This is a genomic window from Pseudoflavonifractor sp. An187 (assembly GCF_002160275.1).
GTDB classification, from domain to species: Bacteria; Bacillota; Clostridia; order Oscillospirales; family Oscillospiraceae; genus Enterenecus; species Enterenecus faecium.
The window spans coordinates 170,415-226,873 of record NZ_NFKG01000001.1; the positions used below are offsets into that span (position 1 = coordinate 170,415).

Annotated in this window: 58 protein-coding genes and 2 tRNA genes (2 of these 60 cut by a window edge); 20 read left to right on the plus strand and 40 right to left on the minus strand. The window is 57.5% G+C overall.

The window, feature by feature from the left end:
* The 4 genes from B5F22_RS00845 to leuC form a co-directional block, all read right to left on the minus strand.
* On the minus strand, positions 1 to 146 hold the 5' portion of the coding sequence (locus B5F22_RS00845; RefSeq protein ID WP_242955024.1) for a type III pantothenate kinase. The gene continues 667 nt to the left of window position 1, outside the view; only the first 146 of its 813 coding nucleotides appear in the window; the start codon lies at positions 144 to 146; the stop codon falls past the left edge of the window.
* Between the two features lie 85 nt (positions 147 to 231).
* Positions 232 to 1,308 carry a 3-isopropylmalate dehydrogenase gene (gene leuB / locus B5F22_RS00850; RefSeq protein WP_087389796.1) on the minus strand — a complete coding sequence of 359 codons (1,077 nt, stop codon included), beginning with the start codon at positions 1,306 to 1,308 and terminating at the stop codon, positions 232 to 234.
* On the minus strand, positions 1,305 to 1,790 hold the full coding sequence (locus B5F22_RS00855) for a 3-isopropylmalate dehydratase small subunit (protein WP_087389799.1): 486 nt from the start codon (positions 1,788 to 1,790) through the stop codon (positions 1,305 to 1,307). The genes leuB and B5F22_RS00855 overlap by 4 nt, the downstream gene beginning before the upstream one ends.
* Positions 1,791 to 1,805: 15 nt before the next feature.
* Complete coding sequence (leuC, locus tag B5F22_RS00860; RefSeq protein ID WP_087389802.1) at positions 1,806 to 3,065, minus strand: 3-isopropylmalate dehydratase large subunit; 1,260 nt, start codon at positions 3,063 to 3,065, stop codon at positions 1,806 to 1,808.
* 109 nt (positions 3,066 to 3,174) lie between these two features.
* Here leuC and B5F22_RS00865 point away from each other — a divergent pair, with 109 nt between their 5' ends.
* On the plus strand, positions 3,175 to 3,780 hold the full coding sequence (locus B5F22_RS00865) for a Crp/Fnr family transcriptional regulator (protein ID WP_087389804.1): 606 nt from the start codon (positions 3,175 to 3,177) through the stop codon (positions 3,778 to 3,780).
* Between the two features lie 43 nt (positions 3,781 to 3,823).
* Here the strand turns inward: B5F22_RS00865 and B5F22_RS00870 are convergent, their stop codons facing one another.
* The 20 genes from B5F22_RS00870 to cdaA form a co-directional block, all read right to left on the minus strand.
* Positions 3,824 to 3,973 (minus strand): sigma factor, encoded by a 150-nt coding sequence (locus B5F22_RS00870; protein ID WP_087389807.1) that lies wholly within the window; start codon positions 3,971 to 3,973, stop codon positions 3,824 to 3,826.
* Between the two features lie 154 nt (positions 3,974 to 4,127).
* Positions 4,128 to 5,606: a stage IV sporulation protein A gene (gene spoIVA, locus B5F22_RS00875; protein ID WP_087389809.1), complete on the minus strand. Its 1,479-nt coding sequence runs from the start codon at positions 5,604 to 5,606 to the stop codon at positions 4,128 to 4,130.
* Positions 5,607 to 5,713: 107 nt separating this feature from the next.
* The gene (locus B5F22_RS00880; RefSeq protein ID WP_158096564.1) at positions 5,714 to 7,228 is read right to left on the minus strand and encodes an SPOCS domain-containing protein; all 1,515 of its coding nucleotides are present in this window, start codon (positions 7,226 to 7,228) and stop codon (positions 5,714 to 5,716) included.
* 215 nt (positions 7,229 to 7,443) lie between these two features.
* On the minus strand, positions 7,444 to 8,322 hold the full coding sequence (gene rsgA / locus B5F22_RS00885; protein WP_087389812.1) for a ribosome small subunit-dependent GTPase A: 879 nt from the start codon (positions 8,320 to 8,322) through the stop codon (positions 7,444 to 7,446).
* A 3-nt stretch (positions 8,323 to 8,325) separates the two neighbouring features.
* On the minus strand, positions 8,326 to 10,344 hold the full coding sequence (gene pknB / locus B5F22_RS00890) for a Stk1 family PASTA domain-containing Ser/Thr kinase (protein ID WP_087389814.1): 2,019 nt from the start codon (positions 10,342 to 10,344) through the stop codon (positions 8,326 to 8,328).
* A 25-nt stretch (positions 10,345 to 10,369) separates the two neighbouring features.
* The gene (locus B5F22_RS00895) at positions 10,370 to 11,107 is read right to left on the minus strand and encodes a Stp1/IreP family PP2C-type Ser/Thr phosphatase (protein ID WP_087234071.1); all 738 of its coding nucleotides are present in this window, start codon (positions 11,105 to 11,107) and stop codon (positions 10,370 to 10,372) included.
* Positions 11,104 to 12,156: a 23S rRNA (adenine(2503)-C(2))-methyltransferase RlmN gene (rlmN, locus tag B5F22_RS00900; RefSeq protein ID WP_087389816.1), complete on the minus strand. Its 1,053-nt coding sequence runs from the start codon at positions 12,154 to 12,156 to the stop codon at positions 11,104 to 11,106. Before rlmN ends, B5F22_RS00895 begins: the two co-directional genes overlap by 4 nt.
* 3 nt (positions 12,157 to 12,159) lie before the next feature.
* Positions 12,160 to 13,485 (minus strand): 16S rRNA (cytosine(967)-C(5))-methyltransferase RsmB, encoded by a 1,326-nt coding sequence (gene rsmB, locus B5F22_RS00905; RefSeq protein WP_087389819.1) that lies wholly within the window; start codon positions 13,483 to 13,485, stop codon positions 12,160 to 12,162.
* Positions 13,486 to 13,498: 13 nt separating this feature from the next.
* Positions 13,499 to 14,428 (minus strand): methionyl-tRNA formyltransferase, encoded by a 930-nt coding sequence (gene fmt, locus B5F22_RS00910; RefSeq protein ID WP_087389821.1) that lies wholly within the window; start codon positions 14,426 to 14,428, stop codon positions 13,499 to 13,501.
* On the minus strand, positions 14,425 to 14,913 hold the full coding sequence (gene def, locus B5F22_RS00915; protein WP_087369277.1) for a peptide deformylase: 489 nt from the start codon (positions 14,911 to 14,913) through the stop codon (positions 14,425 to 14,427). Before def ends, fmt begins: the two co-directional genes overlap by 4 nt.
* Positions 14,914 to 14,935: 22 nt before the next feature.
* Positions 14,936 to 17,413, minus strand: coding sequence for a primosomal protein N' (gene priA, locus B5F22_RS00920; protein WP_087389824.1), 2,478 nt, complete (start codon positions 17,411 to 17,413; stop codon positions 14,936 to 14,938).
* 88 nt (positions 17,414 to 17,501) lie between these two features.
* Complete coding sequence (gene rpoZ / locus B5F22_RS00925; protein WP_275532465.1) at positions 17,502 to 17,696, minus strand: DNA-directed RNA polymerase subunit omega; 195 nt, start codon at positions 17,694 to 17,696, stop codon at positions 17,502 to 17,504.
* A gap of 47 nt (positions 17,697 to 17,743) precedes the next feature.
* Positions 17,744 to 18,364, minus strand: a complete 621-nt coding sequence (gene gmk, locus B5F22_RS00930; protein WP_087234084.1) for a guanylate kinase — start codon at positions 18,362 to 18,364, stop codon at positions 17,744 to 17,746.
* Positions 18,361 to 18,633 (minus strand): DUF370 domain-containing protein, encoded by a 273-nt coding sequence (locus tag B5F22_RS00935; protein WP_087234086.1) that lies wholly within the window; start codon positions 18,631 to 18,633, stop codon positions 18,361 to 18,363. The genes gmk and B5F22_RS00935 overlap by 4 nt, the downstream gene beginning before the upstream one ends.
* Positions 18,634 to 18,648: 15 nt before the next feature.
* Complete coding sequence (locus B5F22_RS00940) at positions 18,649 to 19,536, minus strand: YicC/YloC family endoribonuclease (RefSeq protein ID WP_204210466.1); 888 nt, start codon at positions 19,534 to 19,536, stop codon at positions 18,649 to 18,651.
* Positions 19,537 to 19,543: 7 nt separating this feature from the next.
* Complete coding sequence (locus B5F22_RS00945) at positions 19,544 to 20,074, minus strand: hypothetical protein (RefSeq protein WP_087389828.1); 531 nt, start codon at positions 20,072 to 20,074, stop codon at positions 19,544 to 19,546.
* A gap of 1 nt (position 20,075) precedes the next feature.
* A complete protein-coding gene (locus B5F22_RS00950; protein WP_087389831.1) occupies positions 20,076 to 20,687 on the minus strand; it encodes a J domain-containing protein in 612 nt (203 codons plus the stop codon).
* A complete protein-coding gene (locus B5F22_RS00955) occupies positions 20,671 to 21,561 on the minus strand; it encodes a DUF5685 family protein (protein WP_087389834.1) in 891 nt (296 codons plus the stop codon). Before B5F22_RS00955 ends, B5F22_RS00950 begins: the two co-directional genes overlap by 17 nt.
* Before the next feature lie 2 nt (positions 21,562 to 21,563).
* A complete protein-coding gene (locus B5F22_RS00960; protein ID WP_087389837.1) occupies positions 21,564 to 22,829 on the minus strand; it encodes a hypothetical protein in 1,266 nt (421 codons plus the stop codon).
* Entirely contained in the window at positions 22,804 to 23,697 is an 894-nt protein-coding gene (gene cdaA, locus B5F22_RS00965; RefSeq protein ID WP_087389840.1) for a diadenylate cyclase CdaA, read from the minus strand. Before cdaA ends, B5F22_RS00960 begins: the two co-directional genes overlap by 26 nt.
* A 207-nt stretch (positions 23,698 to 23,904) precedes the next feature.
* On the opposite strand from cdaA, the gene B5F22_RS00970 reads away from it, so the two are divergent.
* On the plus strand, positions 23,905 to 25,047 hold the full coding sequence (locus B5F22_RS00970) for an amidohydrolase (RefSeq protein ID WP_087389843.1): 1,143 nt from the start codon (positions 23,905 to 23,907) through the stop codon (positions 25,045 to 25,047).
* A gap of 331 nt (positions 25,048 to 25,378) precedes the next feature.
* Here the strand turns inward: B5F22_RS00970 and glyA are convergent, their stop codons facing one another.
* Positions 25,379 to 26,629, minus strand: a complete 1,251-nt coding sequence (glyA, locus tag B5F22_RS00975) for a serine hydroxymethyltransferase (RefSeq protein WP_087389846.1) — start codon at positions 26,627 to 26,629, stop codon at positions 25,379 to 25,381.
* A gap of 138 nt (positions 26,630 to 26,767) precedes the next feature.
* Here glyA and nth point away from each other — a divergent pair, with 138 nt between their 5' ends.
* Positions 26,768 to 27,406: an endonuclease III gene (nth, locus tag B5F22_RS00980; protein WP_087229786.1), complete on the plus strand. Its 639-nt coding sequence runs from the start codon at positions 26,768 to 26,770 to the stop codon at positions 27,404 to 27,406.
* A gap of 73 nt (positions 27,407 to 27,479) precedes the next feature.
* On the opposite strand, the gene B5F22_RS00985 is transcribed toward nth, so the two are convergent.
* The 11 genes from B5F22_RS00985 to B5F22_RS01035 form a co-directional block, all read right to left on the minus strand.
* Positions 27,480 to 29,117, minus strand: coding sequence for a recombinase family protein (locus B5F22_RS00985; RefSeq protein WP_087389849.1), 1,638 nt, complete (start codon positions 29,115 to 29,117; stop codon positions 27,480 to 27,482).
* Between the two features lie 77 nt (positions 29,118 to 29,194).
* Positions 29,195 to 29,497, minus strand: a complete 303-nt coding sequence (locus B5F22_RS00990; protein ID WP_087389852.1) for a hypothetical protein — start codon at positions 29,495 to 29,497, stop codon at positions 29,195 to 29,197.
* Positions 29,498 to 29,523: 26 nt separating this feature from the next.
* Positions 29,524 to 30,999 (minus strand): MobQ family relaxase, encoded by a 1,476-nt coding sequence (mobQ, locus tag B5F22_RS00995; protein ID WP_087389856.1) that lies wholly within the window; start codon positions 30,997 to 30,999, stop codon positions 29,524 to 29,526.
* 3 nt (positions 31,000 to 31,002) lie between these two features.
* Positions 31,003 to 31,320 (minus strand): DUF3847 domain-containing protein, encoded by a 318-nt coding sequence (locus tag B5F22_RS01000; RefSeq protein WP_087259243.1) that lies wholly within the window; start codon positions 31,318 to 31,320, stop codon positions 31,003 to 31,005.
* A 228-nt stretch (positions 31,321 to 31,548) separates the two neighbouring features.
* Positions 31,549 to 32,565: a hypothetical protein gene (locus B5F22_RS01005; protein ID WP_087389859.1), complete on the minus strand. Its 1,017-nt coding sequence runs from the start codon at positions 32,563 to 32,565 to the stop codon at positions 31,549 to 31,551.
* Between the two features lie 36 nt (positions 32,566 to 32,601).
* On the minus strand, positions 32,602 to 33,162 hold the full coding sequence (locus B5F22_RS01010; protein ID WP_087389861.1) for a hypothetical protein: 561 nt from the start codon (positions 33,160 to 33,162) through the stop codon (positions 32,602 to 32,604).
* Between the two features lie 379 nt (positions 33,163 to 33,541).
* Positions 33,542 to 36,490, minus strand: a complete 2,949-nt coding sequence (locus B5F22_RS01015; protein ID WP_087389864.1) for a GIY-YIG nuclease family protein — start codon at positions 36,488 to 36,490, stop codon at positions 33,542 to 33,544.
* Entirely contained in the window at positions 36,490 to 38,016 is a 1,527-nt protein-coding gene (locus B5F22_RS01020) for an Eco57I restriction-modification methylase domain-containing protein (RefSeq protein ID WP_087389867.1), read from the minus strand. Before B5F22_RS01020 ends, B5F22_RS01015 begins: the two co-directional genes overlap by 1 nt.
* A complete protein-coding gene (locus tag B5F22_RS01025) occupies positions 38,009 to 38,668 on the minus strand; it encodes a DNA methyltransferase (protein ID WP_087389870.1) in 660 nt (219 codons plus the stop codon). The genes B5F22_RS01020 and B5F22_RS01025 overlap by 8 nt, the downstream gene beginning before the upstream one ends.
* A gap of 214 nt (positions 38,669 to 38,882) precedes the next feature.
* Positions 38,883 to 39,494: a recombinase family protein gene (locus B5F22_RS01030; protein WP_087389873.1), complete on the minus strand. Its 612-nt coding sequence runs from the start codon at positions 39,492 to 39,494 to the stop codon at positions 38,883 to 38,885.
* Positions 39,495 to 39,725, minus strand: coding sequence for a phosphoribosylglycinamide formyltransferase (locus B5F22_RS01035; RefSeq protein WP_087389875.1), 231 nt, complete (start codon positions 39,723 to 39,725; stop codon positions 39,495 to 39,497).
* Between the two features lie 74 nt (positions 39,726 to 39,799).
* Here B5F22_RS01035 and B5F22_RS11910 point away from each other — a divergent pair, with 74 nt between their 5' ends.
* Entirely contained in the window at positions 39,800 to 40,291 is a 492-nt protein-coding gene (locus B5F22_RS11910) for a hypothetical protein (RefSeq protein WP_143482142.1), read from the plus strand.
* 45 nt (positions 40,292 to 40,336) lie between these two features.
* Entirely contained in the window at positions 40,337 to 41,179 is an 843-nt protein-coding gene (locus B5F22_RS01040; RefSeq protein WP_087259250.1) for a helix-turn-helix transcriptional regulator, read from the plus strand.
* A gap of 141 nt (positions 41,180 to 41,320) precedes the next feature.
* On the opposite strand, the gene folD is transcribed toward B5F22_RS01040, so the two are convergent.
* The 4 genes from folD to B5F22_RS01060 are packed head-to-tail and all read right to left on the minus strand — an operon-like array spanning position 41,321 to position 45,656.
* Positions 41,321 to 42,160 (minus strand): bifunctional methylenetetrahydrofolate dehydrogenase/methenyltetrahydrofolate cyclohydrolase FolD, encoded by an 840-nt coding sequence (folD, locus tag B5F22_RS01045; RefSeq protein WP_087229783.1) that lies wholly within the window; start codon positions 42,158 to 42,160, stop codon positions 41,321 to 41,323.
* Positions 42,150 to 43,073 (minus strand): prolipoprotein diacylglyceryl transferase, encoded by a 924-nt coding sequence (gene lgt, locus B5F22_RS01050; protein WP_087390078.1) that lies wholly within the window; start codon positions 43,071 to 43,073, stop codon positions 42,150 to 42,152. The genes folD and lgt overlap by 11 nt, the downstream gene beginning before the upstream one ends.
* A gap of 2 nt (positions 43,074 to 43,075) precedes the next feature.
* Positions 43,076 to 44,371, minus strand: coding sequence for a pitrilysin family protein (locus B5F22_RS01055; RefSeq protein WP_087389877.1), 1,296 nt, complete (start codon positions 44,369 to 44,371; stop codon positions 43,076 to 43,078).
* Position 44,372: 1 nt separating this feature from the next.
* Positions 44,373 to 45,656, minus strand: coding sequence for a pitrilysin family protein (locus tag B5F22_RS01060; protein WP_087389880.1), 1,284 nt, complete (start codon positions 45,654 to 45,656; stop codon positions 44,373 to 44,375).
* A gap of 260 nt (positions 45,657 to 45,916) precedes the next feature.
* On the opposite strand from B5F22_RS01060, the gene ylxM reads away from it, so the two are divergent.
* The 15 genes from ylxM to B5F22_RS01135 all read left to right on the plus strand — a co-directional run.
* Positions 45,917 to 46,288 carry a YlxM family DNA-binding protein gene (gene ylxM / locus B5F22_RS01065; RefSeq protein WP_087229773.1) on the plus strand — a complete coding sequence of 124 codons (372 nt, stop codon included), beginning with the start codon at positions 45,917 to 45,919 and terminating at the stop codon, positions 46,286 to 46,288.
* A gap of 3 nt (positions 46,289 to 46,291) precedes the next feature.
* Positions 46,292 to 47,632 (plus strand): signal recognition particle protein, encoded by a 1,341-nt coding sequence (gene ffh, locus B5F22_RS01070; protein WP_087229770.1) that lies wholly within the window; start codon positions 46,292 to 46,294, stop codon positions 47,630 to 47,632.
* 65 nt (positions 47,633 to 47,697) lie between these two features.
* The gene (gene rpsP, locus B5F22_RS01075; protein ID WP_087229767.1) at positions 47,698 to 47,934 is read left to right on the plus strand and encodes a 30S ribosomal protein S16; all 237 of its coding nucleotides are present in this window, start codon (positions 47,698 to 47,700) and stop codon (positions 47,932 to 47,934) included.
* Between the two features lie 20 nt (positions 47,935 to 47,954).
* Positions 47,955 to 48,185, plus strand: coding sequence for a KH domain-containing protein (locus tag B5F22_RS01080; protein ID WP_162607922.1), 231 nt, complete (start codon positions 47,955 to 47,957; stop codon positions 48,183 to 48,185).
* Positions 48,186 to 48,251: 66 nt separating this feature from the next.
* Entirely contained in the window at positions 48,252 to 48,737 is a 486-nt protein-coding gene (rimM, locus tag B5F22_RS01085; RefSeq protein ID WP_087389882.1) for a ribosome maturation factor RimM, read from the plus strand.
* A 5-nt stretch (positions 48,738 to 48,742) separates the two neighbouring features.
* A complete protein-coding gene (gene trmD / locus B5F22_RS12825) occupies positions 48,743 to 49,933 on the plus strand; it encodes a tRNA (guanosine(37)-N1)-methyltransferase TrmD (RefSeq protein ID WP_204210470.1) in 1,191 nt (396 codons plus the stop codon).
* Between the two features lie 18 nt (positions 49,934 to 49,951).
* Positions 49,952 to 50,767 (plus strand): hypothetical protein, encoded by an 816-nt coding sequence (locus B5F22_RS01095; RefSeq protein ID WP_087389885.1) that lies wholly within the window; start codon positions 49,952 to 49,954, stop codon positions 50,765 to 50,767.
* Positions 50,758 to 51,615 (plus strand): 16S rRNA (adenine(1518)-N(6)/adenine(1519)-N(6))-dimethyltransferase RsmA, encoded by an 858-nt coding sequence (gene rsmA, locus B5F22_RS01100; RefSeq protein WP_242955025.1) that lies wholly within the window; start codon positions 50,758 to 50,760, stop codon positions 51,613 to 51,615. Before B5F22_RS01095 ends, rsmA begins: the two co-directional genes overlap by 10 nt.
* 83 nt (positions 51,616 to 51,698) lie before the next feature.
* Positions 51,699 to 52,439, plus strand: coding sequence for an SH3 domain-containing protein (locus tag B5F22_RS01105; protein ID WP_087389888.1), 741 nt, complete (start codon positions 51,699 to 51,701; stop codon positions 52,437 to 52,439).
* Between the two features lie 435 nt (positions 52,440 to 52,874).
* A tRNA-Thr gene (locus B5F22_RS01110) sits at positions 52,875 to 52,950 on the plus strand.
* A gap of 14 nt (positions 52,951 to 52,964) precedes the next feature.
* Positions 52,965 to 53,041 (plus strand) — tRNA-Arg (locus B5F22_RS01115).
* Positions 53,042 to 53,111: 70 nt separating this feature from the next.
* Positions 53,112 to 53,453, plus strand: a complete 342-nt coding sequence (locus tag B5F22_RS01120) for an ASCH domain-containing protein (protein ID WP_158096565.1) — start codon at positions 53,112 to 53,114, stop codon at positions 53,451 to 53,453.
* 230 nt (positions 53,454 to 53,683) lie between these two features.
* Positions 53,684 to 54,979 (plus strand): dihydroorotase, encoded by a 1,296-nt coding sequence (locus tag B5F22_RS01125; protein ID WP_087389894.1) that lies wholly within the window; start codon positions 53,684 to 53,686, stop codon positions 54,977 to 54,979.
* Positions 54,969 to 55,892: an orotidine-5'-phosphate decarboxylase gene (pyrF, locus tag B5F22_RS01130; protein WP_087389897.1), complete on the plus strand. Its 924-nt coding sequence runs from the start codon at positions 54,969 to 54,971 to the stop codon at positions 55,890 to 55,892. Before B5F22_RS01125 ends, pyrF begins: the two co-directional genes overlap by 11 nt.
* Before the next feature lie 20 nt (positions 55,893 to 55,912).
* On the plus strand, positions 55,913 to 56,459 hold the 5' portion of the coding sequence (locus B5F22_RS01135; protein ID WP_087389900.1) for a dihydroorotate dehydrogenase electron transfer subunit. It continues 224 nt past the right edge of the window; only the first 547 of its 771 coding nucleotides appear in the window; its start codon is at positions 55,913 to 55,915; the stop codon falls past the right edge of the window.

Here is a 56,459-nt window from a genome sequence, read left to right on the forward strand (position 1 = left end):
CGATCTTCACTGTATCTGCGCTCACTTTCCAGCTCAGAGCGGAACCGGATGTCACCGTTCTCTTCAAACAGTGCGATGGTGACATGGATATTGCTGATGGCCACAGCCAAAATCAAAGCGCCCAACCCCTTCATGATCAGATTCATATTATTTTTATTATAGCCAGCAATCCAGAGCAATGCAAGAGGGAACCTCCGCCCGAATCCAGTCCGGCGGAGGTTCCCCAGGTCGTTAAATATTATCCCGGATGATCTGACCCATACGGCGGGTGCCAATGACGTCTTCTCCCGGTTTGGCAATGTCGGCCGTGCGCCAGCCGTCAGCCAGGGCCTGGTCCACCGCCCGCTCCACAGCATCCGCCTCGGCAGACAGCTGGAAGGAGTAGCGGAGCATCATGGCCACGGAGAGAATGGTGGCAATGGGGTTGGCCTTGTCCTGCCCGGCGATATCGGGGGCAGAGCCATGGATGGGCTCATAGAGGGCGGGGGCCGTATCTCCCATAGAGGCGGAAGGCAACAGGCCAATAGACCCGGTGATCATGGAGGCCTCGTCGGAGAGGATATCTCCGAACATGTTCTCGGTGACCACCACGTCAAACTGGCCCGGGTCCCGCACCAGCTGCATGGCGCAGTTGTCCACCAGTACGTCCTCATAGGCCACGTCGGGGTACTCTTCCGCCAGGCGGTGCATCACAGACCGCCACAGGCGGCTGGTCTCCAGCACGTTGGCCTTGTCCACACTGGACACTTTCTTCCGTCTCAGCCGGGCCATCTCAAAGGCGCGGCGGCCAATGCGCTCGATCTCCATCTCGGAGTAGGCCATCAGGTCGGTGCACTCCACGCCCCGGTCCGGGGTGTCGTAGCGGTCCCGCTTGCCAAAGTACACGCCTCCGGTGAGCTCCCGCACCATCATCAGGTCAATACCCTTCTCGGCAGTCTCCTTCTTCAGCGGGCAAGCCTCGGCCAAAGCGGGTCGCAGAGCGGCAGGACGCAGATTGGCGTATAGCCCTAAGTCCTTGCGGATGGCCAACAGAGCGGTCTCCGGCCGCTGCTCGGCGGGCTTGTCGCTGCCCCACTTGGGGCCGCCCACAGCGCCCAACAACACAGCGTCACAGCTCTTGCACACCTCAGCGGTGCCGTCGGGATAGCTCTTTCCCACCGCATCGGTGGCGCAGCCTCCCAGAAGCACATCCACATAGGTGAAGGTGTGGCCGAACTTCTCTCCCACCTTGTCCAGAACACCTACCGCCTCATGGACAATCTCAGGGCCGATTCCGTCCCCCCGAATCAGTGCAATTTTATAATTCATTTGGCAATCCCCCTAGCTTTCAGAGAGTGGAGCAGGCCACCGTGCTCAATGATGCCGTTGACAAAATCGGGGAACGGCGCAGCCTGGAAAGTCTGCCCGGTGCTCTCATTCTCAATGACGCCCGTGGCAAAGTTCACCGTGACACTATCGCCCGGAGAGATGCCGTCCACCGCCTCGGGGCACTCCATGATGGGGAAGCCGATGTTGATGGCGTTGCGGTAGAAGATACGGGCAAAGCTCTTGGCGATGACACACTTCACGCCACAGGCCTTGATGGCCAGGGGGGCGTGCTCTCGGGAGGAGCCACAGCCAAAGTTGCTGCCACCCACCACAATGTCACCGGGCTCCACCGTGGTGGCAAAGTCGGCATCAATGTCCTCCATACAGTGGGAGGCCAGGGACTTCTCGTCCGGGGCGTTTAAGTAGCGGGCGGGAATGATGACGTCGGTATCCACGTTGTCGCCGTATTTGTAAATCTTCATCTTCTCATCCCTCCCTCAGATGGTGGCGGGGTCGGTGACCACGCCGGTGATGGCGGAAGCCGCTGCCACCGCAGGGCTTGCCAGAATGATCATGGAACTGGTGGGGCCCATGCGGCCCACGAAGTTGCGGTTGGTGGTGGCAATGGCCCACTCGTTGTCACTAAGGACACCCATATGTCCGCCCAGACAGGGCCCACAGGTGGGGGTAGATACCGCGGCCCCGGCCTGGATAAAGTCAGCAATGAGGCCCTCCTCCATAGCCTGGAGATAGATCTGCTGGGTGGCGGGAATGACAATACACCTCACCCCGTCAGCCACCTTCTTTCCCCGGAGGATGGCAGCGGCCTCCCGCAGGTCCTTCAAGCGTCCGTTGGTGCAGGAGCCGATGACCACCTGCTGGATGGGCTTACCCGCCACTTCGTCCACCGGCTGGGTGTTGGAGGGCAAATGAGGCAAAGCCACAGTGGGACGCAGCGTGGACAGGTCGATTTCCACAGTGCGGGCATACACGGCGTCCTCGTCCGCCTCAAAGGCGGTCCAGGCCCGCTCCACCCGTCCGTTCAAGTAGGCGATGGTCTTCTCGTCCACAGGGAAGATGCCGTTTTTGGCTCCCGCCTCAATGGCCATGTTGCAAATGGTGAACCGATCGTCCATCTCCAGGGAAGCCACGCCATCCCCGCAGAACTCCAGGGACTGGTACAGGGCTCCGTCCACTCCAATCATACCGATGAGGTGGAGCACCACGTCCTTACCGCTGACATAGGGGGAGAGAGTTCCGGTGAGCTTGACCTGAATGGCCTGGGGCACCTTGAACCAGGCAAGACCGGTGGCCATGCCCGCCGCCATATCGGTGGAGCCCACGCCAGTGGAGAAAGCGCCCAGAGCGCCATAAGTACAGGTGTGGGAGTCTGCGCCAATGATGACCTCACCGGGGGCAGCCAAGCCCTTCTCGGGAATCAGGGCGTGCTCAATGCCCATCTGGCCCACATCGTAGAAGTGAGTGATCTGGTGCTTGTGGGCAAAGTCCCGGCACCTGGCGCACAGCTGGGCGGACTTGATGTCCTTACAGGGGGTGGAGTGGTCCAGCACAATGGCGATCTTGTCCTGGTCAAACACCGTGGACAACCCCGCCTTCTCAAACTCTTTGATGGCCACAGGGGTAGTAATGTCGTTGCCCAGCACCAGGTCCAACTTACCCTCTAAGAGCTGTCCGGCCTGTACCTGGTCCAAACCCGCTGCCCGGGCCAAAATTTTCTGCGTCATGGTCATACCCATGAGACGCACCTCCTCGTTTCTCAGGTTGTTCGGTACATTCATTATGCCAAAGCCTATGGAAAAAGAATGTAACATATGATACAATCTTGAATAGATTGGAGGGAACGGCATGGCACAGTGGGATATCTTCGCCCAGGGGCAGACCCCCAAGTTGTACACCAAGGGGCAGATGATCTATCTCCAGGGGGAGCAGCCTCACTACTTTTACTACCTGGTGTCCGGCTCTGCCCGCAGCTTTCTCAGCAGCCCGGAGGGAGACGAGCGGATTTTGACCATCCACCGCAGTGGGGACCTGATGGGCGAGGCATCTTTTTTTGACCAGTACCCTCGGGTCAGCTCCGCCATGGCCCTGGAGGACAGCCTGGTAGTGTCCATTGACCAGCAGCGGCTGGATCAGATCTTCATGGAGCACCCCCAGTTGGCCCAGCCCATGCTGCGCTATCTGGCCCGCACCATTCGGATTCTCTCCGACCACGTGGACACGGCCTCTCTCCCAGCCATTGGCCGGGTAGCTCGGTACCTGCTGACCTTACCCCGAGGCGAGAACAACACCGTGGCGTGTACGCACGAGAGCATCGGCCAGGCCATTGGCATGAGCCGCATCACCGTCAGCCGGGCCATGAAGCAACTGGTACAGCAGGGTGTGGTGGAGACGGGGTACGGCACAGTACAGATTTTGGACGAAGGACAGCTTCAAGTGTTACAAAACCGATAAACCAGCAAGGCCGGGAAGCCCCATCGAGCTTCCCGGCCTTCTCTCATGTTCCATGTCGGTCAATATGTAAGAGGGCCTGATAGAACACATCCTGCAACAAATCCTCGGCCATGGTCTCGTTCCGGGTCAGGGCCAGGAGAAACCGGTACACAGGACGGCTATAGGTCTCATAAATCTCTTGAAATCCTGACATGTCTCTCCCCCTTCCTCCGGCATTTCTCTCCCCATTGTATCAGATCTCTGCTGTCTTCTCCACTTGGTTTGCTCACCCATTAGAACCCTGAACAAACCAAACGTTACAAAAAAAGATGTGCCACAGAACCCATGTTCTGCGACACATCTTTTCCTTACAGAATGATGCAAATCAGGCCCCCGGACCCCTCGTTGATGATGCGCTGGAGGGTGTCCCGCAACTTCTCCCGGGCATCCTCCGGCATACGCTTGAGTTTGGCTTGCAAATCCTCCCCCACCAGCTCGTGGAAGGAGCGGCCAAACATATTGGAGTCCCATATCTTCCCCGTATCCCCCTCGAACTGACGCAGGAGGAAGTCCACCATCTCCTCCGACTGTTTCTCCGTCCCCATGATGGGAGAGACCTCGGTTTTGATGTCCGCCCGCATCATGTGGATGGAGGGAGCCGAGGCTTTGAGGCGTACCCCGTAGCGGCCGCCCTGCTTGACGATCTCCGGCTCCTCCAGGGTCATCTCCTGGGGATCGGGCATGACGATGCCGTAGCCCGTCTCCTCCACCTGGGCCAGGGCCTGCTCCACCTTCTCATATTTCCGCTTCATGGAGGCCATCTGGACCAGCTGTCCAATGAGGTCTCCGTCATCGTGAATCTCCAAGCCGCAGCGCTGGGACACTGTCTCATAGAACAGACTTCGTGGCAGCTCCAGCACCGCCGTTACCACGCCGTTACCCATGTCCATGCGGGTGATCTGGGCAGAGGCAATTTCCTCCCGCTGGTCCAAGGCCTCCACCGCTGCTTCTGTGTCCCGCAGCCGCTCCAACCCTCCGGCCTCTTGGCGAATCATCCCATAGAGCTGGCTTTTGATGGGGTGGTCAAAGGGGAGCACATCCACCCAGGAGGGGAGAAACAGCTCCAGCTGCTTCATGGGGAACTCGTGGAGCACCCCGCTCAAGATGGCCTCCACCGTCTCCTCGTCCAAGGTCAGGCAGTTCACCGCCAAGCAGGTGACCTGGTACTGCTGGGCAATATCCGCCTGGATGGCTTGGGCCCGGTCGCTGTAGGGCTGGGCGGAGTTGAGCAGCACCACAAAGGGCTTGCCCATGGCTTTGAGTTCCTCAATGACCCGCTCCTCCGCCTCCAGGTAGTCCTCCCGAGGGATGTCGGCGATGGTTCCATCGGTGGTCACCACAATGCCAATGGTGGAGTGGTCAGTGATAACCTTCTGGGTGCCCAGCTCCGCCGCCTGGGTCATGGGGATCTCGTGGTCCATCCAGGGGGTGGTCACCATCCGGGGCTGGTCTCCGTCCATCTGCCCCATGGCTCCGGGCACCATGTAGCCCACACAGTCAATGAGCCGCACGGAGAAGGAGCTGCCGTCATCCATGGACAGACTCACTGCATCCTCTGGGACGAATTTTGGCTCGGCGGTCATCACCACACGGCCGGACCCGCTCTGGGGCAGCTCATCCCGGGCCCGGTCCCGCAGGTAAGTGTTCTGGATTTCCGGCAGCACCATGGTCTCCATAAAGCGCTTGATGAAGGTGGATTTTCCCGTGCGAACCGGACCAACCACCCCAATGTAAATATCGCCTTGGGTGCGCTGGGCGATATCCTCATACAATTTGTTGTGATCCACAGCAATTCCTCCTCACCGCAAGTTCTCTACATGTGTATGGGGATAAGCTGTGTAATATGCCACATCAAAAAATCGGCCGGAGAAACCCTCCGGCCGATTTTGGCGTGTTAGACTCGCTTGGTGGGAATGAGCAGAATCATTCCCTCCGGCACCGTCTCAGAGGCCAGCTCATTGGCCGTGCAAATATCCTGGATGGTGGCACCGCAGGCCTTGGCCACATCCCACAGCTGCTCTCCCGCATCCACCCGGCGAATGACCAGGGAGGGGCGGCTACACGGGCCCTCATAGGCACCCGTAGAAGCCACAGAACTGACACACAGCAGTTCCTCCTCCTTGGTGGTCAGCCAGCGGAACTCCAGCTCAAAGCGCAGGTCAATGCCGCCGCTGACAGCCGCCGCAGTCAAATCTCCCACCGCTCTGCAATGGACCTTGCGCTGGCACCCCTCCGGGATTTGATAGGGACAGGTGACCAGGACGCTGTCCGTAGCCCCACGCAGCTCTCCCTCCTCGTCCAAATACAGCATGTGTACTTGAATCTGGGCGGCTAGCTCGTTGCCGTGCTCTCCGCTGCGCTGGGTCACTTCCTTGACCACGGCGAAGCTGTCCAGCACCTGCTTGGCCTCCACCGAGGTCTGATAGAAGTGCCGGACACTTTGGCTGGTGCCGCCTGTCTCCGCCAGGGTACATAGAGGACAGGGAGAACGTTGGGCATCCAGCCGACAGCTCACAGAGTACACATCGGAGAGCAGTGTCACCTCCCGCTCCATACGAACCACCGCCTGGGCGCAGGCCTCCACAGTGACCTCCAGTTCTCCCTCTCGCAGGCGACAGTCCACGCTTTTCAGGCGCACGTCCACCTGAGAGCCCTGGTCCCCCGCCTCCTGCTCCACGTCCAGCACCTGGGAGAAGGGGAGCTCGAAACAGGTGGAAGTGACGCTGTCCCCGCACTGGTATACCAGGTACAGCTTCACAGAGCCTTTTACCACCAGCTTACGGCCGATGAGCTTTCCCTCCATCACATCCAGCTGGGGTCGGCACAGCAGCAGCTGCTGTACCTCTCCCTTGGAGGGGGGCATGCGCACCAAGTCGGAAAAGAGGAAGGGTTTCTCCACCACCCCGGTAATCACAATGTCCCGTGCAGGTAACAGCCGCTTCTCCAAGCTCCCCTCCGGGCCGCCCTGGACGTCGGTGTTCACCTCTTTGGCCGCCAGCTCATAGGCGGTGAGCTCCACCATAATTTCCGCCCGAGCCACCACTTTTCTGGGATTGATCGCCCGGGCATCCGCGAAGGTGACCGTGGCGCTGGATTGCACCACCGTGGTGGTGCGCAGCGATGGATGGTCTTTCAGGCACTGGAAGGGAATGGCCACCTCCAAGGTCTTGGGCAGCTGTTCCCCCTCGGGAATGTAGAACACCGTGGTCTGGATGGTACCTGTCAGCCGCACCGTCCCCTCTCCCGGCTCGCAGTCCCGGACATACACCCGCCCCACCGCCGTAACGATGCGGGCAATGTCCGGGTAAGTATCCGGCACAATGCTCTCCAGCGTCTCCTCCTGGGTCACCGCAGTGTCCAGAACCTGGCGGTATCCCTCCAGCACCACAGGCTGCAACTCCATATCCATAGACATCCTCCCTTTGTCCACATTCTGAGGTATCTATATGACCATGGAGGCCGGGATATTCCCTCAACCCGAGATGCCGAAAATCCGGCGCATAATCCCACACAGGGCTTTGGGAAACTTCACAACTACGATCCGCATAAACAACAGCCTCTCCTTTCCATGCTGAAATCTAATACAGCATATGAAAGAAGAGGCTGTCTGGTTCCTAATCCAATTTATTTTTCCCACTGAGGGCGGGACTTCACTTGATCGTACAGGCGCACATAGCTCTGGTAGCGGCTGGGAGCGATGGCACCGTTGTCCACTGCCTCCCGCACCGCACAGCCCCGCTCCTTGACGTGGGCACAGCCCACAAAGCGGCACTGTTCCAGATAAGGACGAAATTCCCGGAAGGTGTTGGCCAGCTCCTCCTTGGGGATGAGCTCCATCTGTTCCACATCGAAGGCGGAGAATCCGGGGGTATCTGCCACCAGTCCGCCCCCTACGCGGAACAGCTCCACGTGGCGGGTGGTGTGGCGGCCACGGCCCAACTTTTCACTGACCTGGCCCACCTTCAAGCCGAATTGCGGGCACAGGGCGTTGAGCACACTGGACTTGCCCACACCGGAATTTCCAGTGAATGCGGAGATCTTCCCATCCAGAACCCCCAACAGCTGCTCCAGACCCTCGCCCGTCTGAGCGCTGATGGCAAAGGACTGAAATCCAGCCTTCTGATACAGCTCTACCAGCTGAGTGGCGGGCTCCAAATCGCACTTGTTAAAGCAGATGATGGGCTGGCACCCCTTGTACTCGGCCAGAGACACCATCCGGTCAATGAGGAATGGGTCCGTGACCGGGATAGCCCCGGAAGCCAAAATCACCAGCTGGTCCATATTGGCCACCATAGGCCGCTGGAACTGATTGGAGCGGGGCAGGACCTCATCCACCATCCCAGTGCCGTCCTCGGTCACCGTAATGGCCACGTGGTCCCCCACCAGAGGGGTGATCTTCTGGTGGCGCAGTTTCCCACGGCCCCGGCAGGTAATGGGCTCTTGCTCTGCCCCCACGTCCACATAATAGAAGCCGCTGAGGGCCTTAATGATGGTACCCGTCATACGTTAAAACTCCAAGTCATAGCTCTCCACCCGCTCCCCATTGATCTCGATGGTTACTCGCTTGGTGGTGCCGGGACTCTGGGTCACTTCACGGGAGAAGTCTCCCTTCTCATCGGCATTCCACTTGCCGTCAAAGACGGTGGTGGAACCCAACGTCACCTTCAAATCAATGGTACCGGAGTAGTCGCTGAGGTCCACGGTGATGGTCTTCTTCACCGGGGCGTCTGTGGTCACCACCGGGGGATTGGTGACAGGGGGCTGGGTGGCCTCTGGGCCAAGGCTGACCTGGAGATCAATGGTGGTGCCAGGGTCCACCATGGTTCCCTTTTCAATGCTCTGCCACATCACCTTGCCTGCGGCATAGGTGTCGCTGTGATACTCCTTCACATTGGCCTTGAGCCCCTGCAGCTCCAGCTGGGCCTTCACCTGCTCCAGGCTCAAATCCACGTAATTGCCCACAGCAACCTTTTGATTCTCCTTGCCCTTGCTGACCACCAGAGTCACCTCGTCCCCCTCTTCCAGCTCGGTATCCTTCTTGGGGGTATAGGAGATGATATAGCCCTCTTCCGTGGTGGAGGAATACTCCTCCTCTGTGACCACTTTGAGTTTCATATCCTCCTCCAGCTTCTTCAATGCCCGTTCCAGTTCCCAACCCGTGACGTCAATCATCTTCAGTTCCTCTGTTCCGCCACTGATGGTGACGGTGATGGTGGACTTACCATCCTTGACCTTTCCATCGGCCTCAGGGGTCTGCTCACAGATCTGGTCCTTCTCATACTCCTCGTTGAACACTGTCTCGCCCACCTCGATGGTGAAATCACCCAGGATGGAGGGGTCCTTTTCCAACTCCTCCAGGGTGTAGCCCAACAGATTGGGTACGGTGTACTCCTTGGCCGGAGCAAAGATGGCACCTCGGATGAAATTAAAGAGGAAGATCACAATACCCACTACGAAGATAAGGATAGCCGCCACGGCCACCGCAATGGGCGGAAGCTTGACACGGCCTCCGAACAGCTTGATGCGCTCGGTCCGCTCGCCCTCCTCGTCATAGTACTCGTCATCCTCGTCGTACAATGCTCCAGTGTCGTTGGAGACTGGTTGCTGCTGCTCCGGCTCCCGGGCACCGGGAACGGGGATCACCCGAGTGGGCTCCTCGATGTTGTCGATACGGATGGTGTCCGAGGGAACGGCATCGGGATTTTTCTGAAACTCCGTCACCGCATCCAACATATCCTGAGCGGAAGCATAGCGCTGGTTGGGATTGGGGGCCATGGCCTTCATGGTGATGGCCTCCAGACCAACCGGAATATCGGGATTCAATTCCCGAGGCTGAATGGGAATGGAGTTGATGTGCTGAATGGCAATGAGCACCGGGGTCTCGCCCTCAAAGGGCAGCCGCCCGGTGAGCATCTCATAGAGCATGACGCCCACAGAGTACAGGTCAGACCGCCCGTCGATGTGGCTGCCCTTGGCCTGCTCCGGGGAGATATAATGCACCGACCCAATGGCCTCCTGGGTCAGGGTAGCCTGAGAGGACGTCAGGCGGGCAATGCCAAAGTCGGCCACCTTAATGCTGCCGTCCCGCAGCACCAGAATGTTGTGGGGCTTGATGTCCCGGTGGATGATGCCCCGGCTGTGGGCATGGTCCAGTGCCCGCAGCACCTGGGAGATAAAGTGCAGGGCCTCCTGCCACTTCAAGGGAGTGCCGCGCTTTTGCATATATTGCTTCAAGGTCATGCCGTCAATGAGCTCCATGACAATGTAGTTGAGCCCATCGCTCTGGCACACGTCATAGACACCCACAATGTTGACATGGGACAGCATGGCAACCGCCTGAGACTCCGCCTGGAAACGGCGGCGGAACTCTGCGTCGCTGGCCAGCTCCGGCTTGAGGATCTTGATGGCCACCAGCCGATTGAGCCGATGGCAGCGGGCCTTATACACCACGGCCATGCCACCCACGCCAATACGCTCTAAAATCTCATAGCGATTGTCGAGCATTTTACCTATGTATTGATCCATGGTAAATGTTCCTCCTCGTTGTGGTTCACCGCTGCGCCATGACAATGGTCACATTGTCCGGCGCACCGTGCTCCAACGTCATACGCATCATACTGCGGCACCGCTCCTCCAGGGGGCGCTGCTCCACAGCCTGCTCCAGCAAAACCTGGTCGGTGAGGACGTTGGACAGGCCGTCGCTGCACAGCAGCAGGCTGTCCCCCTCCTGCCAGGTCACATGGTAACAATCTGCCGTCACATCCCGGTCCACACCCAGTGCCCGGGTAATCAGGTTCTTCTTGGGGTGGGTTCGGGCCTGCTCCGGGGTGATATCCCCCCGAGAGACCAGCATCTGTACCAGGGAGTGGTCACAGCTGACCTGTTGAATCTCCCCGTCGTGGATGTGATAGCAGCGGCTATCCCCTACGTTGATGACATAGGCCTCCTGGTCCAGCAGCAATGCCGCCACCAGGGTGGTCCCCATCCCCCGATATTGCTCATCGGTGCGGGAGAGCTGGTAGACGTGGGTGTTGGCCTGGTCACAGGCCTGGCGGAGCAGCTGGGTACAGTCCTGCTCCCCCTCCGGGACCCCATCCTGGCACAGCTCCTCCAGTTTCGCAGCAAAACTCTCCACTGCAATGGCGCTGGCCACATTGCCCGCTCGAGCGCCGCCCATGCCGTCGCAGACCACCGCAATGGCCACCTGCTCGCTGAGCTGGCGCACGGCATAGCTATCCTGGTTCTCACTGCGTACCGAGCCGATATCCGTCATTCCAAATATGTTCATAGGGCTTCGTCCTTTCCGGGCTGGAGCTGATCTTGCTGCATGTGCTTCCGGCGCAGCTGACCACAGGAGGCGTCAATGTCGCCCCCCAGCTTACGCCGCACGGTGGCTGTGACGCCCTGGGATTCCAACCGTTTCTGGAATTGCCGCACCCGGCGGCTGGGCTTGAGGGGAGACTCCTCCACGTGGTTCAGGGGAATCAAATTCACATGTCCAGGCTGACCCCGCAGCAGCTTCACCAGCAGGTCCGCCTGCTGGTCGCCGTCATTGACGCCATCGATCATGGCGTACTCGTAGGAGATACGCCGTCCCGTCTGCTGGAAATACCGCCGACAGGTGTCCATCAGCAGGTCTACCCCCACGGCCCGGTTCACCGGCATCAGCTTGGAGCGGGTCTCGTCGTCGGGGGCGTGAAGGGATACGCTTAAGGTTAATTGTAACCCCAACTGTGCCAATTTGTCAATTTTCTTCACCAGACCACAGGTGGACAGGGAGATGTGGCGCATGCCGATGTTTACACCCTGGGGGTGGTTAACCAGGTGCAAAAATTGGATTACATTGTCAAAATTGTCCAGAGGTTCCCCAATTCCCATCATCACGATGTTGGAAATCTCCGCTCCGCTGTCCAGCTGGGTAAAAATGATCTGGTCTAAAATTTCGCTGGGCTGCAAGTCCCGGACCTTTCCGCCCAGGGTGGAGGCGCAGAATTTACACCCCATGTTGCACCCCACCTGACAGGACACGCACACGGTATTCCCGTGCTGATAGCGCATGAGCACCGTCTCCACGCAGTTGCCGTCCCGCAGCCGCCACAGGTATTTGATGGTGCCGTCTAAGGCGGACTGCTGTTTCCGCTCCACAATGGGGGCGGTGATGTAGCACTGCTCCTTCAAGGTCTCCCGCAGAGCCTTGGGCAGATCGGTCATCTGGTCAAAGGAGGTCACGCCACGGTGCAGCCACTGGAAAATCTGTTTGGAGCGAAAGGCGGGCTGTCCCAACTCCTTGAGATACGCCCCCAGCTGGTCAGGCAGCATGGATTTGATGTCGATCACGGCTCAGGCCTCCTTCTTTCGCAGACGGGCCACGAAAAAGCCGTCTGTGTGATGTATATGGGGCCAGAACGTCATCATGCCTTCCTGGCGCCCAAAATGGGGCAAATCAAATGCCTCCAACGTAAATTCTGGGTGTTGCTGCAAAAACCACGCCACCACGTCCTGATTTTCCCGCTCCCGCAGGGTGCAGGTGGCGTAGATCATCACCCCGCCGGGGCGCACGTAGGCCGCACAGTTGTCCACGATGCCCTTTTGCACCTGGGGCAGCCCATCCAGAGGTTTGGGGTCCTTGTAGCGGATGTCCGGCTTCTTGCGGATGATACCCAAACCTGAGCAGGGTACATCCACCAGCACCGTATCAAACCGCTCCACCCAATCCTCCCGGCGCTGGGCGGCGCTTTGCAGCTGGGCGGTCAGAATGGACAGGCCCAGACGGCTAGCCCCCGCCTCCAGCAGCTTGATTTTGTGGGGATGAATGTCACAGGAGATGATTTCCCCCTGATTGTTCATGTCCACGCCAGCGGCAAAGGACTTGCCGCCGGGCGCGGCACAGCAGTCCAAAACCTGCTGGCCCGGCTGGACATTTGCCGCCGTCACGGCCAGGCGTGCCGCCGCATCTTGGATGTAGAAATAGCCCTTCTGGTAGGCGCTCAGCCGCTCCATATCTCCGGTGCTGCTCAGGAGCAGGCAACCTTCCAACCAGGGGTGGCGCTGTACCTCCACCCCGTCCCGCTCCAGCTCCTCCACCGCCTGGTCCACGGTGCATACCACCGTGTTCACCTGGGCCGTGGTGGGGGGCTGGCAGTTGTCTGCCTGGGCCCAGGCCTTCACGCCGTCCACGCCCAGCACCTGGGCAAACTCCTCCACCAGCCACCGGGGGTGGCTGGTCTGGAGGGCGATGGTCTCCAGCTCGTCCTTCCCCTGAGGAGGCGGCAGAGGCATGTCCCGGAGGATACCCCGGAGCACACCATTGACCATCCCAGCCGCTCGGGGATTGCGGCAGTGCTTTTTCGTCAACTGGACCCCTTCATTTACCGCCGCACTGGGTGGAATCTTGTCCATATACAGGATTTGATACAGGGAGAGACGCAGAATGGACAACACCTTGGGTTCCAGTTTTTTCAAGCCTCCGGCACAGCGGCGCTCCAGATACCAGTCCAAGGTCATCCGGGTTTGGAGTACGCCAAAGCACAGCCGGGTGGCCAGGGCGGCATCCCGACGGTCCAGGGCGCTCTCTTTCAGAATTCGTTTCAAATGTCCCTCAGACCAAGCCCCCTGCTTGTCACAGGCTGTCAGGGTCAGCATGGCCGCTTCTCTGGCAGAACCCATAGGTAAACTCCTCTCAGATGGCTTCCTTCTCCTTCAGGGGGTGGCCCAGCAAAAAGGCGTGGGCCGCCATGGCTTTCTTCCCGTCGGGTTGAAGCTCCAAAATTTCCAATACGGTGCCCTCTCCACAGGCCACCCACAGGCCACGCTTGTCTGCCTTGACGCAGGTGCCAGGGGCCTGGGTCGTCTGCTCGGTTCCCACCGCCGTGCGGATGATCTTGCACCGCACGCCGTCCACTACTGCCGTGGCGGCGGGCCAGGGAGTCAGGCCCCGCACCTGGTTGTGGATTTGGGTGGCAGTATGGGTCCAGTCAATGGGGGACAGGGCCCGGGAGAGCATGGGGGCGTAGCAGGACTGGGCATCGTCCTGGGGTACTGCCACCGCCGTTCCCTGCTCCAACTGCTCCAGCACCTGGGGCAACAGGTCTGCCCCCATCTGGGCCAGACGGTCGTGGAGCTGCTGGGCGGACTCATTGAGATCAATGGGTGTGGCGGCGCTGGCCAGCATGTCGCCGGTGTCCAGTCCCTCCGCCATATACATGATGGTCACCCCGGTCTCGCTCTCCCCGTTGAGGATGGCCCAGTTGATGGGGGCTGCACCTCGGTACTTGGGGAGGAGAGAGGAGTGGACGTTGATGCACCCCAGAGGGGGCAGCTGCAAAATATCCACGGGGAGGATTTTGCCGTAGGCCGCCACCACAATGAGCTGGGGGGCCAGCTCTCGCAGCTGCTCCAGGGCGCTCCCATCCCGCAAGGTGGTGGGCTGAAACACAGGAATACCCACCGACAAGGCATATTCCTTCACAGGGGGCGGCAGTAGCTTCATGCCGCGATTTTTGGGCTTGTCCGGCTGGGTAAAGACTCCACACACCTCATGGCCGTCCTCCACCAGGCGGCGCAGAGAGGGGACGGCAAAGTCCGGGGTGCCCATAAAGACGATTCTCATGCGTCCTCGTCCTCCATGGCATCCAGCTCATCCACCGTATAGAGCCGGTCGGTGTGCTCCACAAACAGGTGCCCGTCCAGGTGCTCCAGCTCGTGGCAGAAGCAGCGGGCCACAATGCCCTCGCCGCTCATCTCAAAGAAGTTGCCGTTGCGGTCCTGGGCCCGCACGGTGGCGGTGGCGGGACGGGTAACCACGCCATACTTTCCGGGCACAGACAGGCAACCCTCCAGACCAGTCTGCTCTCCATCCGAGGCAATGATCTGGGGGTTGACTAGCTCCACCATGTTCTCCTGGTCATCCATGACGATGACCACTCGGCGCAGAATGCCGATCTGTGGGGCAGCCAGGCCCACACCGTTGGCCTGGGCCAGAGTCTCCTTCATATCGTCCAGCAGATCGTGCAGCTTCTCGTCAAATTTCTCCACCGGGTGGCAGGTCTTGGCCAGTGCCGGATCTCCTTGGGTCAAAATGGTTCTCAAAGACATTGTTAGGTCCTCCTTTGTTGGATTAATCCTGCGGGTTGATATCTGCATACACCGACACGCCCCGGTTGGCCTTGTCTGTCTGAGCCTGGCGCACCATGTGGGCCACCAGTTCCCGGGCTTGTCTGGTATTTTTGGTCTGTAACGTCAAATGATAGCGGTAGCGGTTATTCACCTTCACCACCGCTGCCGGAGCAGGGCCCAGCAGGCGACACGCCATGGAACGATACTTGGGTTGGGAGAGAATCTGCTCAAAGGCCTGGCGCAGCCGCATGCACACCCGCAGCACCTCGTGCTCCTGGTCTCCGGTAATGTGCAACACGAAGAAGTCCCCAAAGGGGGGACAGTCCCGGAGCTGGCGCATACGGATTTCCTGCTCGTAAAACCCGTCATAGTCCTGACGGGAGGCGCACTGAATGACCTCATTGCCGGGGGTGAAGGTCTGGATAAAGGCCCGACCGGTCTTGCCGCCCCGGCCTGCCCGGCCCACCACCTGGGTGAGCAGAGAGAAGGTGCGCTCTCCGCCCCGGTAGTCCTCCACATACAGGGTCTGGTCAGCGGCTACAGCCCCCACCAAAGTCACATTTTCAAAGTCCAGCCCCTTGGCCACCATCTGGGTGCCCACCAGCACCGGGATTTTCTCCTCCCGGAACTGGGCCAGCAGCTTGGCGTGGCCCTGGACGCCAGACACGGTATCGGTGTCCATGCGCATCACCGATACGCCGGGAAAGAGGCGTTGCAGCTCCTCCTCCACCTTCTGGGTGCCCAGCCCCACAAAGCTGTAAATGCCACCGCACTGGGGGCAGTGCTGGGGCAAGGGCTGAGAATAGCCGCAGTAGTGGCACATGAGCCGTCCGTTGGCCTTATGGTAGGTCAGGTGTACCGAGCATCTGGGACAGCTGGGGGACTCCCCGCACTCTCCGCACACCACCATCTGGCTACTGCCTCTCCGGTTGACAAAGAGGATGGCCTGCTCTCCCCGGTCTATGGTCTCTCTTAATGCCTCCACCAGAGGCTGACTGAGGGCAACGCCGTTCCCCTCTCGCAGCTGCTCCCGCATATCCACCACCGTCACCTGGGGCAGCTCCCGCTGGTTGAAGCGGTGCTCCAGGGTGAACAGATGGTAGGTGCCTGCCTTGGCGTGGTACATGGTCTCCACCGACGGGGTAGCCGAGCCCAAAAGAAGCAGAGCATTCTCTTTCGAACACCGGAACTTGGCCACATCTCGGGCATGGTACCTGGGGTTCTGCTCAGACTGGTAGGTGGGTTCCTGCTCCTCGTCCAGCACCACAAGCCCCAGGTTGTGCACCGGGGCAAACACCGCCGAGCGGGTACCCACCACCACCATGGCCTGACCAGAGCGGACCCGTTTCCACTCGTCGTACCGCTCTCCCGTGGATAGGCCACTGTGGAGAATGGCCACCTGCTGGCCAAACTGGCAGGTAAATTGGTCCATGAGCTGGGGGGTGAGGGAGATCTCGGGCACCAACACCATGGCACCCCTGCCCTCCTTCAGGCCCTTGTGGATGAGCTGGATATAGACCTGGGTCTTACCGCTGCCCGTGACTCCGTATAGCAGGGCGGCAGCGGCCTGCCGGGTCTCCATCAGCGCCCACAGCCCTTCCATGGCCTGCTGCTGCTGGTCATTCAGGGCCACAGGGGTGGGAGCCTGGGAATTCTGTACGCCCACCTGAGGCGGGCGGCGGAACACCTCTTGCTTGTGCAGGGTGAGAAGTCCCTGTTTTTCCAGGGACCGCAGCGTACTCATGGAGGCCCCAGTGAAATAACACAGCTCCTTGGCGGACACCTCTCCCATCTCGCCCAGGACCTTCACCGCCTGGTATTGGAGAGGTGCTCTCCGCCGCCGGCCGGACACCTGGGCCAGGGCCTCCTCCGGCTCCACCGCCAGGGCTACTCGCTGTTCCAGCTTGTCCTTCACTCCAGGGATTCCATCCGCCCGGCGGACGATGCCCCCCGCCTCAGACAAGCGGCGCAGGGCTGGCCAAGGGTCCGCTCCGTCAAAGGCCCGCTGAATCTCACTGAGCTCCGCGTTGCCTCCATAGGCGCATAGAATGTCCGCCAGACGCACGGACGGCCGGTCCTCTCCGGCCAACTGGTACAGGGCCTCCCGGTCCAGTCCTGGAGCTATGCTCCAGCTCTCTTTCAGAGCGTACCAGAGCCCGGCGGGGAGCATCACCCGGATGGCCTCGTACACGGTGCAAAAGTAGTGCTCCCGCATCCACAAAGCCAGCTGGATGTTCTCCCCAGTCAGTACCGGCTCTTGGTCCAGTACCGTCTGGATGGGTTTTAATCCGTCCACGTTTTCCTGCTGGCCCAAGGCCAGCACAATGCCGTCACTGAGCCGGTTGCCCCGGCCAAAGGGGACGGCCACCCGCATTCCCACCTGCACACGGGACGCCATGTGCGGGGGAATTTTATAATCAAAGGGCCGGTCAATGGCGTAGACGGCGGCTGCCACTGCGATTTTTGCTGTCTGTGGCACCTCCCGTCAACCTCCTCCTTTTGACCGCGAAAGGGCAAGCAGCGCCTCGCCGCTTGCCCTGGCTTCACAGGCCGTGCCTTTTGACTTCTTACTCTTCGGTCTCCTCAACCGGTTCCTCCACCTGCAGCTGGCCGTCAGCCACCTCGCGCACGGCCAGAGTCACCGCCTTCTCCTCCAGGGGGATACCGGTCTGCTCCGACTCGCTGGAAATCTCACGGGCACGGTGGGCCACCACATTCACCAACATGTAACGGCTGGGCACTTTCTCCAACAGGTCCTTCATAGGGGGATAGAGCAACATAATTCTTCAATCCTTTCGTTTTCTTCCAATTAGTCGTTGGTGCCGATGATGCTCTCGGCCAGCTGAATTCGCTTGTTGACTCGGCAACTCTCCGCCTCCAGGATGGACAAGATCTCCTGGGCGGCGGACATCACGTTGTCATTGACCACCAGGTAGTCGTACTTGGTGCACTCCCGGCACTCTTCCCGGGCTTTGGCCAGCCGCTGGGCAATCACATCCTCGCTGTCTGTGTTGCGCTTGCGCAGTCTGCGGGAGAGTTCCTCCAGAGAGGGAGGGATGATGAAGATACACACAGCCTCCGGGCACTTTTCCCGCACCTTGGCTGCACCCTGGACCTCAATGTCCAGCAGCACATCCACGCCGGCTTGCAGCTTCTCCTCAATGATTTTGAGCGAGGTTCCGTAGTAATTGTCCACATACTGGGCATACTCCAAAAACTCATTGTCCCGGATCATGCGTTCAAACTCTTCTCGGGCGACAAAGTTGTAGTTTACGCCGTGCTCCTCACCCACCCGGGGCTGCCGGGTGGTAAAGGACACCGAGAAATGGATGTCCCGTCGGCTGCTGAGCAACTCGGAGATCACCGTGCTCTTGCCCACCCCGGAGGGACCGGACAGAACGATCAACTCGCCACGTTTTTTCTTCTTCATATCTCTTTCTCTCCCATCTGCTCTTCTTCCGGTGACGAGGGGTCAAACCGCTGCCCCAGCACCTCCGGGGTCAGGGACGACCACACCACATGTCCACTGTCCATAATCAGCACCGATTTGGTCTTGCGGCCAAAGCTGGCGTCAATGAGCATCCCCCGATCTCGGGCCTCCTGGCCCAGACGTTTGATGGGGGCAGATTCTGGGCTCACCACCGCCACCACTTTCCGGGCTGACACCACATTGCCAAACCCAATGTTGATCAGTTCCATGCCGTCACCTCGATATCACTCCAGATTTTGGACCTGCTCGCGAATCTTCTCGATTTCCGCCTTGATGTCCACCACCACCCGGGCAATGTCAATGTCATTGCACTTGGAGCCAATGGTGTTGGCCTCTCGGTTGAACTCCTGAATGAGGAAGTCCAGCTTGCGGCCCACAGCGCCGCCCTGGTCCAGCAGCTCCCGCAGCTGGGCAATGTGACTGCGCAGGCGCACCGTCTCCTCGTCCACTGCCACCTTGTCGGCAAAAATGGCCGCCTCGGTGAGAATCCGGCTCTCCTCGATCTGGGTGTTCTGGAGAATTTCCGCCATCTTGGCCTCCAGGCGGGCTCGGTACTCCGCCACCGTCTGGGGGGAACGCTCCTCCACCTTGGACACCAGGCCCTCGATGGTCACAGCCCGGCCGAGAATGTCCTCTGCCAAGCGCTGCCCTTCCCGCACCCGCATGGAGTCAAAGTCCGCCAGCGCGGCGTCCAGAGCACCCAGAAGTCCGGCCTTCACCTGCTCCTGGTCCCGTTCCTTTTTCTCTACCGTGAGCACATCGGGGAAGCGGGCCAAGTCGGTGGCATAATAGCTGCCCTTCACCCACTCGCCCTTGCCCAGATCATAGAGTTTGGCCAGAGCCTGGATGTAGGATTTGGCCAGACCCTCGTTGACGGTCACCGTGGAGTCATCCTCCGCCTGGGCGGTCAAGGTGACAAACACATCCACCTTGCCCCGGGAAATGGAACCTTGTACCCGGCTTTTCATGGCGTCCTCCGCAAAAATGTACGCTCTGGGCATCTTAATGCCGCAGTCCAGATAGCGGTTGTTCACCGACCGCACTTCCACGGTGAAAGTGCCGCCCTCGTAGCTGCACTCCCCTCGTCCATATCCGGTCATACTCTTAACCATGGTTTCATCAGCCCTTTCTCCAGTTTCTTCCCTTCCCCATGCGGGAGAGATAGGCTGCAATCAGCCCGCTAAAGCCAAAGTCATATAGTAAAAATACCACGTTACCCAGCAAATACACCAGCCCCAAGTGCAATTGCTCCAGGGGCAGGCCGTCCAGGGCCACCGCCTTGGTGACCAAGACCACAACTGTGTAGGCCAGGTTGAAAAACACCAGCTTACAGAGGATCTCCAATGGTTTGCGTCGCAAGGCCTCCACCTTGGACTTTACCACCGGGTACAGGCCAAACAGGGCGGCATACAGGAGCACGCAGAACTTATCCGGTACCAGAAGCAGCCCCAGCACCGACACCGCACCCCAACACAGCAGTCCGGCGGAAGTTCCACCGGCAATCACCACACCTGCACAGGGTACCCCTGCCAAGGCCACCAGGCCGATGGCTCCGGTGGGTGAGATGGCCGAGCCGTACAACAAAATGATGGACACCGCCCCCAACAGGGCCGGATAGGTGATGCTGCTGGCAGATTTGCCTGGTTTCATATCAATTACATCCCCCACACAGACAGTTCAGGCAGAGCATGGTGGTACAGCAGTCCAGGCTGTCGCACTGCCCTCCGGTCATATTGGTATTATACCCATAGCCGCCCTGCTGCATCATGGACAGAGCCTGGCGGTACTCCATGTTCCCGGGCTCCATCTGGCAGGCGATCTGATAGTTCTGTCTGGCCTCGTCCAGCCAGCCTCGGCGGTAGGCGATACTACCCATGAGGAAGTACCACTCGCCGTTTTTGCTGGAGATGCCCCGGAGCAGCTGTTCTGCTCCGTCCAGGTTCCCCATGTTGATATACTGGCGCACCTGGGCAAAGGAAGCAGAAGAGGAGGAGCCGCCTCCACTGTACTGGCCCTGGTATCCGTAGGACTGGGAATAGCCCCCCTGATACCCGCCGCCGGTGCTTCCACCCCCGCTGCGCGCCTTGGTGATGGCATCGTAGGCCTCGTTGACTTCTTTCATCTTCTCCTCAGCCAGATCGGCCAGAGGGTTATTCTGGTAGTTGTCCGGGTGGTATTTCCGGGCCAGTTCCCGATACGCACGCTTGATTTCATCATCACTGGCGTTGGGGCTGACCCCCAGCACCTCATACGGATCTCTCATGCATGTATCTCCCTTTGTGTAGCTTTTTGATTTCCTTCCATCGCCCGTCCATCACAGCGCTCTGCACGGCGGGAAGGCCAACGCACAAAATATTTTCTAAGACGCGCTCCCACTCCCCCAGTTCTAGCAAACTGGCGGCACTATATGCCAGCCGCACCGAATGGGTACAGGTGGTGGCCACATACTCCTGCTCCTCTTTGGCTCTGCCCTCAAACCGGGCATCCAGTGGGTTATAGCGCCCGCAAGCTCGATCCTCGTCCAGATCATCCCATGCATCCATCAGGTAAATCCAGCGTCCCAAATGGTACAGCAGCTGCTGCAAAATACGGGCCTGGTCCCCTTGGGCCTGCTCTGAGGCCGCGGAAGCCAGCATGGCGGCAAATTCATGGGCCACGGCGTCCAGCCGGGTCGAGCGCTTGGCTTCCAATTGGTCCAGGCGCTCCAGACAGCCTTGCACTTGATTCACAAAGCCCGGACAAGCCTGGGCCGCTCTCCGGTATGGCCTGTGAAACCAGCGGCGCAAGAATCGGTATGGCAGACCACTCCAAAAGCCGTGGTCCTTCACATCATCGTCCAGCTTGTGCCAAGTGAGAATCAAACTCACATCCGCCGCTCGCTCCATCCCCGGCCCTCTCAGGCACGCCTTGGGCTTGCGGATGGGGTGGGCGGGACAGCGCTGGCACACAGTCCGGTCCCCTCCCTGGCAGATTTGCAGAAGGATGGCCAGGAGAGTCAAGTCATAGTTTAAGGTAAATCGGATCCAAAACCCATGTCTCTTTCCCATCTCGTGGCAGAGGCCACAGTAGGCGGATTGGTACAGGTCCTTCTCCTCCTGGGGGAGCTGGGTCAGGGCCGGTCTGACGTATCCAAACATAATCAGGCTCTATAGAGGGAGACCACAATTTTATAGTCTCGCCCCACCACGTCGATTTGATCTCGGGTACCCACACTGTCCAAATAGACGTTGGCGGTCACCGTATACTGCCCGGCGGCCTGGTTGATGTCCTTCAAGTCTGCCACCACTCGGATTTTATCCGGCGTGACGGCATCCAGCAGCTCCTGGCTGCCCCGGACCTCCACCTCCACCATCTGGGTCAGCGCTTTGGCCGCCCAGCCATCGGGAGGAGAAATGCAGTCGATGTTGGTGACCTCCACGGTCTTACTTTTCAGAGAGTCGTCCAGGTCCAGGGTGGCCGTCACCTGGGTGACGCCGCTGATGTTGGTCAACTCGTCGGTGAGGGCAATATCAAAGGTGATCACATCCCCGTCGTGGACAGTGCCCAAATCAATGGTGCCCAGCACAACGGAGCCCTCAGACTGGATGGCCTCCACGGCCGTCTTGCTGCCGGCTACGGTGAGAGACTCCTGACTCAAGGTGCAGGTCACCTGATCCAGGGCGACGCCGCCGCCCGCCACCAGTTCCACCTTCAAGGGGATGTCTGCCGTGGCTAGGATGGGGAAGGTAGTGTGCACCGTGGCCACCGAGCACTCCACGTCCAGATTGTCAATGACGTCGCCGCTGGCGCCGATGAAGCGGTAAGGGAAGTCCCCACGCACGTTTTCGGAGAGGTTTTCACCCGTGACCACCACTTCGGCATAGGACACCTGGTTGACCAGCTCCGCCTGGCCGCTGATGGTAATCTTATTGGGGGAGAAGACAAAGTCCTCCTGGTCTCCAGCCAGATATCCCTCTGCAGTGGTGCCTTCAAACTTGCCCCGCAGTTCGATCTCCCGCTGGCGGTACTCCGCCACCGTGAAGGAGACATTTCCCGTCCCCTCGTTGATGATCTGCACCTGACTGGCGCTGATGTTGCTGGGCAGCTTCACGGTATAAGCCAAGGTATAGTCCCCCGCTCGCTCGATGGTGGCCACATCCACCACCAGCTCCACCGTCTTATCGGTGAGCTGGGCCAACACCGCAGGCTTGGCCTTCACCGTAATATTGGCGGAGGGTGCATCCCCGGCGATCATCAGGCCGTTGCTCTCCAGCTGCTCTTCGCCGGAAAATGTAATGGTAATATTTCGAATGGATTTGCTCGCCTGATTTCCATCCATGGAGGTCACATAAAACCACATGACCACAGCAATGGCGATGGATAAAACCACATAGAGCACCTTACTGTCGAGAATCTTCTTCCCCATCTGGCTTATCCCCCTTTATTGGTTTGAGCATATTGGTTAGCCATGCCGTGCCGGAGGGCTTGCTCTCCTCCTGCTTGGGCATCAGCTCATTGCGCAGCATCTGTTCCAAGGTAGCAGGAGCCAGGTGCCGCTTGAGCATTCCGTTGATGGCCACAGAAATGGAACCTGTCTCCTCCGAGACCAGAGCTACCACCGCATCAGAGTTTTCACTGACACCAATGCCAGCCCGATGGCGCATTCCCAAGTCCCGGCTGATGTTCACGTTCCCAGACATGGGCAGCATACATCCAGCTCCCACAATTCGCCCGTTGCGAACGATGACGGCGCCGTCGTGAAGGGGCGCTTTATTCCAAAACAAGTTTTTCAGAAGTTCCGCAGACACCCGGGCATCCAGCGGCGTGCCGGTCTTGAGCACATCGTCCAGCATGGTCTTGCGCTCAAACACCATCAGAGCGCCCACCTTATCCTTGGACAAGGAGGTGTAAGCCTCCACCGTCTCCCGGATGGCATACTCCAGTTCATCGTCAATGGTCTCTTGGACAAAGATCTCTTTGATTTTACCGCTGCCCATCTGCTCCAGGAAGCGGCGAATCTCCGGCTGAAAGATAATGACCAGGGCGATAAATCCCAGTTCCACCGCATTATTCAGCACAAAGCTCACCACTTGCAATTGCAGCAGATTGGCAACGCCCAGAGCCACCACGATCAGCAGAATGGCCTTGACGACCTGGCCGGACCGACTGCGGCGGACAAAGCGGAAAATATGGTACACCACGAAGGCCACAATGGCCATATCCAACACGTCAAAAAAGCCGATCAGCTTCACATACTCCTGAACGGTGCGCAGGAACTGCTCAATATATTCCATTTCATCGCCTCCAACCACATGGCAAAATGCCATAGTATGGCTATCCTACGTATTATAGCTCATAAACGCCGAATTGGCAAGACAATGACAGCTAAAACTTCAAATATGAAGCAGATATGAACAAATCAGCCTGTCTCCTCTTCCTTTTTTCCGGCTCCTATTGTATAATTTCGAAAGATACACAAAGGACCCAGGAGGTATGTCCCTATGTTAATCAAACATGCACAAATCTACGACGCCGTTCACCCCCAACCCTATGTGGGGGACGTTTTGATCCACGGCACCGTCATCCAGGCCATTGGCCCCCAGCTCTCCGCCCCCGGCGAAGAAGAGCTGGACGCCCAGGGTCTGCGCCTCTACCCCGGCTTCATCGACGCCCACAGCCATCTGGGCCTGGATAACTACGGCATGGGCTTTGAAGGCCACGACTACAACGAGATGGGAGACATTGTGGCCGCTCACCTCCGGGGCATCGACAGCTTCAACCCCCTGGAGCTGGGGGTGCGCCGCGCCCTGGAAGGCGGCGTCACCACCGTGGGCACCGGTCCGGGCAGCGCCAATGTGCTGGGCGGCACCTTCTTCGCCGTGAAAACCCACGGCAACTGTGTGGACGACATGGTGCTCCGGGACCCGGTGGCCATGAAGTGCGCCTTCGGCGAGAACCCCAAGCGCTGCTACCAGAGCAAGGGCAACTCCGCCCGCATGAGCACCGCCGCCAAGCTGCGGGAGATGCTCTTTGCCGCCCAGGACTACCTGGCCCGCAAAGAGGCCGCCGGAGACGATCCTCTGAAAAAGCCCAAGTACGACATGAAGCTGGAAGCCCTCATCCCCGTACTCAAAGGCGAAATCCCCCTCAAAGCCCACGCCCACCGGGCCGATGACATCTGTACTGCCATCCGCATCGCCAAGGAGTTCGGAGTGAACATGACCCTGGAGCACTGCACCGAGGGACACCTCATCCCGGAGGTGGTGGCCCGTTCCGGGTTCCCCGCCGCCGTGGGCCCCACCCTCACCAATGCCAGCAAAATCGAGCTGGTGAACAAGACCTTTGAGACCCCCGGCGTGCTGGCCCGGGCTGGAGTTCAGGTGAGCATCATCACTGACAACCCCGTCATTCCCCAATCCTACCTACCCTTATGCGCCGGGCTGGCCGTGAAGGCGGGCATGGACCCCTTCGAGGCGTTGAAGGCCATCACCATCAACCCCGCCAAGCATTTGGGCGTGGAGGATCGGGTGGGCTCCCTGGAGCCGGGCAAAGATGCCGACCTGGTGCTGGTGGACGGAGACCCCATGGTCAGTGACAGCCACATCCGGTGTGTGTGGATCAACGGAGAAAAAGTAGTTGGTTAACCAAAAATGTGCCTGACGGCCGAAGCTGTCAGGCACACGCTTCTCAAAAATGCCAGCATTTTTGAGATGGGCTACAGCCCGCTGCATGCATAATTGGGTCAAAGGGCGACCCAATTCCACACTGGCGGGCTGAGAAGAGTTTTTTCCGATGCACATGTCCTCGAAAAAAACAGATTTTAATTTATTTTCCCATCTGCGGATGGGAAAACTCTGCCGAGGGCTTTGGCGTAATGGTAAGTCAATTGGTCCCTCTTGCACGAACATGAATTTTTTTGACAGTCTGAAATGTGCCTGGCGGCCGAAGCCGTCAGGCACATGTTTTATCTTATCGTTATCGGTAGATGGGGTGGGCCTGGGTGAGTTGGGCCACGCCCTGGCGAATCTCTTCCGCCTTGTTTTCAAAGTCTGTGGCCGCCCATGCGATATACTGGGCCACCTGGTCCATGTCGGCGGTGGTAAAGCCTCGGCTGGTCACCGCAGGGCTGCCCACCCGGATGCCGCTGGTCTGGAAGGGAGACCGGGGATCTCCGGGCACCTTGTTTTTATTGACGGTGATGCGCACCTCGTCCAGGCGGCGCTCCAGCTCCTTGCCGGTGAGGTCGCCCAAGTTGCGCAGGTCCACCAGAGCCAGGTGGTTATCGGTGCCACCGGACACCAGGTTCATGCCCCGGCTCATGAGCCCCTGGGCCAAAGCCTGGGCGTTGTCCACCACCTGCTGCTGATACACCTTGAACTCCGGCTTGAGGGCCTCGCCCAACGCCACCGCCTTGGCGGCAATGATGTGCATCAGAGGTCCGCCCTGAGCACCGGGGAAGATGGCGGAGTTGATCTTCTTGGCCAGATCCTCGTCGTTGGTGAGAATCATGCCGCCACGGGGACCACGCAGGGTCTTGTGAGTGGTGGTGGTCACCACATGGGCGTAGGGCACGGGAGAAGGGTGGAGCCCAGCGGCCACCAGGCCGGCAATGTGGGCCATATCCACCCACAGATAGGCGCCAACCTCATCGGCAATGGCACGGAAGCGGGCAAAGTCGATGGTTCTGGGATAGGCGGAGGCACCAGCCACGATCATCTTGGGCTTGCACTCTTTGGCCACCCGCTCCAGCTGGTCGTAGTCGATGTAGCCGGTCTCCTCATCCACGCCGTAGGCCACCACGTTGTAATATTTGCCGGAGAAGTTCACGGGGCTTCCGTGGGTCAAATGCCCGCCGTGGTCCAGGTTCATGCCCAGCACGGTGTCCCCGGGCTGGCACAGGGCCATATACACGGCGTAGTTGGCCTGAGCTCCGGAGTGGGGCTGCACATTGGCAAACTTGGCCCCGTAGAGCTGGCAGGCCCGCTGGATGGCCAGGGTCTCCACCACGTCCACGCACTGGCAGCCGCCATAATAGCGCTTGCCGGAGTATCCTTCTGCGTACTTGTTGGTGAGCACGCTGCCCGCTGCGGCCAGCACCGTCTCAGAGACGATGTTTTCCGAGGCAATCAGCTCGATGTTGTCACACTGTCTTTGATATTCGGCCTGGATGGCAGCGCCCACCTCCGGGTCCATTTTGGATACAAAATCCATATACTCCAAAACCATGGTTGTTCCACCTTTCTCTTAATGAGCTAGTTGTGCCCTATTATATCCGCTTTATTCTAATAAAGCAATAGATAAACCGTGAAAGTTTCGTGACATTCCCCCTGGGTCTATGGTATGATATCGCCAGAGGTGATACATATGAAAACTCCCCAGCAAGTCCGTGCCATGGTGGATGGACTCAAACAGCTCTATCCCGACGGCATCTGCTCGCTGCAATATAAGAAAGACTATGAATTGCTCTTTGCGGTGCGGCTGTCCGCCCAGTGCACCGATGAGCGAGTCAACCAAGTCACTCCCGCCCTCTTCGCCCGCTTCCCCACTCTGGAGGCCTTCGCCCAGGCAGACGTGGAGGAAGTGGGAGAATACATCCACTCCTGCGGATTCTTCCGGGCCAAGAGCCGGGACCTGGTGCTGTGCGCCCAGATGCTCCTATCCCAACACGGCGGAAAGGTCCCCGGCACCATGGAGGAGTTGGTGGCGCTGCCCGGCGTGGGGCGCAAGACCGCCAATCTGATTTTGGGTGATGTGTTCCACACCCCAGGTGTGGTGGTGGCAGACACCCACTGCATCCGCATTTCCGGACGTCTGGGCCTCACCGATGGCACCAAGGACCCCGGCAAAGTGGAAAAGCAGCTGCGGGAAATTCTTCCCCCAGAGGAGTCCAACGACTTCTGCCACCGCCTGGTGCTCCATGGCCGGGCTATCTGCACCGCCCGCCAGGCCAAGTGCGGCATGTGCCCCTTGGCTCCCGTGTGTGACTACGCCGCTAAATTGTAAGCAACAAGCCCCGCCGAGATGTCCGGGGGCCATAAGAAAGTAATAAGTTTTCGCAGGAACGGCATGGCTTCGGTCATGCCGTTTCCTGTTTCATCAGCTCGTCCACGGGAATAAATCCCACAAGGTCGTAGGAGATACGGATGTTCTGCCGCCGTTTGCCGCTGCTCTTGTCCGGCGCTCCAATATAGATCGCCTTCACAAGCTCCCGCAGAGCGTAAGGGGTCAGTTCCTGCAAATCCTCGTACTTGTGTACCCGCTGGATGAACTGCTCCAAGTTTTCAATCTGTCGTTCCTGTACTTCAATGTCCTGCTGCAAGGTCTGGATTTCTGCTTTGAGCTGCATCTGTTCGTCCTCGTAAGACTGGCTCATCATAGCAAACCGCTCGTCTGAGAGCTTCCCGGCCACGTTGTCCTCATAAATGCGGATGAACAGCCGGTCAAGTTCGGTCCGGCGTTTATCGGCCTGTGCAAGCCGCTTCTTGTTTGCCCGGATGGCTTCCTCGCTGGACAGCCGGAGCTTATGCTCCATCACGGCCCGGAAGTAGCTTTCGTGCCGGGTTACATAGGAGATAACCGCTTTCATGTGCATCCAGACCAAATCTTCCAGAACAACCGCCCGGATATAGTGGGCTGAGCAGCTTCCGGTGTTGCTGCGGTAGTTGGCGCAGACAAAGTGATCCTGCCGCTTCTCAAAGTAGTTGGTGGTGCAGTACCTCATTTTCGCCCCACAGTCGGCACAGTAGACCATGCCAGAAAACAGGCTGCTCTTGCCGGTTTTCGTCCTGCGGTGGCGTTGCTGGCGGATTTCCTGAACCTTGTCAAAGACTTCCTGTTCGATGATTACCGGGTGAGTGCCATAGAAAACCGCCTGCTTTTCCAGAGGCGTGTCCCGCTGCTTCTTGTCCCAGATAGAGTTGGTGTAGGTCTTGAAATTGACCGTACAGCCGGTATATTCCCGGCGCTCTAAAATGTGAACAATGGTGTTGGTGTTCCAGTGATACGGGTCAGCGGTCTCCGGGCTGGGGGTCTTGATGCCTGCCCTGCGTTTATATGCGGTGGGGTTGAGCACCTTTTCCTCCTGCAAGACTTTGGCAATCTGCATCGGCCCGCGGCCTTCCATGCAAAGCCGAAAAATGTGTTTGACCACCTGCGCCGCTGCTTCGTCCACAATCCATCTGGTCTTGTCATTCGGGTCTTTGAGATACCCAAACGGGACATTGGTGGTCAGTGGTACGCCGCGCTCACCTTTTGCTTTCTGCACCGCCCGGATTTTGCGGCTGGTATCTTTTGCAAAAAACTCGTTGAACCAGTTCTTTATACCTGCCACATCGTTGTCGGTGCTGTTGGGGTCGATGGTGTCGAAGTGATCGTTGATGGCGATATAGCGCACGCCGTACTTTGGAAACGTGAAGTTGATATACAGCCCGGTCAGCGATGAATTTCTACCCAGTCTGGATAGGTCCTTGGTGCAACAGACGGCCACTTTTCCTGCCTCGATTTCGGCCAGCATGGCCTGAAAGCCGGGGCGGTCGTAGTTGGTGCCGCTGTATCCATCGTCCACAAAGAAAGTCGGGTTGGGGAAGCGATGCTCCTTTGCATATTGGAGCAGGATGGCCTTTTGGTTCTGGATGGAGTTACTCTCGCCCTCGTTTGCGTCCTCTTGGGAGAGGCGGCAATAGAGAGCCGTGATTTTATCAGTTGCCCGCTGCATTTCTGCGTCCTCCTTCAATGGGGCAACTGCCAGTACAGGATTGGCTACTTCTATTGTACCAAGATTCCGGGTGTTTGTCATTCCGTGTCCTCCATCTTTTCTGTGAATTTTTCGGCCATGATGCGCTCCATCTTCCGATTCAGTGGCTCCGTGCCGTCATAGCTGCCAATGACGGTGTAAACGGTGCCGCCGATCTCCTTCTGCAAGGTGAATTCCGGCAACCAAAACGCGGAAAGATTTTTCACATGGATGTGTCCGTCCTCTCCGATCCAGAAATTGCGCTTCGGCGGGTCGGTGGGGCCGGGATTGGAAAAATGGTATTCTTCCAGCGTGTCCTGACCGTCTATGATTGCGGGTGGGATTTTCAATTTGCTGTCCATAAGTGCCTCCTGAAAATGTGTAAGGTTTAGTGTTCGATTTCCTGCTTTTTCTGCCGTGTAACGGCGTTTTGGCGCTCCTGCTCATGCTGCACCTGATAGATGCTGTAATGGATAGCCCAGAGTTTTTTTGTATCGGTGTGCAGGGACTTGATCTTCTGCTGCAACATCTGATATTCCGTTTCCAGCTTGGCTTTCTCTCTGCGCCACGCATGGACGGAGATTTTCCCGTCTACCCACTGATCTTTCAGCTTGCGCTCAGCCATGTAAAATGTCCGCAGCACGTTCTCATGCTCTGCCTTGTATTTCTGACGAGATTTCTCAAAGCGGATGGTTTTCAGCTTGTCGGCAACGGGTTTGCCTTGCTGGTAGTAGTCCGCCATGCGAAGCAGCTCGTCCAGTTCCTTGATGCGGGCCTGTTTCCCGGATGCAGATTCTTTCAGCGTGTCAATCTGTTCCTGCATAGAGTTCAGCAGCGCGTCCAAATCCTCGGTGGTGCGGAGCTGCTTGGATTCCAAATAACTGACGGTTTCCGAAAACTTTTTCAAGTTTCCGATTTTGGCCTTGCCGCTGTATGCGCCCCTGTTACGGTCGTCATAGTAAGCGGACAGTAGTTCTACCAGCGTAGGCGGTTGGGGCGCGGAAAGCTCGGCTTTGACCTCTTTCAGCCAGCCGAGCAGGGATGCGATTTTTTGCTTTGCCTCCCGCAGCATGGCGTTAGTTTTCCTAATCCAGCGGTTGAGGTCGCCTCTGTCGGTGCGGATACCCTTTTGCTCCATCGCCTTGACGGTGGGACCTTCATGAACGGTGGGAAGCTGCTCCACCCCCTGTCGCTCATAGTTGCGATGGTCGATGCGGCAATCCAAACCTTTCTCCGCGAATTTGGCATTGCACAGTTCCGCCCACGCCCTCCGCCAATGTTCCAGCGTTTCCGGGCTGCCCCAATCAGTGGTGGGGACTGCGCTGAATACATAGTTTCCGGCTCCATCCCGGATGCGCTCGCCGTGTTCGTCCAGCACATATTCCCGGCGCTGCTTGCTGCCCCACCGGCCGTCCGGCAAGATGGGCCGGATGGGGCACAGCACGTGGAAGTGCGGGTTCTGGATGCCGCCGTCATCTCTGTCTGGCTGGTGTGCGGCGAAATCCACCACCATGCCACGGCTCACAAACTGCTCCAACAAAAACTGCCTTGCAAGGGCGATGTTTTCCTGTATGGAAAACTCGTTCTGCAAGGCAATGTCAAAACTGTATGCAAGCTGGGCTTTCTTCCCGCGCTCGGCCTTCTCTACGGCGTTCCAGAGGGTCTCTCGATCTGCATATTCCGGCGGGGCATGGGGCGGCAGCAGGATTTCAGAACAGAGGACACCGCCTTTCCGGGTGTAGTCGCTGTCCTCTCCGTAATACTCACTGTGCAGCTTTTCGCCGGAACGATAGGCGGCAGATGCCACAACTGACTGCCCGGCGCTTCGTTTGATCTGCGTTACATGAAAATGGAACAGTGCGATATATTATCCCTTTCCTTTCTGCTCGGTGGCGTTGTGGGCGTTGACGGCGGACATGAGCAAACTCTTGACTTCCGGCAAAGTAAGTGCTTTTTCCGCAAAGGCGTAGAACTCGGTTTCGGTCAAAACCTTTGCCAGCGGCTCCACGCTTTCGATGGCCGCGCCGCGGGTGATGAGGCGATGAGCTCGTTTGCGGCGGTCGCCTTTCTCGTAGTAGCTGCGGCGGTTTTCCAGCTGCTGTTGTTTGTGTTGAAGCTGGGCAAGCTGGCGCTCCTTGGCGGCGATTTCGGCTTCCAACTCCGGGATGGTTTTCTGTTTGGGCATGGTACATGGCCTCCTTAAAAATTGGTAAAAAACAAAAAGACCGCCTACCGGAGATCGGTAAACGGTCTATTTCTAAACTGTACTGTTGTTTAGCTTTTTAATTCATCTTATTATACAGCTAACCTTCAGGATGGTTTTCACAAACTTACTGTCAACGGGTAGTTTGTATTGAATATTTTGTATTGAATATTATAAATGTTTCGTTAGGTTCTAGAACACCTCGATATTTTAGATGGATTTTTTGATTTTCTCCAATTCCCTTCTGTTGAACAAAAGCATACCCAGCAATTTTCGAATAACGTTGTCCAGTTCACAGCAAACATGCTGCACAGCCCAGTTTTTACGACTGTACTCAGAATAGTCAAAAGCGAACCGCCCATCCATGAACTCGGAAGCATATGTTTCGACTACTGTCTCAAAGGCTAAGAAATCGCCGTGCGCAATTTTGTTTCTCATTTTTCTAAAAAGTTCAGCCTGTCGCTTTGTATCGCTTTCTGGATCAAGCGGCTCAAAAAACTGCGGCAATTTAGTGTCGAGTTCACTTTCTTTGCGATTTTCGAGAAAAAGCTGGCATAACGAAAAGGCTTTCACCAAATGATTCGCATTGTACTCATTATCCTTGTGAATGGTATTGACCAAGTAATCGAAAAGCAAATAGTCATTCCTTGAGCACAAGAAGCTGTCAAAGAGTTTTCCCCACTCCTGCAATGCCAAAATGTACGCAGCAGCTTCCTCACCACCCCAGAAAATGCGACAATGGTCAATTTCGTCGTGGTTGGATGAGAAAATCCATTGCGGCACAGGGTTTGGGATTGCATAGTCTGTTTGGTCTGAATAGGCCATGAAGTTAATAAAGTCTATGATTTTCTCGGAATAGTCTTCTTCACATAACCGCCCATCAAAGCAATTGGTATCCCACCCACCAAGGGGCATGTCCGTGTAATCATAATTTTGATAAATGCAGATCATTAGGTCTGCAATTTTTATATAGTGTTCTTGTTCAAACTTCTCTGGAAGGGCCCTATCTGAAAACAATGTTTGATACAAATTGATTATTCCGCAAGGATAGTTCGTCCCTATCTTTTCTTGATAGGTTTTGTCTGCTTTCACTGCCAGTTCGAGCTCATTGGCCAGAGCACCTCTCCATTCATTGTGTTCTTCGCTTGGCAGATTGGCTATGTACAATCCAAGTTTTTCAGATATACAAATTGGTTCAATTTTGCCGTAAAAGTTTAATACAACCATTTTCTCTCCTGAAAACTAATGTGCATAATTTGTAACCTATCGTTTTCCACGTTCTTTGCGGCTGAAAACATAGTCGTTAGCTTTTGGATCATAATGAGATGACATTCCTACGATATCGTCTGACGCTATATAGTCCATATATGCTATCCAAGCATCTAATGGAATACGATAAAGGACTTTATTGCGATCAAAATCAGATGTTACGCTGAAGCTATCGATTATTCCGTCTTCATTAAATACAACGAAAAACATGTAAGAATGTATTAGCCAATTGCATACATTCTTTCCTGCAACAATAACTTCTTTCTCGTTTTCCCAGTCATGACTATCTTCTTCCGGCCATCGATGGAGCTGATCGACAGGCTTAAGCGGCTGAACCGAAAAGACTTTCAGCGAATAGTTTTCAGCTTCGTCGCTGAGTTTTCCACCGCAATCAATCAGTTTTCGAATGATGAACGCGGAATAGAAAATTGCCTTTTCGATAACTGTATATGTGGCGTCATCATTCTTCTTGAAGTGCTCTGCCGTATTGTATTTGATAATCAGGTTTTTACGTCTGCGTAAATCTTGTTTCCACGGAAAGCTTTCAAAAATCATAATAACACCTCAAGAACTTCTTCAATTCTATATTGTGTAGCAATATTGGGCAGACTGATTTCAAGCGTTTTAATGCCTCTAGCATAACATCAGGCAAGGGTAAGTGCAAGAGCTCAAACCGTAAATTCCTTGATTCTACGGGCTTTCCCGGTGCTTGTCCATAAATAACACCTGTCTTTGCAGAACTGTCCGTTGACAGGTAGTGCGCAGGGATAGTCGCATAGCGGCGCAAGGGGTGCAGCCCCTTGTTCGGAACGCAGTGACGCAAAACAGCCCGGACATTTGCTGTCCGGGCAGTCTGCCCCGCAGAGCGCACGATACAGGGCTTGCCCCTGTATAGAAGTGCGCCCTTGTTGCCAAGGGATGATCGGGCGGTTCCTCACGCTTTCCGCAGGAACCCCTGCTGGAACGCACCGGGAAACTGGAACTTTTTCTCCAAGCCTCCGAACGAAACCGTGATCAGGCCTTTGTCGATGTTCTGCACAACACCTGCGCCAAATGCTTTATGTACCACAGCGGAACCTGCCGTAATATCGGAGACATCCACCTGTGGCACAGCCTTAGGCGGCTCCGGGGCAGCTGGCACAGGCGGGACAAACGCCGGGTGGTAGGTTGGCTGCGCCGGGGGCACTATATCCCGCCGGATGGTCGTAGTAACCACCGGGCTGCGTCCTGCACGCCTGCTTGGCTGGGGTTTCGGCTCCGGTTCAGGTATTTCGTCCTCATATTCTTCCACCGTAGTGGTGTCCGCGCCAAAATACGGTGTGTCCGGCCCATCCTCTGCGCTAAGGGCGGGCGCTTCCTCTGAGCTGGCCAACTGCCCGGCCATCATGTCGTAGTCCTGCCGGGTCAGCACGGTGCTGTACAGGCCGATGCTCTCGCCCGCATGGCGGTCAATGCCGGTGTAGGAAAGACTGGCATCCTCGTACCGCTTGAACTTGTACACCGCATCATTCATCAACGCCTCATTGAACACATTCAGTGAGACTAGCAGTTCAAAGTCTTTCACATTCAGGCCTGTCACCTTTTTGAACAGCTCCGGCTCCAACTGGGTGATGACATCCTTCAAGCTGTATTCGCGGTAGTCGGTCAGGTACATAAACACCGGCACGCGGGTGGCAAACTTAATCAGCTTCTCCTGGATCATTTTGCGCTTGGACTTGTACTCTTTTTCTTCCTCCGAAAGCTCTTTCTTTTGTTTGGGCGTCAGCTTGTCGCTCTCTTTTTTCGCCTTCTTGACGGCTTCCGACTTGTTGATGATCGTCTCAATATCGTCGTTCAAGCTACGGAACCCCTCAATCCGCATCAGCGCATCCATCGCCGCTTTGTTGGCCAGCAGGCGCGCCAGCGTCTCGTTGTCCACATTCACCAGCAAGGCAGATTCCCATCGCTTGGCCAGCAGTGTGGCGGAGGTGCCCGCCATCGCAATGTCCAGAATTTCGGCCGCATTGACCTGCCGCATGGCGCTGCCATCGTAGGCTAGCACCGGCAGGAAGTTGATAAATTCGCCGACTTTCTTTTCCGGGTTGCTCTCGCCCACATTCAGGCGGCAGCTGTAATCGGAAATTTGCTTCAGCGCCCGGTCCAGGGCAAAGTCAAAGACATAGCACTCTTTTTTGATGATCTGCTTCTTGCCGCTATCATCTGTAATTTCCCAGGGGCTTTGCACGCGGAACGCTGCCTGGAAATAGGTCTCCGGGCTGGACAGGTTGCGCAGCATAAAAATGCCGGTCCACGGCTTGATGGTCACACCGGTGGTCAGCTTGCCACAGGAGAGGGTGATGGTTTTGGTGGAGAGCGGGTTGCCCATAGACCGCCGCACCGGCTCCACGGCTTTGACGCCGATGCCCGCCTCGGTACCGGCACAGACATTGACCGTATAGTCGTGGTAAAAGGCGTTTTGGCGCTGTTCCAGCAGGTTGGCCATTGCATAGCAGGAGGCCACATTGGGCAAAAACCACAGCGTATGGTTCAGCACGTTCAGCAGGCGCGTGTCTGAGAAGGGCATGGGCGGTTTTTCGGCCCCCAGCTTTAGCTCGTCCACGGTGGTCTCCAAATAAGAGCCGCGGATCAGGTCCAGCCATTTCTGCACGTAATCTTCATAGATAAAATGGGCATCTTTGCCCTTGCCCTCGGCCGAGAAAAAGGCATTCAGGTCAAACTCGTCAAACTCTCCCTGCTTGGCGATCTGCTGGATGCTGTCCGGGATTTTGTAGGTCAGCATGACCATGCGGGGCAGGGCGGCGTAGGGGTTATCCTCGCCTACCCAGTTTTCTTTGGCTCGCTGCTCGTCCGAGTAGGTCCAGTTATAGATCTGTTCCTCGATAAACTCGCCGGAGTTCAGCGCCCGGAACGGCGTGCCGGACAGATACAGATAGTACATCGTGGTGATGGGCAGCCAGGTTTCATCGTAGGCGTTGCCGCGGTCGTACTTGCTCAGATCCTCATCGTAGCTGTCCTCGTCCTGCTCAAACAGCTTACGGGCATTTTCTTTCCAGGCGCCGAAATGATACTCGTCAAAGATGACCAGGTCCCAGTTGGTGGTATGTACCCATTCATTGTTGGCCTTGATGCCACCGGTCTCTTTGTTGACGCCGAGAAAATCCTGGAAGGAGCCAAAGCAGACGATGGGCCGATTTTTGTCCGCCCGCTGGTACTGGTCGTTGATGGTGTCCTGCAAATTGTTTGTATCGCGGGAGATGAACTGCCAGCCCTCAAAATCCACATGGGACATTAGGTCCTCGCGCCAGGCGGTCTGCACAGCGGGCTTGAAGGTCAGGATCAGCACCCGCTTGAAGCCCATCTTCTTAGCCAGCTCGTAGGAGGCAAAGGTCTTGCCAAAGCGCATTTTGGCGTTCCACAGGAACTTGGGCGTGCGGTTGGAGCCTTCCTCGTAGGCGGAGCGGTAGTAGGCGATGGTGCGGTTGACTGCCTCCGCCTGTTCCGGGCGCATGGCAAAGGTCTGGGTGCGGTTCTCCACATTGTCGGTGTGGTTGCGCACGGCCACAATGGCGGCCTGCACATCTTGCACCGTGCAGCGGAACCATTCGCCGCCCGCGCGCTGCACGCCCTTGCGCTCCAACACGCGGTGGACATCGTGGTCATTGAAGCAGCTGCCATCCGGGTACATGGCGCTCTCCCGCAGCACGATGCGGTAGGGTACGCTGCCGTCCGGCCGCTTGGTGGGGTACTGCTGTGCTACACGCCGGTCCACATCCACGGTGGTGTAGCCAACTTTCAGCAGGCCACGGTACTGGGGGTTGGTGTCCTCGTAGGCGTAGATCATGGGGTGGGTGGTGGGACGCTGGGGGAAGAATACCTGTGCCATTACTCGTCACCACCTATGTCCATCGGCTTAATCATAGACTCAATAAAGTTGGTTTCTTCATCTGTCAGGCCATACTTGGCATAGAGTTCTTCATCGCTCCAAGTCTTGGAAAAGTCCTGGACTGGAACAAAACAAAAGCTGGTTTTTGTAATCATTATTGATGAACAGGCCTGTAAAATCAAGAAACGAACAAATTTGGTTTTAAGATAATCAAAAAAGTTCACCGTTTCACTTTTTGTGTCAAAAGCATCTACAACAATATAAGTTTCACTACATACTTCTTTTGGTTCTAATATTTCCAGGACTGACAGAACACGTGCTTGACCTGATTTATCTCTTTTCCCTGCATGTTCAAAAAAGACTCGGGAAACAATTACTTTCCACTTATCAATCAAAGCTGTACCAGCAGTTACTTTGGCTCTTTCAATTTTCCCCTTGCCACCGTTCCAACGTAAAGTAAGTTCTCCATGTCCATCAGGCCGGGCATAAGTTCTCAAGCCAAATGGCTTTTGCGTACTAACTGTCGAATCCACAGTAATTGGGTGGTTGGATAGAACTTTCTTTACTATGTTGACTGCTTTATTTGAACGGATAAGTATCTGATATTCATTCAAATATCTTTCACTCGCATCAATATTTGTTCCATCATGGTTTGTCACCAAGCAAGGGCCGTGGTAATCTCTATCCCACAAGAAGTAGCAGACTCCTCCTGAAATATCGACACCTGGGAAACAATCTTCTGCATTCACAAAATCATGTAGCTCTTTAATCCGGTGGTCCTCTAGCATGGCTTTTCGAAATTCGCCAAGGCCACGGCCACCTGAAAACCATCGAGATGGTACAATCATAGACAAGTACCGCGGCTTTAATTTTTCTGCTTGTTTGACAAATTTTTGATAAATCGGAACAGCACTCGCATTATTGCCACCATCACTCAACTGATATGGCGGGTTTCCGATGATCACATCAAACTTCATCTTAAAAATTTCCTCCGGCCGGGTCGTGTGGATAAACTCGTAGGCATGGCTTTCCAGCCCATCGCCACGTTTGGCAGCGCCGTATTCCTGCTCGGACGCGCCGCAAAAGACGCATTTGCCGTTCTTCCACACGTGCTGTATGTTCTTAAATCGGATATTACCCTGCACATCTTCAAAGCGGGAAACCGAGTATTTGCTGTTGGGGTATTTCGAGCAGTACACGCTCCGCCGCCCCAGCAAACTGGTCAGCTCAGTGATGGCAATGCCGTAAAGCTGCTTGTGAAAGATATGGTCCACCCGCTGCTGCAAATCGGGGATTTGGTCCTCCAGCCCCACCAGCAGCCGCTTGGCAGTCTCCCGCAAAAACACGCCGGACTTGCAGGCCGGGTCGAGAAATTTTGTGTTCGGGTCGCGGAATAGCTCCTGCGGCAGCAGGTCCAGCATGGCGTTGGCTACCTCCGGCGGGGTGAACACCTCATCGTTGGAGAGGTTGGCAATGCAGGACAAAACATCCGGGTTATAAGTAGACGTGTACAGATCGTTACTCATAGTCGGCCAACCTCCTGTAATCTGTGGGCGGATACTCCCACACCGGGGCGGGGATAAACGCCTGCACTTCCTCGTCATACTGCCAGCCGACCATGTCCAGGCTCATCTGTTCTTCATGGCCTTCCAGCAGCTGACTCAGCTCGTAATCCCGGCGCTTGACCAAATTGCCGGTGACAAGGCTCCACTCAGCAAACACAATGGGGCTGCCATCCGCCTGCCGCAGGGTCAGCGCATCACCGCACAAAATGTTTTTTCGCAGGATGAACTTGACGGTTTCGCGGCACTGGTCGTTGGCTTGGCTTTTGGCGTTGGCTGTATACTCGGTGTCCCAGATTTCAAACAGTTTCTGGCGGCAGATTTCGGCGTTGTCCTCCAAAATATCTACGCCGTACAGGCTGGTGATGGCGATGACGGAGTATTTCTCATAATCCGCCGGGCTTTTGCCGTACTGCCGTTTGACCACCACCAGCTTGCGGCGAAGGATTTCGGTCAAAAACGCCCCCTCGCCGCAGGCTGGCTCCAAAAAACGGGAGTCGATGCGCTCGGTCTCCGGCTTGACCAGATCGCACATGGCCTTGACTTCGCGCTCGGCGGTGAACACCTCGCCGTGGTCGGCGACGCGTTGTTTGGATTTGACCTGTTTCGCGGCCATCTCCGTGCCTCCTTTCAAAAGTCAGAAGGCACGGGGATCTTTTGCCAAAAGGTGTACTTTCTCGCATCGGAGGATGGAGGCTGAAAGCGTTCGTTTAACAGCGAAGTCGTTCACAATTCCGTGCTGGAAATCAGCATGAATCCGTGGTAAAATGAGTTTGACTATAAAAATACCGATTTTACAGGAAGGTACACCTTTCTGTAAAATCAGGCGCTTACAACAACTTGGCTTTTTCGTAAATCTCTGCCCGGTAGCGGAATGTGGAAAGCGGCATCCCGCACTCCTTCGCTGCTGCTGTTCCTGTGATTTTTCCGGCTTTCCACCTTTGGTAAGCACTATGAAAGTTTTCGGGTAGCGGTCTGGGCGGTCTACCAAACCGAACGCCCTTTGCCTTTGCGGCAGCGATTCCTTCGGCTTGGCGCTGTCTGATGTTGGTGCGCTCGTTCTCCGCCACAAAGGAAAGCACCTGCAAGACGATGTCAGATAAAAACGTGCCCATCAGGTCTTTGCCTCGGCGGGTATCCAGTAACGGCATATCCAAAACCACGATGTCGATGCCTTTCTCTTTCGTCAGTACCCGCCACTGTTCCAAGATTTCCGCATAGTTGCGCCCCAGACGGTCGATGCTCTTGATATAGAGCAGATCGTCTTTTTTCATTTTCCGCAGCAGGCGTTTGTACTGGGGCCGGTCAAAGTCTTTGCCGGACTGCTTGTCCATGTAAATGTTTTTCTCCGGGACGGCAAGCTCCTGCAAAGCGATCCGCTGCCGGTCCTCGTTCTGGTCTTTACTGCTGACCCGGATGTACCCATAAGTAATCCCAGCGATTTATCTCACCCCCCGGCGCTTTTGCCAAACAATGTCATACCCCAGCACATCGGCCAGTTCCACCGCCTCACCGTAACGCAGGCTACCTCGTTTCAGCTTGTCCGACAGATTGGGAACGCTGCTGCTCCAACCGTATTCATCGGCCAGGATTTCCACGGCTTCGCTCATGGTCATGCCAGCCCGGATGATATAGGACTTGATCTCGTTTCGGTAAATCTCTTTGTTTCTCATGGTTTTGTCCTCCTTTTTTCGTTCGCCCGATGATGAAGCCGGTGCGCTGACGAGTGTACTGCCTTCATCATCAAGTGATGGATGATAGCCTGCGGGTATCGGTTTTCTCCGCCGCCTGCGAAGCCCTGTTCACAAGTGGCAGGCTTCGGCTTCACCGTTTCGCGTGGATTTTCGCGGGTTGGGATAATTGTACGCCGGACAGCGTACCCGCTTCGCCATCCGGCGTATCGCGCTTTGATGGCGTTATCAATATGAAAACGCCGGATTTTTCGCTGTTTTCACTTCCTTTGAAAATATCGCTGCATTTTGCCGTTCTCCCCGAATGCCGTTCCTGCCCCTGCCTTTTCAGCGGCGTATTCCAGCATTGGCACGCTCTCCTGTGCTTTCAAACAAGCGGGGTCATGGCGTTGCTTCCCCTGCCGGGGGTATCCCATTCGGACGGTCATGTAATTTTCAAGGTGCTGTTGCCTCTCGACAAGTACAGTTTAACGAAAAATCGGGCCTGTTCCCGTATATCCAAGAGGTTGGAAAACGGGTGCGAAAAGCGAAAATTTCTACGCTTATAGAAATCTGTGCTATAATTAAGAAGCAGGACGAGAGGGGGCGCGGATATGAACATCAAGATAACAATCCCGGAACGGCTCAAAGATTTGCGGACAGAGCGCGGTCTCACGCTGGAACAGCTTTCCGAGGCGACGGGGATTTCCCGTGCTGCCCTCGGCAAATATGAGGCGGACGATTTCAAGGACATCAGCCCGTTCAGCATCGCGGCGCTGGCAAAGTTCTATGGGGTATCCGCCGATTACTTAATGGGATTGACGGAAACAAAAAATCACCCAAACACAGAGCTGGAAGCCCTGCATTTGGGTGATGGTGCGATTGAGGTGTTGAAGGACAGACAGTTTAACCACCGGCTGCTGTCGGAGCTGATCTGCCACAAAGATTTTCAGCGTTTGATGCTGGATGCGGAAATCTATGTTGACCGCATTGCAGATATGCGGATCAACGACATGAACGCTGTGCTGGAAGCCGTGCGTCAAATGGTGCGGGCAAAGCGAGAGGATAGTGCGAACGATCTCTATCTGCGCACACTGGAATTGGCGCAGGTGTCTGAGGAAGAATACTTCGGCCATGTGGTTGCGAATGACCTGACAGGGATACTCCGCGATATTCGGGAATCCCACAAAACCGACAGCACAACAGCCGACGAGCCGTCCGCCGCGGCACAAGCACAGCAGCAGTTACAGACTGCCATGAACTTTGAGGGCAGCAGCGATGAAAAGAAGGCGCGGGCACTCTTGGCTACCCTCGGCATTGACTATGATGCGATTACCAAAGAGCAATTTGTCAATCTGATTGAGGTGCTACGGCTGTCGAAACACATGAAAAGTTCCATAAACCAGCGGGGCAAGGGCAATACAACACACGGAAAAGGCAAACGGAAACGTAAATAGGCAAGAAAATACGCCGTATCCAGCAAAATCTGCTGAATACGGCGTATTTCTTCGTTGCCCAATCCTGCCTGACAGATGCTCGAATCGTAATTTTTTCAAATTACTTTCTTATGAGCACCTGCCCGATCGGCGGGGCTTGCTTCATTTCAAATGGTTTTTGGCCGCGGTCAAGGTGTTGAGCATCAGCATGGCCCGAGTCATGGGGCCCACGCCGCCGGGCACGGGGGTGAGATAGGAAGCCTTGGGCTCCACTTCCTCCACCACCACATCGCCGCACAGCTTACCTTCGGCGTTGCGGTTCATGGCCACGTCGATGACCACCGCTCCCTCCTTCACCATGTCCCCGGTGACCAGACCCACCTGGCCCACAGCAGAGACCAGAATGTCCGCCGTGGCGGCGATCTCTTTCATATCCGGGGTCCGGGAGTGGCAGACGGTGACAGTGCCATGGGCGTGGAGCAGCAGCATTGCCATGGGCTTACCCACAATGTTGGAGCGCCCCAGCACCACACACCGCTTGCCGGTGGGGTCAATGTGGTACTCCTTCAGCAGCTCCATAACGCCGCCGGGGGTACAGGGTTGAAATACCGGCTGACCGATGGTAAGCTTTCCCACGTTATAGGGGTGGAAACAGTCCACATCCTTGCCAGGATCAATGGCCAGCAGCACCTCTTCCTCACAGAAGCCCCGGGGCAGAGGTAGCTGTACCAGAATACCGTCGATGTCCTCCCGGCGGTTCAGCTCACCGATAAGGTCCAGCAGTTCCTGCTGGGTGCTGGTCTCTGGCAGGGCGTACTCCTCGCTGTAATAACCGCACTCCTCGCAGTCCTTACGCTTGCTGTTGACGTATACCCGGGAGGCAGGATTGTCCCCCACGATAATGACCGCAAGGCCCGGTCTGCGCCGCAGCTGTGCCGCCTCCTCCCTGGCCTGTTCCTTTAACTTTTTGGCCAGAGCCAGGCCATCCATCTTAATTGCCATGTTCTTCTTGCTCCTTCCCGGCCGCAGTCAGGGGCGGCGTAACACCCTTCCCCCGCTTCCATTGAATCACCATGATGATGATGGCGGCCACCGCAGAAATAATTCCCACCAGTTGAGACGTGCGCAGCCCGGTGTCAAAGAAGTACAGGCTGTCGGTGCGCATCCCCTCGATGATGGCACGGCCAACGCCGTACCATGCCACATAGGACAGGAAAATCTGTCCGTCAAATTTCCGACCCTTCCGGGCCAGCAGCACCAAGAGCACAAAGCCCAGCACATTCCACAGTGATTCGTAGAGGAAGGTGGGGTGCACGCCCAGGGTGCCGTCCAAAATACTCTGATATGCCTCCTGAGACTCCAGCAGGCCCTTGTCCATCAGCTCATTGGCAATGGAGGTGGAGCACATGCGCCAAGGCAGCGTAGTCAGGCCGCCGTAGGCCTCCACATTGACAAAGTTGCCCCATCGGCCAATCGCCTGGCCGATGAGCAGCCCGTAACAGCCCACATCGGCATAGTTCCAGAAAGACTGGTGACGCACCTTGCAGTATACCGCTACGGTAATCACTGCTGCAATCACTCCGCCGTAGATAGCTAGGCCGCCGTCCCAGATGGCAATAGCCCGCCCCCAGTCAAAGGAGCCGTCTGCACCGCGAAACTGAGACAAATAGAAAATTACATAGTAAGCTCTGGCCCCGATGATGGCCAGAGGCACAGCGAAAAACAACATATCAATGAGTTTTTCACTGTCCACGCCCAAGCTGGCGGCCTTTTTCGTGCAGTAAAACACCGCCAGCAAAAATCCAAAGGCAATGATGACGCCGTACCAGTAGATATCCTTGCCAAACAGGTTCAGCGCCACCCGGTTGAGGGTAAATTCCAGGCCTAGGCCGGGAAACGACACCGTATTGACCACGATCAATCCCACCTTTCCTGATCGCCTGTACCCACCGGGCACACCACCGACAGGGCCACCCGCTCGGGCACACACCACTGCTCCAGCATCGCTCTGGCATCCTCCCACTCAATGCTCTGGAAACACTGGGGGAAGTTCAGATACTCCTCACCCCGGAAATAGTTCTGGGCCAACTCAATGCAGGTGTCCTCCAGGGAGTTGAGCCGCCGCACCATGCTGCCGTAGGCGGCCTTCTTCAGGCGCTCCCACAGCTCCGGGTCCAGGCCCTCCTGGCACAGCCGCTGGGCCTCGGCCAGCACAGCGTTCCGTACCGCCTTGGGGTCCCGGCTCTCGCCGCCTGCCATCAGGTAGGCGCATCCCGGCACCGACTCGTAGTCTCCGCCGAAGCTGCTGTTGATGAGCCCCTCCTCATACAGCTTGGTGTACAGGGGCGCAGAGGCGCCAAAGAGCACGTCGCATACCAGTTCTCCCACCAGCTGCTGGCGCAGTTCCTGCCCCTCCGGGGCAGAGGTTCCCTTCACGCCCAGCTCGAACACCGGCACAGACACCGGCATCTCTCGCTGCACGTAGGACTGGGCCACCTGGACCGGCTCCTTTTGCCCCAGGTCCGCCTGACCCACGCCACCTCCGGTGTGGGTCACAATCTCCCGGGCCAGCTCCACCACCCGCTGGGGGTTCACAGAGCCCGCCACGCACAGCACCATGTTATCCGGGCGGTAAAAGGCCTCATGACAGCGATACAGCACCTCCGGGGTGATCTGGGCAATGGATGCCTCGCTGCCTGCCACTCGCACCCGCACCGGGTGATTTTGATACATGGCCTCCATGAGCTGGTAGTACACTTCCACGTCCGGGTCGTCCAGGCACATGCGGATTTCCTGGGCAATGATGCCCTGCTCCTTGGCCACGCTCTCCTCCGTGAAATAAGGAGTGGTGACAAAGCTCAGCAGGGTGCGCAGGTTTTCCTCAAAGCCCCGGGTACATTCAAAATAGTACCCCGTGATGGCCGCAGCGGTAAAGGCATTGTCCACTGCCCCGTTGGCAGCCATGATTTGCAGCACGTTTCCCTCTTCCGAGTCAAACATCTTGTGCTCCAGGAAGTGGGCCACTCCCGCCGGGGTGTCCACCCAGTGCCCGTCCTCGTTGTGAAAGCGAAGGTGCATGCCACCGTAACGGGTGGCAAAAAAGGCGAATTGCTTGGCGTATTCCGGCCGCACATCCACCAGAATCTCTAGCCCATTTTCCAGGCGGTGGCGATGGATATTCTCGCCCAGCAGCTGATATTCCCGCAGTTCCATGTCAGCCCTCCTCCCCCGTGAGATAATAAATGGTATCCAGCGCCAGCATTTGGGCCACCGCCACCACATCGGCATGGGTGACCTGCTCCACCTGCTGGGCCAGCTCGTCCGGGCGGGTGGTGTCTCCCCCAGACAGCGCCGTGGACACCCCGTCGTCCTCCATCAGACCCTGGCTGTCCTTGCGGCTGACCAGGGCGTTGACCACCGAGCGGATGGCGGCTTCCAACTCCTCCTGAGTGAAGTCCCCTTGACGGATGGCGTCCAGCTGGGCCAGGATGGCCTCCTTGGCCACGCCAAACTTGGAAAACTCCACCCCCGAGGACACCACCATCAGCCCCTTCACCTTATCCAGCATGGAGGAGGCGAAATAGCAAAGGCTCATCTTCTCCCGCACATTGGTAAATAGCTTGGAGTGGGCGGTGCCGCCGTACAGGGCGTTGCACACCAGCAGCGCCGCAAACTGGGGATGGTTCACCACCACCCCGCCGGTGCGGAAGCCCAAGGCCAACTTGCCCTGGGTGACATCCATCGCATCAGTGACCTCCCGCACCTCGCCGCTCTGGGGACGGTCCACCACCTGGCACACCACCGGGGCCTGTCTGGCAGAGAGCAAGGGTGCAAAGGAGTGGGCAATGGCTTGCTCCACCCGCTCCACATCGGCAGACCCACCATAATAAAAAGTAACACGGCTGGTCCGGAGCAGAGTCCGATAATGGTCCCACAGCTCCTGGGCCGTCATGCTGCGGGCGGTCTGGGCATCCCCCAGCTTGTCCACCGCATAGGCCTCTTGGGCGCACATCTCCTGTACCAGCCGGAAGATGGACCAGCCCCGCTTGTCGTTGACCCGGGCAGCAATGCGGTCGGCCAGATTGGCCCCCTCGCTGGCCACAAAATCCTGGGAAAACACCCCGTTCTCCGTGTAAGGGTCCAGCAAAATTTCACCCACCAGGGCAAAGGCAGGCTCCAACACTGCCATGCCGTCCAGGGCATAGTGATCGTCAATAAAGCTGCACTGGAATCCCACGCACTGGCTCTCTCCCCGCTGACGGACCGCAGGGCCCAGGGATGCGCCATAGAGCTCGTCCGTAGCAGCGGACAGGCTCTCCATGTTGGGATGGTTCCGACTGCCCCGGTACAGGATGTCGGGAATCAAAGCGTAGGCCGTGGCGGTGTCCGCCCGCAGGGGCACCGTCAACGTCACGCTGAATACACCGGTTTTGAATTGATTGGTTCGAGTCATGACCAACTCTACCCCGTCAGCCAGGGTTTTGTGGAATCGCTCCATACCGTTCCTCCTTCAGGGAATTTCAGTACGCATATTATACATCATTTTCTCCATCTTTCCACTATAAAAACGGTCCTGACTCCTATCTCCCGCTTCATTGCAGCAAAATCCCCAACCATGCTATTTAAGAGAAGTTATTTTTGTTGCAATTGTCCAGGTGTATGGAAAGTGTTTTTCCTTGACAGCCCGAGATGGCTGTGGTATAGTATCCATTGTAAAGTTCATCTGCTTTACAACCCGCGGTCAAGGAGGTGCTCACCATGAAGAATCAGGCGTACCGCATGTCGATGCTCTATGATTTTTATGGTGATCTGCTCACCGATCGTCAGAAAGAGTTCTTCGATCTCTACTACAACGACGACCTGTCCCTGTCCGAGATCGCCGAAAACTACGGCATCTCCCGCCAGGGTGTCCGGGACGTGATTGTCCGGGCGGAGGCCGCCATGGACGAGATTGAGGAGAAAACTCACCTCATCCGCCGCTTCCACCAGAGCCAGAAAGAACTGCTGGCCATTGACGAAGCGGCTGACCGACTGCTCCAGGCCGTGCGAGCCGGGTCCTGTACCGCCTCTACCCTGGAGGAGATCGCCCTGAGTATTAAGGAACACACCGCCAAACTCAAACAGGAGTAAGCTATGGCATTTGAAAGCTTAACGGAAAAACTCTCCGCCACCTTCCGACGCCTGCGTGGCAAGGGCCGCATCAGCGAGGCGGACGTGAAGGTCGCCATGAAAGAGATCAAAATGGCTCTTTTGGAGGCGGACGTCAACTTTAAGGTGGTCAAGAACTTTGTGGCCTCTGTCACCGAGCGTGCCGTAGGCACCGATGTGCTGGAGTCCCTCACCCCCGCCCAGATGATCATCAAGATCGTCAACGAGGAGCTCACCGCTCTCATGGGCGGCGGGGACAGCAAGCTGGCCATCGCCTCTGCCCCTCCCACCGTGATCATGCTGGTGGGCTTGCAGGGTGCAGGTAAAACCACCAACGGCGCCAAACTGGCCGGATTGATGAAAAAGCAGGGCAAGCGCCCCCTGCTGGCCGCCTGTGACATCTACCGCCCCGCCGCCATCCGGCAGCTGGAAGTGGTGGGTGAACAGCTGGACATCCCGGTCTTCCAGATGGGGCAGACCAACCCCGTTGACATTGCCAAAGCCGCCGTGGAGCATGCCAAAAAACATGGCAACGACATGGTGTTCTTGGATACCGCCGGCCGCCTGCACATTGACCAGGAGCTCATGGATGAGCTGAAGGCTGTGAAGGCTGCCGTCAACCCCACCGAGATCCTGCTGGTGGTGGACGCCATGATCGGTCAGGACGCCGTAAACGCCGCTAAGGCCTTCGACGACGCTCTGGACATTGACGGCGTCATGCTCACCAAGCTGGACGGCGACGCCCGAGGCGGCGCTGCCCTGTCCATCCGAGCCGTCACTGGCAAGCCCATCAAGTTTGCCGGCACCGGTGAGAAGCTGGACAACATCGAGGTGTTCCACCCCGACCGCATGGCTAGCCGTATTTTGGGTATGGGCGACGTGCTCTCCCTCATCGAGAAGGCCGAGCAGAGCCTGGATGCCAAAAAGGCCGCCGAACAGATGGAGCGCCTGCGCAAAAACAAGTTCACCTTGGCTGACTTCTATGACCAGCTGGTACAGGTGAAAAAGATGGGCTCCATGCAGGACATTGCCGCCATGCTCCCCGGCATGAACGGCAAAAAGCTGGACTTTAACGTGGACGAGGCTGGCCTGAGCAAGATCGAGGCCATCATCCAGTCCATGACCCCCTATGAGCGGGAGAATCCCTCCGTGCTCAACTCCAGCCGGAAAAAGCGCATTGCCGCCGGGTCCGGCACCCAGGTAGTGGACGTCAATCGCCTGCTCAAGCAGTTTGAGGCGATTCAGATGCTCACCCGCCAGTTCTCCAATCCCAAGAAGGCCAAAGGCCTGCTCAGCCGCATCAAAGGCATGGGATTGCCCTTTTAAGGTTGGTTTCTGTCCCCCACGGACATTGCCATATACATGCTAGAATCTATGGAGGTGAAGATACAATGGTTAAGATCAGACTGCGTCGTATGGGTGCTAAGAAGGCTCCCTTCTACCGCGTTGTGGTTGCCGATTCCCGCTATCCCCGGGATGGTCGTTTCATCGAGGAGCTGGGCACCTATGATCCCCGCCAGAATCCCGCTGCCGTCAACATCGACGTGGAGCGTGCTCAGGCTTGGATCAAGACCGGCGCTCAGCCCACCGACACCGTGCGTGACCTGCTGAAGAAGGCTGGCCTGTAAGCGCGCGATTGGAGGTCCTCATGAAGGAATTGCTCACTTATATTGCCCAAAACCTGGTGGAGCATCCGGACCAGGTTTCTGTGACCGAGCACGAGACTCCCGCAGAGACCGTTTTGGAACTGCGTGTAGCCGCTGAGGACATGGGCAAGGTGATCGGCCGTCAGGGCCGCATCGCCAAGGAGATTCGGGCGCTGATGCGCTCGGTTGCCCAGCGTCAGGGCAAAAAGGTATCCGTTGACATCATCGACTGATACAGCCGCTTAAGGCGGGGGCTTGCCCCCGCCTTTTTGATTTTGACACAAAGAGGTGAACCGATTATGATCCATCCCTATCTGGAGTGCGGCCAAATCGTCAACACCCACGGCATTCGCGGTGAGGTGAAAATCGTCCCCTGGGCGGACAGCGCCGATTTTCTCTGCCAGTTCTCCACCCTATATATCGACGGCAAGCCAGTGAAGGTTTTGAATGCCCGCGTCCACAAAAACAGCGTCATCGCTCAGCTGGAGGGTGTGTCCGACGTAAACACCGCCATGCTGCTGAAAAACAAGGTGGTGCACATCCGTCGAGAGGACGCCAACCTACCTGAGGGCACCTTCTTCCTGGCCGATATCATCGGCTTGGACGTGGTGGATGAAGATGGCGTGAAGCTGGGCACTCTGAAAGACATTCTCTCTCCCTCCCGCCAGCAGGTGTATGTGGTGGAAGGAGAGCGTCAAATTCTCATCCCCGCCGTGCCGGAGTTCATTCTGGAGACCAATGTGGACGGAGGTTATATCAAGGTTCGCCTCATTGAGGGGATGTGAGAGGCATGTATCACATTGATATTATGACCCTGTTCCCTGACACCGTGGGGGACGTGCTCAGCGAGTCCATTTTGGGCCGTGCCCAGGAACGGGACTACATCCGCATCCTCACCCATCAAATTCGAGACTACACCAAAAACAAACAAAAACAGGTGGATGACTACCCCTATGGCGGCGGCCAGGGGGCCATTCTTCAGGCAGACCCTCTCTACCAGTGCTGGGACCACATTCGCCAGGAGCGCCAGTGCCGCCCCCACACCATCTACCTCTCCCCCTGCGGCAAGACCTTCACCCAGGAGGACGCCCGCCGTCTGGCCCGGGAGTACGATCATCTGATTTTGGTGTGCGGCCACTACGAGGGCATTGATCAGCGGTTCATTGACGCGTATGTGGACGAGGAGATCTCCCTGGGGGACTTTGTCCTCACCGGCGGTGAGATTGCCGCCATGGCGGTGGCAGATGCTGTGTGCCGACTCATCCCCGGTGTTCTCTCCCATGACGCCTGTTTTGAGGACGAGAGCCACTGGAACGGAATGCTGGAATACCCCCAGTACTCCCGCCCCGCCCAGTGGCACGGCATGGAGGTACCCAAGGTGCTCACCTGCGGAGACCACAAAAAGGTGGAGCGTTGGCGGCGAAAGCAGTCCATCCTCCGAACCCGGGACCGCCGCCCCGATCTGTACGCCCAGCTGGACCTGTCCTCCAAGGAGGACCAGAAGTTGCTGGCAGAAATCCGGGCAGAGGAGCTGCTCCGCCCCCTCCCCCATCCCGTCTATACCGTCCCGGCCACGCCGGAGCTGTGGGCCTCCATTTCCTGGCCCCACACCGACGTTATGCCCCCTCACAGCTACCTGTTGTGCCACGGACCGGAGCCAGCGGCCTGCTTCTCCCTCGAACCCCTGGAGGCAGAAGAGGACCTGGGCATTCAGGACGGCAAGTGGTCTGCCCCGGAGCGCAGTATGCTCCTCACCCTCCACGGCCAGGACCCTGCCCTCACCCACACCGACCTGGTGGACAAGCTGCTGGACCGGGCGGAGGAGCTGGCCAGACAGGCAGGCAGCCCCTGGCTACGCATGGCCGTGAGCAAGAAGGACAAGGAACTGCTGGCCCACATGAAGGCCGTGAATTTTCAGTATCGTGGAAACCTGGAGTACCAAGGCGCACGCCGGGTGGCCTACGAACTGCGTCTGAAATAACAAAGGGAGGTGCCTGCCATGATTTTGGGCATTGATGCCGGAACCAGCGCCGTGAAGCTGGCGGTGCTGGACGGGGACCGCATCTGTACCACCTACTATCAATCCAACTGCGACACCAGCGCCCACACCCTCCAGCAGGCCCTGGAGCGCTCCGGGATCCGCTCCCTTCCCATCACCCATGTGGCAGTCACCGGGCTCAACGGTTCCCGCTGCGGAGCGGACGCTTTGGGTCTACCCATGTGCACCGTGTCCGAGCTGGACGCCATAGGCTACGGCGGCTGCTTTCTGTCCGGGAAGGACGATGCCCTGGTGGTGAACATGGGCACGGGCACCACCTTTGTCCTGGCCCGCAACGGCGCTTACACCCACCTGGGCGGCACAGGCATTGGAGGCGGCACCCTCATGGGCCTGGGGCGAGGCCTTCTGGGGGTCCACACTCCGAACGAACTGTTTCAGTTGGCCGATGAGGGCGATTTGGGGCAGGTAGATCTGCGCATTGGAGATCTGTTTGAGGGCTCGGAGACCCTAGACCCCAGCCTCACCTCCTCCAATCTGGCCAAGGCCTCCCCCGACTCCACCCGGGCGGACTGGTCCGCCGGGCTGTTGAACCTGGTTTTGGAGTGCACTGGCACCATGGCCATGCTGGCCTGCGGGGCCCACCAGGTGTCTGATGTGGTGCTGCTGGGAGCCCTGACCCGGCTGCCCCAGGCCAAGGCCCGCTTCCAGGTCTTCACGCAATTCTACGCCCCCAACTATGTCATTGCGCCCCATGCCGATTGCGCCACCGCCATCGGCACCGCACTGCTGGCAAAGGAGAACACATCATGGATTTGACCAATCTTTCTGATATTAAGGCCCTGCTGGCCCGCCATGGATTCCACTTTTCCAAGTCCATGGGCCAGAACTTTCTCATTGAGGACTGGGTGCCCCGGGACATCGCCCACAGTGCCCAGCTGGATGAGAGCTGCGGCGTGCTGGAGATCGGCCCCGGTATTGGCCCCCTCACCGTGCAGCTGGCCCAACAGGCGGGCAAAGTGGTATCAGTGGAGCTGGACCGCTCCCTGCTCCCCATTTTGGAGGAGACCGTAGGCGGCTATGACAACGTGGAGATCGTCCCCGGCGACGTGATGAAGCTGAACATCCCCCAACTGGTAGAGGAGAAGTTCCAGGGGCTCACCCCCATGGCCTGCGCCAATCTGCCCTACAACATCACCACCCCCGTCATCACCCTGCTGCTGGAGAGCGGCTGTTTCCGCCGGGTGACGGTGATGATTCAGCGAGAGGTGGCCAAGCGCATCTGCGCCCAGCCCGGCACCTCGGACTTTGGGGCCTTCTCCCTGTTCTGCCAGTACCACGCCGTGTGCGAGTACCTCTTCGAGGTGCCTGCCCAGTGCTTCCTCCCCGCCCCCAAGGTGACCTCGGCGGTGATCGGCATGACTCTAAGGGACACTCCCCCGGTGGACTGCCCCCCCAAGCAGCTGTTCTCCGTCATCCGGGCCGCCTTCGCCCAGCGGAGAAAGACCCTTCTCAATGCCCTGTCCTCGGCCTACGGCAGCCAGCTGTCCAAAGAGCAGCTGAGAGATGCGCTGACCGAGTGCGGATTTGCAGAGACGGTCCGTGGCGAGCAGCTGGGCCTGGAGGAGTTCTCCCGTCTGGCCCACTCCCTATACGCCCATATGTAATATTCAGCCCTTCCCGGCCTTTTCCCGGGAAGGGCTGTCACTTTGCCCTTTGGGGCATACACTGGGATGAAGGAGGTAACATCATGCCTATTATTTATCTATCTCCCTCCACCCAGGAGAATAACTTATACGTCAACGGCGGCAGCGAAGAGGAGTGGATGAACCGCCTTGCCGATGCCATGATTCCATATCTGGAGGCCACCGGGATTCGATACAGCCGAAACACCCCAGACATGACGGCTGTGTCCTCCATCCGGGCCTCCAATGCAGGAAACTACGACCTACACCTGGCGCTGCACTCCAACGCCTCCCCAGAGGGAGAATATGGCCAGAACCGAGGTGTCCTGGTGTTCCACTACCCGGGCAGCGTCCAGGGCACCAAAGCCGCCACCATTATGGCCGACCATCTGCGGGAGATCTACCCCTTACCGGACAAAGTGCGGGTGGAGCCTACCCGTACCATTGGAGAGGTCCGGCTCACCCGGGCACCCTCCGTCTTTTTGGAGCTGGGCTACCATGACAACCTGGATGACGCCGTGTGGGTGCAGAGCAACCTGGACCTCATCGCCCGGACCATCGTCCAGGCCCTGGCGGAATACTTTCAAATTCCCTTCCTGGCCCCTAATGCGCCTCGTCAGGGTGTGGTGGACGTGAGTTGGGGGCACCTGAACATCCGTTCCCGCCCTTCCCTGTCCGCCCCTGTCATTGCCAAGGCCTATGACGGGGCCATCTTGACCATCCTCAACCAGTGGCAGGACTGGTACCTGGTCTCCTTTGACGGGACAGAAGGATATGCAAGCGCAGATTTCATCACACTGGTTTGAGGCCCATTCCTCCGAGTTTTGCATACCACCGGAACATGTCTGGATGCAGCTGGACCACTCCGACCAGGCTATGCCCGCCTGGAGCCTCCTGCAAGCTCTGGCTTACAAGTCCACCAGTTCCATGCCCCCACCGCCCCAAGATCAGGTCTGAGGGGTTATTCACAATTTCTTCAAAAAAACTTCAAAGAATATCCACTCACACAATCTGGGATGTGGTATCCTAACAGTGTCAGAAATGACAACTCCTCCCTCTCTCTTTTGAAAACCATGCCTCCTCCATCTCGCCCACGATGGAGGAGGCAACTTTTTTGTTTTTCACGACACCGGAAAATCATCTCTGGGAATTTTGAAAAATAGGGTTGACAAATGTCCATCCCCGTGGTAAGATAATCAGGCTTTTGAGCCTCGCCTCTGCCACGAAGGCACGACAGGAATGCTGGTGTAGCTCAGTTGGTAGAGCAGCTGATTCGTAATCAGCAGGTCGCGTGTTCAAGTCACGTCACCAGCTCCAAAAGCTTTTCATATGCGGCTGTAGCTCAGCTGGATAGAGTGTTTGGCTACGAACCAAAAGGTCGGGGGTTCGAATCCCTCCAGCCGTACCAAGAATCTCGAATGCGATTGCATTCGAGATTTTTGTTTTTTCATCCCATCCAGAAGGTGAAGGTGGATCATATGAATCACGAAATGGGGCTGTACCCCGAAAATTTTGAAACCGTCAAATCCGGGCAAAAGCGTCGGGAGTACCGTTTATATGATGAGAAACGGCAAAACATCCGCCCCGGAGACACCATCACATTTTATAACACGGAGTCCAACAAACGGGTCACCGTACTGGTGGAAAGCCTGCACATTTATGGAGACTTCAAAACCTGCTATCAGGATTTCTGGGAAGAGGATTTTGCAGACCGAGGAATTACGGTGGAACAACTGGTTCAAGACACCTATCGGGGCTGGTGGTCCAAGGAGAAGGAAGAAACATACGGCTGTGTGGTAATCAAGTTCAAGCCACTGTAAGTTCTCGAAGCTCAATGGCAAGCTCTTTGCAAAGGCATCTGTTTTTTCAGATGCCTTTTTTGTCGTTTTCGCACCTCATCTTGGCAGTCCCGCCCTGTTTCACCCTGTGTTTCACTTCACTTTTTTGGGATTGATGGCATACTTTTTTGCAATTACGAATTGCATCTTGCTGCTATTTCGTGTATAATAGGCCGAATATATAAGTAGAAGTAACATGAGGAGTGAGAAATTTGAAATTACTGGTGAAAGGTGGACATGTGGTTGACCCCTCCACCGGCCTGAATCAAATCTGTGATATATTGATTGACAACGGACGGATTTCCGCTGTGGGCGAATCCCTGACCACCCCCGAGGAGCACTGCTCCACACTGGACGCCAGTGGTCTGGTGGTCGCCCCCGGCCTGGTGGACCTCCACGTCCACCTGCGAGAGCCCGGCCAGGAAGATAAAGAGACCATTGCCACCGGGTGCGCTGCCGCCGCCCGTGGCGGCGTGACCACCCTGGTGGCCATGCCCAACACCCGCCCTGCCACCGACTGCCCAGAAGTGGTCGCCCGGGTGAAAGAGAAGGCCGCCCACACGGGTATCCACGTCTATCCCGCTGGCGCTGTCACCCAGGGCCAGAAGGGCGAAGCTCTCACCGACTTCCAGGCCCTTTGGAAAGCGGGCGTCCCCGCCTTCACCGACGACGGCGTCCCCGTCCAGAACCTGGCCCTACTGCGCCAGGCCATGCAGCAGGCCCGCACCTTGGGTCTGCCCATTCTGGACCACTGCGAAGATAGGGACATGGTGCGCAACTATGCGGTCAACGAGGGTGCCGTCTCCCGCCAGCTGGGCCTCCCCGGCCGCCCCGCCATCGCCGAGGAATTGCAGGTGATGCGGGATGTGATGCTGGCCAAGGAAACCGGAGCCCGGGTGCACATCTGCCACATCTCCACTGCTGGTACCGTGAACATCATCCGCCGGGCCAAAGCGGAGGGTGTAGCCGTCACCTGTGAGACCTGCCCCCAGTACTTCATTCTCACCGAGGAAGAGGTGCTGCGCCAGGGCACCATGGCCCGGGTCAATCCCCCGCTGAGAACGGCAGCGGACCGGGCCGCCATTCTGGAGGGTCTGAAGGACGGCACCATTGATGCCATTGTCACCGACCACGCCCCCCATTGCGCCTGGGAAAAGGCCCAGCCTCTGGAGAAAGCCCCCAGCGGCATGGTGGGTCTGGAGACCTCTCTGGGCCTCGCCCTCACCTACCTCTATCACGCCGGCCACATGTCCCTGATGAAGGTGATTGACCGCATGAGCACCACCCCTGCCTCCCTGCTCCGGCTGCCCGGCGGCACCCTCCAGGAGGGCCGTCCTGCCGATCTTGTGCTCTTCGACCCCGACCAGGTCTGGACGGTGAACCGGGACACCTTCGCATCCAAGGGACGCAACACCCCCTTCCACGGCTTCCAGCTGAAAGGCAAAGTGAAATACACCATTTCGATGGGTCAGATCATTTATCAGGAGGATGAAAGAGATGTCATTTGATGTTTTGCAGGAAAAGATCCGTGAGAAAGCCAACCCCACCGTGGCCGGTCTGGACGCCCGCGTGGAGTACATTCCCCCTCACATTCTGAAAAAGCACACCGACCGTCTGGGCGAGACCCTGGAAGCCGCCGCCGAGGCAGTGGCCGAGTTCGACTGCGGTCTCATTGACGCCCTCTGTGACGTGGTCCCCGCCGTCAAGCCCCAGGCCGCCTATTTTGAGATGCTGGGCTGGCGTGGCATGAAGGTGATGGAGGACGTGATGGCCTACGCCAAGAGCAAGGGCCTGTATGTCATCGCCGACATTAAGCGGGGCGACATCGGCACCACCGCCACCGCCTACGCTGAGGGCTGGCTGGGCACCACCCAGGTGGGCAATGCCAACCTCTCTGCCTTCGATGCCGACTGTGTAACCCTCAACGGCTACATGGGCTCTGACGCCATCAAGCCCTTCCTCAAGGAGTGCGTGGCCCGCAACAAGTCCGCCTTCGTGCTGGCCAAGACCTCCAATCCCTCCTCTGTGGAGCTCCAGGACATGGTGGCCGGTGACCGTGTGGTGTACACCGTCATGGGCGACCTCATTGAGCGCTGGGGCAAGGACACCGAGGGTGCCTGCGGCTATCAGGCTCTGGGCGCTGTGGTGGGCGCCACCCACCCCTCCGTGCTCAAGGAACTGCGCCGCCGTCTGTCCAAGACCTTCTTCCTGGTCCCCGGCTACGGCGCTCAGGGCGGCACTGCCGAGGACGTGCGCAACGCCTTTGACGAGCTGGGCCGCGGCGCCATCATCAACGCCTCCCGCTCCATCATGTGCGCCTGGAAAAAGACCGACAACAACGGTCTGGACTACCAGGAGGCCGCTCGTGCCGCCGCTGAGAAGATGCGGGATGAGCTGAAGGAATACATCACCGTGCGCTAAGCCAAGAGAGGGAGAGAGATATGACTGTAGAACAACGCTGCACCATCGTGGAGGCCGTACACCTCCCCTCCGGTGGTGTGTCCATGACCTTCCAGAGCCACGGCATGGCCGCTCAGATCACCCGCCCCGGACAGTTTGTCCACGTGCGCTGTGGGGAAGGCCTGCTGCTGCGCCGCCCCATCTCCATTTGCAGCTGGTCTGTGGAAGGAGACCTCATCCGCATGGTCTTTGAGGCCCGGGGTGAGGGCACCCGCTGGCTGGCTCAGCGCCAGGTGGGCGAAGAGCTGGATGTGCTGGGCCCCCTGGGCCACGGCTTCCAGATGGAGCCCCAGGGCCGCTACCTGCTGGTGGGCGGCGGCATCGGCGTGCCTCCCATGCTGGGCTGCGCCAAGCACGCCGGGGTGAACAACACCGCCATTCTGGGCTTCCGCTCTCAGGCCAACGCCATGCTGGTGGAGGAGTTTGCCACCTGCTGCGGCCAGGTGCGCGTGGCCACCGACGACGGCTCCATGGGCCACCACGGTTTTGTGGACGCCCTGGTGCGGGAGGAGCTGGAGCGCAATTCCG

Bases quoted from the DNA above. Each gene is read 5' to 3' on its own strand.
- leuB (WP_087389796.1), bottom strand. From the start codon at position 1,308: ATGAATTATAAAATTGCACTGATTCGGGGGGACGGAATCGGCCCTGAG.
- B5F22_RS00855 (WP_087389799.1), bottom strand. From the start codon at position 1,790: ATGAAGATTTACAAATACGGCGACAACGTGGATACCGACGTCATCATT.
- leuC (WP_087389802.1), bottom strand. From the start codon at position 3,065: ATGGGTATGACCATGACGCAGAAAATTTTGGCCCGGGCAGCGGGTTTG.
- B5F22_RS00865 (WP_087389804.1), top strand. From the start codon at position 3,175: ATGGCACAGTGGGATATCTTCGCCCAGGGGCAGACCCCCAAGTTGTAC.
- B5F22_RS00870 (WP_087389807.1), bottom strand. From the start codon at position 3,973: ATGTCAGGATTTCAAGAGATTTATGAGACCTATAGCCGTCCTGTGTAC.
- B5F22_RS00880 (WP_158096564.1), bottom strand. From the start codon at position 7,228: ATGGATATGGAGTTGCAGCCTGTGGTGCTGGAGGGATACCGCCAGGTT.
- rsgA (WP_087389812.1), bottom strand. From the start codon at position 8,322: ATGACGGGTACCATCATTAAGGCCCTCAGCGGCTTCTATTATGTGGAC.
- pknB (WP_087389814.1), bottom strand. From the start codon at position 10,344: ATGGATCAATACATAGGTAAAATGCTCGACAATCGCTATGAGATTTTA.
- B5F22_RS00895 (WP_087234071.1), bottom strand. From the start codon at position 11,107: ATGAACATATTTGGAATGACGGATATCGGCTCGGTACGCAGTGAGAAC.
- rsmB (WP_087389819.1), bottom strand. From the start codon at position 13,485: ATGGGTTCTGCCAGAGAAGCGGCCATGCTGACCCTGACAGCCTGTGAC.
- fmt (WP_087389821.1), bottom strand. From the start codon at position 14,428: ATGAGAATCGTCTTTATGGGCACCCCGGACTTTGCCGTCCCCTCTCTG.
- def (WP_087369277.1), bottom strand. From the start codon at position 14,913: ATGTCTTTGAGAACCATTTTGACCCAAGGAGATCCGGCACTGGCCAAG.
- rpoZ (WP_275532465.1), bottom strand. From the start codon at position 17,696: ATGAAGGACCTGTTGGAGAAAGTGCCCAGCCGTTACATGTTGGTGAAT.
- gmk (WP_087234084.1), bottom strand. From the start codon at position 18,364: ATGAAGAAGAAAAAACGTGGCGAGTTGATCGTTCTGTCCGGTCCCTCC.
- B5F22_RS00935 (WP_087234086.1), bottom strand. From the start codon at position 18,633: ATGGAACTGATCAACATTGGGTTTGGCAATGTGGTGTCAGCCCGGAAA.
- B5F22_RS00940 (WP_204210466.1), bottom strand. From the start codon at position 19,536: ATGGTTAAGAGTATGACCGGATATGGACGAGGGGAGTGCAGCTACGAG.
- B5F22_RS00945 (WP_087389828.1), bottom strand. From the start codon at position 20,074: ATGAAACCAGGCAAATCTGCCAGCAGCATCACCTATCCGGCCCTGTTG.
- B5F22_RS00950 (WP_087389831.1), bottom strand. From the start codon at position 20,687: ATGAGAGATCCGTATGAGGTGCTGGGGGTCAGCCCCAACGCCAGTGAT.
- B5F22_RS00955 (WP_087389834.1), bottom strand. From the start codon at position 21,561: ATGTTTGGATACGTCAGACCGGCCCTGACCCAGCTCCCCCAGGAGGAG.
- B5F22_RS00960 (WP_087389837.1), bottom strand. From the start codon at position 22,829: ATGGGGAAGAAGATTCTCGACAGTAAGGTGCTCTATGTGGTTTTATCC.
- cdaA (WP_087389840.1), bottom strand. From the start codon at position 23,697: ATGGAATATATTGAGCAGTTCCTGCGCACCGTTCAGGAGTATGTGAAG.
- B5F22_RS00970 (WP_087389843.1), top strand. From the start codon at position 23,905: ATGTTAATCAAACATGCACAAATCTACGACGCCGTTCACCCCCAACCC.
- glyA (WP_087389846.1), bottom strand. From the start codon at position 26,629: ATGGTTTTGGAGTATATGGATTTTGTATCCAAAATGGACCCGGAGGTG.
- nth (WP_087229786.1), top strand. From the start codon at position 26,768: ATGAAAACTCCCCAGCAAGTCCGTGCCATGGTGGATGGACTCAAACAG.
- B5F22_RS00985 (WP_087389849.1), bottom strand. From the start codon at position 29,117: ATGCAGCGGGCAACTGATAAAATCACGGCTCTCTATTGCCGCCTCTCC.
- B5F22_RS00990 (WP_087389852.1), bottom strand. From the start codon at position 29,497: ATGGACAGCAAATTGAAAATCCCACCCGCAATCATAGACGGTCAGGAC.
- B5F22_RS01000 (WP_087259243.1), bottom strand. From the start codon at position 31,320: ATGCCCAAACAGAAAACCATCCCGGAGTTGGAAGCCGAAATCGCCGCC.
- B5F22_RS01005 (WP_087389859.1), bottom strand. From the start codon at position 32,565: ATGGTTGTATTAAACTTTTACGGCAAAATTGAACCAATTTGTATATCT.
- B5F22_RS01010 (WP_087389861.1), bottom strand. From the start codon at position 33,162: ATGATTTTTGAAAGCTTTCCGTGGAAACAAGATTTACGCAGACGTAAA.
- B5F22_RS01015 (WP_087389864.1), bottom strand. From the start codon at position 36,490: ATGGCACAGGTATTCTTCCCCCAGCGTCCCACCACCCACCCCATGATC.
- B5F22_RS01020 (WP_087389867.1), bottom strand. From the start codon at position 38,016: ATGAGTAACGATCTGTACACGTCTACTTATAACCCGGATGTTTTGTCC.
- B5F22_RS01025 (WP_087389870.1), bottom strand. From the start codon at position 38,668: ATGGCCGCGAAACAGGTCAAATCCAAACAACGCGTCGCCGACCACGGC.
- B5F22_RS01035 (WP_087389875.1), bottom strand. From the start codon at position 39,725: ATGAGAAACAAAGAGATTTACCGAAACGAGATCAAGTCCTATATCATC.
- B5F22_RS01040 (WP_087259250.1), top strand. From the start codon at position 40,337: ATGAACATCAAGATAACAATCCCGGAACGGCTCAAAGATTTGCGGACA.
- folD (WP_087229783.1), bottom strand. From the start codon at position 42,160: ATGGCAATTAAGATGGATGGCCTGGCTCTGGCCAAAAAGTTAAAGGAA.
- B5F22_RS01055 (WP_087389877.1), bottom strand. From the start codon at position 44,371: ATGGAACTGCGGGAATATCAGCTGCTGGGCGAGAATATCCATCGCCAC.
- B5F22_RS01060 (WP_087389880.1), bottom strand. From the start codon at position 45,656: ATGGAGCGATTCCACAAAACCCTGGCTGACGGGGTAGAGTTGGTCATG.
- ylxM (WP_087229773.1), top strand. From the start codon at position 45,917: ATGAAGAATCAGGCGTACCGCATGTCGATGCTCTATGATTTTTATGGT.
- ffh (WP_087229770.1), top strand. From the start codon at position 46,292: ATGGCATTTGAAAGCTTAACGGAAAAACTCTCCGCCACCTTCCGACGC.
- rpsP (WP_087229767.1), top strand. From the start codon at position 47,698: ATGGTTAAGATCAGACTGCGTCGTATGGGTGCTAAGAAGGCTCCCTTC.
- B5F22_RS01080 (WP_162607922.1), top strand. From the start codon at position 47,955: ATGAAGGAATTGCTCACTTATATTGCCCAAAACCTGGTGGAGCATCCG.
- rimM (WP_087389882.1), top strand. From the start codon at position 48,252: ATGATCCATCCCTATCTGGAGTGCGGCCAAATCGTCAACACCCACGGC.
- trmD (WP_204210470.1), top strand. From the start codon at position 48,743: ATGTATCACATTGATATTATGACCCTGTTCCCTGACACCGTGGGGGAC.
- B5F22_RS01095 (WP_087389885.1), top strand. From the start codon at position 49,952: ATGATTTTGGGCATTGATGCCGGAACCAGCGCCGTGAAGCTGGCGGTG.
- rsmA (WP_242955025.1), top strand. From the start codon at position 50,758: ATGGATTTGACCAATCTTTCTGATATTAAGGCCCTGCTGGCCCGCCAT.
- B5F22_RS01105 (WP_087389888.1), top strand. From the start codon at position 51,699: ATGCCTATTATTTATCTATCTCCCTCCACCCAGGAGAATAACTTATAC.
- B5F22_RS01120 (WP_158096565.1), top strand. From the start codon at position 53,112: ATGAATCACGAAATGGGGCTGTACCCCGAAAATTTTGAAACCGTCAAA.
- pyrF (WP_087389897.1), top strand. From the start codon at position 54,969: ATGTCATTTGATGTTTTGCAGGAAAAGATCCGTGAGAAAGCCAACCCC.